General features: G+C 39.0%; 65 protein-coding genes (1 of these 65 running past the window's edge). 30 read left to right on the plus strand and 35 right to left on the minus strand.

Going from position 1 to position 47103, the window contains the following annotated elements; genetic code table 11:
- Both DYY67_RS10120 and DYY67_RS03545 read left to right on the plus strand, forming a co-directional pair.
- Positions 1-22 carry the 3' portion of a hypothetical protein gene (locus DYY67_RS10120; protein WP_218584687.1) on the plus strand. The gene continues 185 nt to the left of window position 1, outside the view, so 22 of the gene's 207 nt are visible here — the last part of the coding sequence; its start codon lies beyond the left edge, outside the window; the stop codon is at positions 20-22.
- Positions 23-127: 105 nt separating this feature from the next.
- On the plus strand, positions 128-379 hold the full coding sequence (locus tag DYY67_RS03545; protein ID WP_166390828.1) for a hypothetical protein: 252 nt from the start codon (positions 128-130) through the stop codon (positions 377-379).
- 67 nt (positions 380-446) lie between these two features.
- Here the strand turns inward: DYY67_RS03545 and DYY67_RS03550 are convergent, their stop codons facing one another.
- Positions 447-854: a hypothetical protein gene (locus tag DYY67_RS03550; protein ID WP_166390830.1), complete on the minus strand. Its 408-nt coding sequence runs from the start codon at positions 852-854 to the stop codon at positions 447-449.
- Between the two features lie 238 nt (positions 855-1092).
- Between DYY67_RS03550 and DYY67_RS03555 the strand changes: the two genes are divergently transcribed.
- Genes DYY67_RS03555 through DYY67_RS03575 form a run of 5 tightly spaced genes read left to right on the plus strand, consistent with a single transcriptional unit; the run spans position 1093 to position 3228 of the window.
- Positions 1093-1566, plus strand: coding sequence for a hypothetical protein (locus DYY67_RS03555; RefSeq protein ID WP_218584688.1), 474 nt, complete (start codon positions 1093-1095; stop codon positions 1564-1566).
- A gap of 57 nt (positions 1567-1623) precedes the next feature.
- Positions 1624-1890 (plus strand): hypothetical protein, encoded by a 267-nt coding sequence (locus DYY67_RS03560; RefSeq protein WP_166390834.1) that lies wholly within the window; start codon positions 1624-1626, stop codon positions 1888-1890.
- A complete protein-coding gene (locus DYY67_RS03565) occupies positions 1860-2438 on the plus strand; it encodes an HD domain-containing protein (protein WP_255492719.1) in 579 nt (192 codons plus the stop codon). The genes DYY67_RS03560 and DYY67_RS03565 overlap by 31 nt, the downstream gene beginning before the upstream one ends.
- Positions 2439-2639: a hypothetical protein gene (locus tag DYY67_RS03570; protein WP_166390489.1), complete on the plus strand. Its 201-nt coding sequence runs from the start codon at positions 2439-2441 to the stop codon at positions 2637-2639.
- Between the two features lie 55 nt (positions 2640-2694).
- Positions 2695-3228, plus strand: a complete 534-nt coding sequence (locus DYY67_RS03575) for a hypothetical protein (protein WP_166390838.1) — start codon at positions 2695-2697, stop codon at positions 3226-3228.
- A gap of 162 nt (positions 3229-3390) precedes the next feature.
- Here the strand turns inward: DYY67_RS03575 and DYY67_RS03580 are convergent, their stop codons facing one another.
- Positions 3391-4482, minus strand: a complete 1092-nt coding sequence (locus DYY67_RS03580) for a PEFG-CTERM sorting domain-containing protein (protein ID WP_166390840.1) — start codon at positions 4480-4482, stop codon at positions 3391-3393.
- A 349-nt stretch (positions 4483-4831) separates the two neighbouring features.
- Between DYY67_RS03580 and DYY67_RS03585 the strand changes: the two genes are divergently transcribed.
- Positions 4832-5665 carry a hypothetical protein gene (locus tag DYY67_RS03585; RefSeq protein ID WP_166390842.1) on the plus strand — a complete coding sequence of 278 codons (834 nt, stop codon included), beginning with the start codon at positions 4832-4834 and terminating at the stop codon, positions 5663-5665.
- An 8-nt stretch (positions 5666-5673) separates the two neighbouring features.
- Here DYY67_RS03585 and DYY67_RS03590 read toward each other — a convergent pair whose 3' ends face one another.
- The 5 genes from DYY67_RS03590 to DYY67_RS03610 all read right to left on the minus strand — a co-directional run bounded on the left by DYY67_RS03590 (position 5674) and on the right by DYY67_RS03610 (position 8575).
- Positions 5674-6243: a hypothetical protein gene (locus DYY67_RS03590; RefSeq protein ID WP_218584689.1), complete on the minus strand. Its 570-nt coding sequence runs from the start codon at positions 6241-6243 to the stop codon at positions 5674-5676.
- A gap of 95 nt (positions 6244-6338) precedes the next feature.
- Entirely contained in the window at positions 6339-6671 is a 333-nt protein-coding gene (locus tag DYY67_RS03595; RefSeq protein ID WP_166390846.1) for a transcriptional repressor, read from the minus strand.
- Positions 6672-6746: 75 nt separating this feature from the next.
- A complete protein-coding gene (locus tag DYY67_RS03600) occupies positions 6747-7715 on the minus strand; it encodes a S16 family serine protease (RefSeq protein WP_166390848.1) in 969 nt (322 codons plus the stop codon).
- A 149-nt stretch (positions 7716-7864) separates the two neighbouring features.
- Positions 7865-8158 (minus strand): hypothetical protein, encoded by a 294-nt coding sequence (locus DYY67_RS03605; protein ID WP_166390850.1) that lies wholly within the window; start codon positions 8156-8158, stop codon positions 7865-7867.
- Positions 8159-8179: 21 nt separating this feature from the next.
- Entirely contained in the window at positions 8180-8575 is a 396-nt protein-coding gene (locus DYY67_RS03610; RefSeq protein WP_166390852.1) for a hypothetical protein, read from the minus strand.
- Between the two features lie 282 nt (positions 8576-8857).
- On the opposite strand from DYY67_RS03610, the gene DYY67_RS10605 reads away from it, so the two are divergent.
- The 5 genes from DYY67_RS10605 to DYY67_RS10620 are packed head-to-tail and all read left to right on the plus strand — an operon-like array spanning position 8858 to position 12799.
- A complete protein-coding gene (locus DYY67_RS10605) occupies positions 8858-9103 on the plus strand; it encodes a hypothetical protein (protein WP_255492720.1) in 246 nt (81 codons plus the stop codon).
- A complete protein-coding gene (locus DYY67_RS10610; RefSeq protein WP_255492721.1) occupies positions 9051-10004 on the plus strand; it encodes a hypothetical protein in 954 nt (317 codons plus the stop codon). Before DYY67_RS10605 ends, DYY67_RS10610 begins: the two co-directional genes overlap by 53 nt.
- On the plus strand, positions 9943-10920 hold the full coding sequence (locus DYY67_RS03620; RefSeq protein WP_255492722.1) for an electron transfer flavoprotein subunit alpha/FixB family protein: 978 nt from the start codon (positions 9943-9945) through the stop codon (positions 10918-10920). Before DYY67_RS10610 ends, DYY67_RS03620 begins: the two co-directional genes overlap by 62 nt.
- A gap of 11 nt (positions 10921-10931) precedes the next feature.
- Positions 10932-11693: a hypothetical protein gene (locus tag DYY67_RS10615; protein ID WP_255492723.1), complete on the plus strand. Its 762-nt coding sequence runs from the start codon at positions 10932-10934 to the stop codon at positions 11691-11693.
- The gene (locus DYY67_RS10620; protein ID WP_255492724.1) at positions 11678-12799 is read left to right on the plus strand and encodes a hypothetical protein; all 1122 of its coding nucleotides are present in this window, start codon (positions 11678-11680) and stop codon (positions 12797-12799) included. The genes DYY67_RS10615 and DYY67_RS10620 overlap by 16 nt, the downstream gene beginning before the upstream one ends.
- A gap of 18 nt (positions 12800-12817) precedes the next feature.
- Here DYY67_RS10620 and DYY67_RS03630 read toward each other — a convergent pair whose 3' ends face one another.
- On the minus strand, positions 12818-13504 hold the full coding sequence (locus DYY67_RS03630) for an HD domain-containing protein (RefSeq protein WP_166390854.1): 687 nt from the start codon (positions 13502-13504) through the stop codon (positions 12818-12820).
- Positions 13505-13684: 180 nt separating this feature from the next.
- Here DYY67_RS03630 and DYY67_RS03635 point away from each other — a divergent pair, with 180 nt between their 5' ends.
- Entirely contained in the window at positions 13685-14524 is an 840-nt protein-coding gene (locus DYY67_RS03635; RefSeq protein WP_218584690.1) for a tetratricopeptide repeat protein, read from the plus strand.
- The gene (locus tag DYY67_RS03640) at positions 14515-14985 is read left to right on the plus strand and encodes a tetratricopeptide repeat protein (RefSeq protein ID WP_166390859.1); all 471 of its coding nucleotides are present in this window, start codon (positions 14515-14517) and stop codon (positions 14983-14985) included. Before DYY67_RS03635 ends, DYY67_RS03640 begins: the two co-directional genes overlap by 10 nt.
- Positions 14986-15061: 76 nt before the next feature.
- On the opposite strand, the gene DYY67_RS03645 is transcribed toward DYY67_RS03640, so the two are convergent.
- Together DYY67_RS03645 and DYY67_RS03650 are read right to left on the minus strand one after the other, a co-directional pair.
- A complete protein-coding gene (locus DYY67_RS03645; RefSeq protein WP_166390861.1) occupies positions 15062-15214 on the minus strand; it encodes a hypothetical protein in 153 nt (50 codons plus the stop codon).
- A gap of 115 nt (positions 15215-15329) precedes the next feature.
- The gene (locus DYY67_RS03650) at positions 15330-15692 is read right to left on the minus strand and encodes a hypothetical protein (protein WP_166390863.1); all 363 of its coding nucleotides are present in this window, start codon (positions 15690-15692) and stop codon (positions 15330-15332) included.
- Positions 15693-15882: 190 nt separating this feature from the next.
- Between DYY67_RS03650 and DYY67_RS03655 the strand changes: the two genes are divergently transcribed.
- Positions 15883-16158, plus strand: a complete 276-nt coding sequence (locus tag DYY67_RS03655; protein ID WP_166390864.1) for a cupredoxin domain-containing protein — start codon at positions 15883-15885, stop codon at positions 16156-16158.
- On the opposite strand, the gene DYY67_RS03660 is transcribed toward DYY67_RS03655, so the two are convergent.
- The 3 genes from DYY67_RS03660 to DYY67_RS03670 all read right to left on the minus strand — a co-directional run bounded on the left by DYY67_RS03660 (position 16159) and on the right by DYY67_RS03670 (position 16892).
- Positions 16159-16317, minus strand: coding sequence for a hypothetical protein (locus tag DYY67_RS03660; RefSeq protein ID WP_166390865.1), 159 nt, complete (start codon positions 16315-16317; stop codon positions 16159-16161). It abuts the gene before it with no gap.
- Positions 16318-16390: 73 nt separating this feature from the next.
- A complete protein-coding gene (locus tag DYY67_RS03665; RefSeq protein ID WP_166390866.1) occupies positions 16391-16702 on the minus strand; it encodes a zinc ribbon domain-containing protein in 312 nt (103 codons plus the stop codon).
- A gap of 4 nt (positions 16703-16706) precedes the next feature.
- On the minus strand, positions 16707-16892 hold the full coding sequence (locus DYY67_RS03670; RefSeq protein ID WP_166390867.1) for a hypothetical protein: 186 nt from the start codon (positions 16890-16892) through the stop codon (positions 16707-16709).
- A 122-nt stretch (positions 16893-17014) separates the two neighbouring features.
- Between DYY67_RS03670 and DYY67_RS03675 the strand changes: the two genes are divergently transcribed.
- Entirely contained in the window at positions 17015-17623 is a 609-nt protein-coding gene (locus DYY67_RS03675; protein ID WP_166390868.1) for a tetratricopeptide repeat protein, read from the plus strand.
- A gap of 34 nt (positions 17624-17657) precedes the next feature.
- On the opposite strand, the gene DYY67_RS03680 is transcribed toward DYY67_RS03675, so the two are convergent.
- Positions 17658-18407: a carboxypeptidase-like regulatory domain-containing protein gene (locus tag DYY67_RS03680; RefSeq protein ID WP_218584691.1), complete on the minus strand. Its 750-nt coding sequence runs from the start codon at positions 18405-18407 to the stop codon at positions 17658-17660.
- Between the two features lie 147 nt (positions 18408-18554).
- Here DYY67_RS03680 and DYY67_RS03685 point away from each other — a divergent pair, with 147 nt between their 5' ends.
- Positions 18555-18887, plus strand: coding sequence for a TRAM domain-containing protein (locus tag DYY67_RS03685; protein WP_320415947.1), 333 nt, complete (start codon positions 18555-18557; stop codon positions 18885-18887).
- A 163-nt stretch (positions 18888-19050) separates the two neighbouring features.
- Here DYY67_RS03685 and DYY67_RS03690 read toward each other — a convergent pair whose 3' ends face one another.
- Entirely contained in the window at positions 19051-19401 is a 351-nt protein-coding gene (locus tag DYY67_RS03690; protein ID WP_166390871.1) for a hypothetical protein, read from the minus strand.
- A 208-nt stretch (positions 19402-19609) separates the two neighbouring features.
- Between DYY67_RS03690 and DYY67_RS03695 the strand changes: the two genes are divergently transcribed.
- Positions 19610-19990, plus strand: coding sequence for a hypothetical protein (locus DYY67_RS03695; RefSeq protein ID WP_445082570.1), 381 nt, complete (start codon positions 19610-19612; stop codon positions 19988-19990).
- A 4-nt stretch (positions 19991-19994) separates the two neighbouring features.
- Here DYY67_RS03695 and DYY67_RS03700 read toward each other — a convergent pair whose 3' ends face one another.
- From DYY67_RS03700 to DYY67_RS03735, 8 genes are all read right to left on the minus strand, one after another.
- Positions 19995-20372, minus strand: a complete 378-nt coding sequence (locus DYY67_RS03700; RefSeq protein ID WP_320415948.1) for a DUF6659 family protein — start codon at positions 20370-20372, stop codon at positions 19995-19997.
- Between the two features lie 78 nt (positions 20373-20450).
- Positions 20451-20630: a CxxC-x17-CxxC domain-containing protein gene (locus DYY67_RS03705; protein WP_255492725.1), complete on the minus strand. Its 180-nt coding sequence runs from the start codon at positions 20628-20630 to the stop codon at positions 20451-20453.
- A gap of 289 nt (positions 20631-20919) precedes the next feature.
- Entirely contained in the window at positions 20920-21894 is a 975-nt protein-coding gene (locus DYY67_RS03710) for an NAD(P)/FAD-dependent oxidoreductase (RefSeq protein ID WP_166390874.1), read from the minus strand.
- A 1-nt stretch (position 21895) separates the two neighbouring features.
- On the minus strand, positions 21896-22126 hold the full coding sequence (locus tag DYY67_RS03715) for an Lrp/AsnC ligand binding domain-containing protein (RefSeq protein ID WP_166390875.1): 231 nt from the start codon (positions 22124-22126) through the stop codon (positions 21896-21898).
- Between the two features lie 92 nt (positions 22127-22218).
- A complete protein-coding gene (locus tag DYY67_RS03720; protein ID WP_166390876.1) occupies positions 22219-22731 on the minus strand; it encodes a DUF6141 family protein in 513 nt (170 codons plus the stop codon).
- Between the two features lie 265 nt (positions 22732-22996).
- Complete coding sequence (locus DYY67_RS03725; RefSeq protein WP_166390877.1) at positions 22997-23938, minus strand: PEFG-CTERM sorting domain-containing protein; 942 nt, start codon at positions 23936-23938, stop codon at positions 22997-22999.
- A 439-nt stretch (positions 23939-24377) separates the two neighbouring features.
- On the minus strand, positions 24378-24674 hold the full coding sequence (locus DYY67_RS03730; RefSeq protein ID WP_166390878.1) for a hypothetical protein: 297 nt from the start codon (positions 24672-24674) through the stop codon (positions 24378-24380).
- 160 nt (positions 24675-24834) lie between these two features.
- A complete protein-coding gene (locus tag DYY67_RS03735) occupies positions 24835-25905 on the minus strand; it encodes an alcohol dehydrogenase catalytic domain-containing protein (RefSeq protein WP_166390879.1) in 1071 nt (356 codons plus the stop codon).
- Between the two features lie 577 nt (positions 25906-26482).
- Between DYY67_RS03735 and DYY67_RS03740 the strand changes: the two genes are divergently transcribed.
- Positions 26483-27271: a cupredoxin domain-containing protein gene (locus DYY67_RS03740; protein WP_255492726.1), complete on the plus strand. Its 789-nt coding sequence runs from the start codon at positions 26483-26485 to the stop codon at positions 27269-27271.
- A gap of 56 nt (positions 27272-27327) precedes the next feature.
- On the opposite strand, the gene DYY67_RS03745 is transcribed toward DYY67_RS03740, so the two are convergent.
- A complete protein-coding gene (locus DYY67_RS03745) occupies positions 27328-27876 on the minus strand; it encodes a DnaJ domain-containing protein (RefSeq protein WP_166390881.1) in 549 nt (182 codons plus the stop codon).
- A gap of 217 nt (positions 27877-28093) precedes the next feature.
- Here DYY67_RS03745 and DYY67_RS03750 point away from each other — a divergent pair, with 217 nt between their 5' ends.
- The 3 genes from DYY67_RS03750 to DYY67_RS03760 all read left to right on the plus strand — a co-directional run bounded on the left by DYY67_RS03750 (position 28094) and on the right by DYY67_RS03760 (position 29833).
- The gene (locus DYY67_RS03750; protein WP_166390882.1) at positions 28094-28492 is read left to right on the plus strand and encodes a hypothetical protein; all 399 of its coding nucleotides are present in this window, start codon (positions 28094-28096) and stop codon (positions 28490-28492) included.
- A 153-nt stretch (positions 28493-28645) separates the two neighbouring features.
- Positions 28646-28981 carry a hypothetical protein gene (locus tag DYY67_RS03755; protein WP_166390883.1) on the plus strand — a complete coding sequence of 112 codons (336 nt, stop codon included), beginning with the start codon at positions 28646-28648 and terminating at the stop codon, positions 28979-28981.
- A 600-nt stretch (positions 28982-29581) separates the two neighbouring features.
- Complete coding sequence (locus tag DYY67_RS03760; RefSeq protein WP_166390884.1) at positions 29582-29833, plus strand: hypothetical protein; 252 nt, start codon at positions 29582-29584, stop codon at positions 29831-29833.
- 12 nt (positions 29834-29845) lie between these two features.
- On the opposite strand, the gene DYY67_RS03765 is transcribed toward DYY67_RS03760, so the two are convergent.
- From DYY67_RS03765 to DYY67_RS03780, 4 genes are all read right to left on the minus strand, one after another.
- Positions 29846-30214, minus strand: a complete 369-nt coding sequence (locus DYY67_RS03765) for an FtsX-like permease family protein (RefSeq protein ID WP_166390885.1) — start codon at positions 30212-30214, stop codon at positions 29846-29848.
- Complete coding sequence (locus tag DYY67_RS03770; RefSeq protein WP_320415949.1) at positions 30196-31011, minus strand: ABC transporter permease; 816 nt, start codon at positions 31009-31011, stop codon at positions 30196-30198. Before DYY67_RS03770 ends, DYY67_RS03765 begins: the two co-directional genes overlap by 19 nt.
- Before the next feature lie 74 nt (positions 31012-31085).
- On the minus strand, positions 31086-33221 hold the full coding sequence (locus tag DYY67_RS03775; protein ID WP_166390889.1) for a COG1361 S-layer family protein: 2136 nt from the start codon (positions 33219-33221) through the stop codon (positions 31086-31088).
- Positions 33190-33954 (minus strand): ABC transporter ATP-binding protein, encoded by a 765-nt coding sequence (locus tag DYY67_RS03780; RefSeq protein ID WP_255492657.1) that lies wholly within the window; start codon positions 33952-33954, stop codon positions 33190-33192. Before DYY67_RS03780 ends, DYY67_RS03775 begins: the two co-directional genes overlap by 32 nt.
- A gap of 377 nt (positions 33955-34331) precedes the next feature.
- On the opposite strand from DYY67_RS03780, the gene DYY67_RS03785 reads away from it, so the two are divergent.
- The 3 genes from DYY67_RS03785 (at position 34332) to DYY67_RS03795 (ending at position 35902) form a co-directional block, all read left to right on the plus strand.
- The gene (locus tag DYY67_RS03785) at positions 34332-34637 is read left to right on the plus strand and encodes a winged helix-turn-helix domain-containing protein (RefSeq protein WP_168711827.1); all 306 of its coding nucleotides are present in this window, start codon (positions 34332-34334) and stop codon (positions 34635-34637) included.
- A 40-nt stretch (positions 34638-34677) separates the two neighbouring features.
- Complete coding sequence (locus tag DYY67_RS03790; RefSeq protein ID WP_166390891.1) at positions 34678-35208, plus strand: hypothetical protein; 531 nt, start codon at positions 34678-34680, stop codon at positions 35206-35208.
- Between the two features lie 175 nt (positions 35209-35383).
- Positions 35384-35902 (plus strand): PepSY domain-containing protein, encoded by a 519-nt coding sequence (locus tag DYY67_RS03795; RefSeq protein ID WP_166390893.1) that lies wholly within the window; start codon positions 35384-35386, stop codon positions 35900-35902.
- 75 nt (positions 35903-35977) lie between these two features.
- Here the strand turns inward: DYY67_RS03795 and DYY67_RS03800 are convergent, their stop codons facing one another.
- Positions 35978-36748, minus strand: coding sequence for an ABC transporter permease (locus DYY67_RS03800; protein ID WP_166390895.1), 771 nt, complete (start codon positions 36746-36748; stop codon positions 35978-35980).
- Complete coding sequence (locus tag DYY67_RS03805) at positions 36745-37815, minus strand: ATP-binding cassette domain-containing protein (RefSeq protein WP_166390897.1); 1071 nt, start codon at positions 37813-37815, stop codon at positions 36745-36747. Before DYY67_RS03805 ends, DYY67_RS03800 begins: the two co-directional genes overlap by 4 nt.
- A gap of 78 nt (positions 37816-37893) precedes the next feature.
- Between DYY67_RS03805 and DYY67_RS03810 the strand changes: the two genes are divergently transcribed.
- Positions 37894-39156, plus strand: coding sequence for an MFS transporter (locus tag DYY67_RS03810; protein WP_166390899.1), 1263 nt, complete (start codon positions 37894-37896; stop codon positions 39154-39156).
- Positions 39157-39425: 269 nt separating this feature from the next.
- On the opposite strand, the gene DYY67_RS11485 is transcribed toward DYY67_RS03810, so the two are convergent.
- Complete coding sequence (locus DYY67_RS11485; protein ID WP_166390901.1) at positions 39426-40511, minus strand: PEFG-CTERM sorting domain-containing protein; 1086 nt, start codon at positions 40509-40511, stop codon at positions 39426-39428.
- Between the two features lie 163 nt (positions 40512-40674).
- On the opposite strand from DYY67_RS11485, the gene DYY67_RS03820 reads away from it, so the two are divergent.
- Positions 40675-41292: a hypothetical protein gene (locus tag DYY67_RS03820; protein WP_166390903.1), complete on the plus strand. Its 618-nt coding sequence runs from the start codon at positions 40675-40677 to the stop codon at positions 41290-41292.
- 43 nt (positions 41293-41335) lie between these two features.
- On the opposite strand, the gene DYY67_RS03825 is transcribed toward DYY67_RS03820, so the two are convergent.
- The 3 genes from DYY67_RS03825 to DYY67_RS10630 form a co-directional block, all read right to left on the minus strand.
- On the minus strand, positions 41336-42541 hold the full coding sequence (locus DYY67_RS03825) for an AAA family ATPase (protein WP_166390906.1): 1206 nt from the start codon (positions 42539-42541) through the stop codon (positions 41336-41338).
- 217 nt (positions 42542-42758) lie between these two features.
- The gene (locus DYY67_RS03830; protein ID WP_166390908.1) at positions 42759-43691 is read right to left on the minus strand and encodes a hypothetical protein; all 933 of its coding nucleotides are present in this window, start codon (positions 43689-43691) and stop codon (positions 42759-42761) included.
- A gap of 12 nt (positions 43692-43703) precedes the next feature.
- Complete coding sequence (locus tag DYY67_RS10630; RefSeq protein WP_255492650.1) at positions 43704-43886, minus strand: hypothetical protein; 183 nt, start codon at positions 43884-43886, stop codon at positions 43704-43706.
- Between the two features lies 1 nt (position 43887).
- Here DYY67_RS10630 and DYY67_RS03835 point away from each other — a divergent pair, with 1 nt between their 5' ends.
- Positions 43888-45120 carry a hypothetical protein gene (locus DYY67_RS03835; RefSeq protein WP_255492728.1) on the plus strand — a complete coding sequence of 411 codons (1233 nt, stop codon included), beginning with the start codon at positions 43888-43890 and terminating at the stop codon, positions 45118-45120.
- Between the two features lie 217 nt (positions 45121-45337).
- Complete coding sequence (locus tag DYY67_RS03840; protein WP_166390906.1) at positions 45338-46543, plus strand: AAA family ATPase; 1206 nt, start codon at positions 45338-45340, stop codon at positions 46541-46543.
- Between the two features lie 43 nt (positions 46544-46586).
- Here the strand turns inward: DYY67_RS03840 and DYY67_RS03845 are convergent.
- Positions 46587-47103: hypothetical protein (locus DYY67_RS03845; protein WP_166390912.1), on the minus strand; the 517-nt coding region annotated here is incomplete at its 5' end.

Raw genomic sequence — 47103 nt, forward strand, 5'->3', positions numbered from 1 at the left:
AGATGACACAAAAAGCAAATGACGTATTGTTGTACATTAGAAACAATCCAAAACTTTACCAGAGGTACATTGGTTGAAGAATAATTTGTTACAATCACTTAAAAGATAGACCGGTTTCTACATTATATTGAACGAGTCAGAATACAATTCCCAAATTGAGAAAATCTCAGTGATGATTACAGAGGACAACATGTCACTTGATGAACAAGATCCTATGAAACTTCAAAGGTATTATGATTTTGTGAGAAAACACTTCCATGTTGATGGTGAGCCCGCCATTCAACTAGTCAATGAAGCGTTCTTGTATCTGAAAATGAAAAAGTCTGATTCAATCGACCCTCTCCAACATGGAGATGAATTCGGAGCAGGCTTTAGCTAAATTAAGAGTATTCTTAAGATACCAATCTACAAATCAAACTTGTACTTGGTCTTTGAAGAAATTGCAATTATGATAAAATCGATACTGCAAGAACAATAAATGACAGAGAACCAAATTCTGGAAGAACTTGTGTTCCTATCACTTCAATTCTTTCAGTGCCATTAGTGAATGCAATTGAGAGGGTTCTGTCAGTTCCAGTTTTGCTTTCATGATAGTTACTATAAGTATCATCCAAGAGAACGATGAACTGATCGTCATTTGCTCCTGCCTTTGCATCAATTAAGGTTCTAGGCAGATCGATGATCAGATTTCCATCACTTGTAGAATTTATTGAAATTACAAGCGATGTCTCATGAGTATTAATCAACATGTCATTTACCGTTGCACCTGTCAGGGTATAGTTTACGTTGTAGGCTTGTCCACCTGCAGGGTTTTTTATGACATAGGTATTCATCGATTGTGCAAAAGACGGCATGCCTGCCATAGAGATCATAAATACGGTCAAAATCAAATATGGTTTCCAGTGCACAAGAGGTTTGACATTGACTTGTATTTTTCCTTTGCGAGCGATTCGGCCTCAGATGTTATACCACAGTCAATTTTTCCAGTACATGAAAGTCATTGAGATCAAGCATTAAAGAACTTAAATTAGGTTCAAAGAAAACCAATCTTGAGCACGAATATTTTTGCAAAGTCGCATTTTCATATTAGTTTTGATAATTCTTGTAATTACAGTAGCTTGTTATCCAAAAATGTCATTTGAGCAAATACCTGCAAATAACACCATTAGTGTCAATAGTACTAGATTTGTGATTCCTCACATAATTACAAACGGAACAATACTTGCAATAAATCTTGACAGCCAATCAAAATCAATGACGCTCACAATTAAAACCACAAATGCTGGAAGTCTTATCATTAGTTTGCCTAGAACCTTAATTGATGCAAGAGATAATGGAAGTGACTCTCATTTTACAGTCTTGACAAACAAGCATGGAGTAAACTTCCAAGAACTTACAACTCAGAACTATCGGCAACTGACAATACCATTTGCCAATAAAACTAGCACCATAGAGATAATCGGCACTCAAATCATTCCAGAGTTTGGAGGTCTTGTCACTTTGACACTTGTTTCCTCAGTTTTGCTGACCATTGCAATGGCTAGCAAGACAAAACTCAGATTTTGATCTAAAGGCGTACATTGGTTAATTCAAGTTATTATAGTACTTTTTTGCCCTCTAGTAATGAAAGAATTGCCTGATCCAGTACTGATAAAAAAATTAAAGGAGAAAATAAGCCAGAATGAGAGTCGTCTGCAAAAATTGATGGTAGAATCTGAGAACATTTGGGAAGAAACAGGATTAGATCCGAAAGACTCATCCTATCTCGTAGAAAAAACTATGCGTTTTGAGCTTGCACAAAAAAATATCTCGGTTATATTTTCTTCCTTTAGGGATTTAATTGAAAACTACAAAAGTCTTTGCCAAGAACTAGAAAAAATAGAGGAATAATGCAAATAATAGAATCTGCCGAGCTATTTGCCAAGGAAAGATATGTTGGCAGAACAAGAAACGATGATACTTCTTACTTGGATCATTTGAAAGGAGTAGTGAACAGACTGAAAAATATAGGAATGTCAGACCAAGAAGTACTTGCAGCAGCATGGCTACATGGCATCATAGAAGAAACCAATACAACTTTTGACGAAATTGATAAAAGATTTGGTAGTAGGATAGCAGTTCTTGTTCTTGCATCACACAAAGACAAAAATCTTCCAAGGGATAAGATAGAAAAACAGTACATCAAGCAATTAAAAGAGTCTCCCATTGAAGCGAAAATAATTGAGCTTTGCAATATTTCAACAAATCTCAAAGATTTGAAAAACAGTACATGGTCCAAGACCAAAAAAATAAAGCAAATTAAAAAAAATCTATATTATCTCAGTACAATAAAGTCCGAATTATCCAGTAACAAGATCCAGTATCCAGGCATTCAAAATATCATAAATGGTATAAATGAAGCTATTTCAACACATGGCCAAAGACCAATTGTGTTGTGATTGGAAGTCGGATTTTTCACAAGAAGAGATATCAAGGAATGTTTCACAGTCATAATCATGACAGAGGAAAAAAGGAAAATAAAATCAAATACAGAAGATGAATATAACAAGGCCTTGGCCTTGGATGATCCAACAAAAATATCAAAAGAGGCTCAAGAGACATTAGCGCGAGAAGCAATTAAAAAATTCAAGTCTTTATGATATATCCTATCGCTTTTATCTGGGATTGAATACGCATCATTTATTGTCTGACAACTTGGCAAGTTCTGTTCAGCAGATCATCATTCTTGGCAAAGGAGATCGCGGAAGATTAGAGTACATTCTCGAACTCTTAACAAAAGACAAAACTTTGCCCATATCGGATCAAAAGTATTTGGAAAGCATCATTCCTTTATACCTAGGCTCACAAGATGCAGAATCTCTACAAAAACGCATGGAGAATACTATAGATGCACTACATGGTGAGATTAGAATACTCAATGAGAGACTTTCAAAGCTCGAAAGAAAAGGATTTGAGAAATATGTTGGTAAAAAGTCAGTATTTTTCTTTGCTACTGTGTTTGTTGGCTGGCATGTATTTCAGAGATACGTAATGTATTTTCTTGGACCATACTTGCCTTCTGGTGTAGAGCAATACATATTTCCATTAAACATGTTAGCAAATAATTTTAATGAAAATCCTGTGATTTGGTTAGCTTTCATTTTTATGGCAACAGCGTGGCCATTTATCGGCGCGGTACATTTGGCAAAATTCATAAAATCACGCAAGAGTGCCTCTCCCATCAAATAAGACAGAACCACTGCAACATACAAGAAACTGCAGGGTAAGTTAGAAGGATGGGGTTGGAATATCTAACATTATCCCACAGTTTCTGTGAACTGTGCTGACAATCTGTTATTAAGAAGATAGCATTGAGTTGCAACTGGTTGCAATCTTCATTTTTGACCCATTTTAGAATTGAAAAAACCGCAATTTTGTCTTTGTTGAAATGATTATAATCGAAACCATCGAAAGAACAAGAATCGCAGATGCAATAGACCCAAATTCTGGCACAGAGGTTGTGGCAAATTCTAGCACTCGGTTGTTGTCAGTGTCTGCAACCCAAAGGTTACCACTGTTATCCACCTTTACGTCATATGGTTCAGTCAACATGTTGGCAGATGTACCCATATGCATTCCAGCAAAATCGGTTTGACCTAAGACAAGAGATGCGTTCATCCCGTTGCTAAATGGTGGAACATATTCCAATACTCTAGCATTGTTTCCGTCAGTGATCCACAAGTTCCCTGATTTGTCAAAGATTATCCCATATGGAGTGTTCATGGAATTGTCCGTAACACCCAGAAAGTTTGTCGTAAAGGTGGTTTGCCCAAGTACTAATGTAGCAGATTGATCAGTAGAAAACGGATAAGAGAACTCTAGCGCCCTATTATTGAGACTATCAGTAACCCACATGTTACCTTTCTCATCAAATGCAATAGCGCTTGGCAAGTTCAGCCTATTTGCAGTCATACCATCAGAATTGCTTGTGAGATCAGATTGTCCGATTACAAGCGACGCATTCATTTGATTTTCAAATGGTGGAACATATTCCAATATTCTGTTGTTATAATAATCCACTGCCCACAAGTTTCCAGATTTATCAAATGCTAGTCCATATGGAGCAGCAAGTGAGCCTGCCGTTGTAGGGTACACTCCTTTGTCAAAACTTGGATAACCAATCACAAGAGACACTGCCTCACCATTTGTGAATGGTGTCTTAAATTCCACTATTCTGTTGTTATTGGTATCAGCAACCCACATATTTCCAGCATTATCAAATGTCATACCATATGGCTGATCAAGACCTGTTGCAGAGAGTGCAGGAGTAGTGGAAACAAAATCACTTTGACCTATCACAAGAGTTGCTTTTTCCCCACTTGTAAATGGCGGAGTGAATTCTAGCAAGCGATTGAATCCAGTATCTGCAATCCAGAGATTTCCCGATTTATCAAACGCAATGCCGTCTGGTAGAGTACAAGACACTTGATGTGGCGTTGTCATGAATTGTTCCTCCCGTATCAAAGTCATCATGTCCAATAACCAGAGTTGCATTTTGACCCGTTGTAAATGCAGATGAGGAGGCAGGAACAAAAAGTAGAAGAAGTAAAAAATATTTCATCATAAAATCCATTTGCTCAAATAGAATAAAAAGTCTGCTCAATTTTACACTTTTTTCAAACCAAAGATGAACAGTCTACACTATAGAGTTATTTCATGAAATGTAGTATAGCGCATACCTTAAAAACAAAATCATTGTTGTGTCATACTTCTTATAGCAGATACCGGAAACTCTTTTAAATTGAGATTAGTGTTTTGTTCCATTTTGTTAGGAGTTGTCCTAACTTTCTTAATGACAAATCCCGCATGGGCAGAGGGCAATGCTACACAGAGTGCATTAACTTCCATGTTTAATGAAGGAAACATTCAAACCAACACCTACAATGATCCCACATACAGCTTTTCCATTTTGCCTCCACATGGATGGATTCCCGTAAGCCAGAGTAATCAGTCAGATTCGGCATTGGTAGAATTTGCAAATGAGAATCAAAATGGTGAAGCCACATTTGCAATTTACTTTTATCAAGGAAAGCCCATAGATGATGCGGTATTAGCGACCCCAGATAATCAGATTCTAGATCTTGCCATTGCAAAGTTATTTGATACTTCAAAATATGTCGTTTATCAGAAAAATATTCAGAGATTTTCTGATGGCTTTGTGATTCAAGCAGTTGTTGCACAGAATCAGACCACTACGCAGAATAGTCCAGTTACTGAAGAGTTTTCCTTTTGGCTAAAAGACGGTAGACAGTATTTTCTTGTCATGGTCTCATCGCAGAAGGGGTTTTATCAAAATGCTGCAGATTTTGAGAGATCAGTATACACGTTTTACGTAGGACCGCAACCTACCGCTAACACTCAGATTCCAGAATGGGTCAAAAACGATGCTAAGATGTGGTCAGAAGGCGCCATTAATGACCAGACATTTGCAAGCGGAATTCAATACATGATAAAAAATGGAATCATAGTTGTTCCGTCCACCGTTTCTAGTGCTAGCCAATCACAACAGATTCCGTCATGGATAAAGAACTCAGCAGGATGGTGGGCAAGTGGTCAGATATCAGACAACGATTTTGTGAAAGGAATTCAGTACCTTATCAATAATGGAATAATCAGTGTTGGATAATATTTGAGTCAGTTACTTGGTTTTGTTTTTTTCCTAAAGTCATTTACAGTTATCAACGAACCTACTATCAACGTAATCATTCCTACAATAACTAGTCCAATTGCGGCAGGAATGACATAGCAGTTCATCCCACTAGCAGAATCACATGTTCCACTAAGATATGGATCTTCTCCTAACACCACAGTGACATTTACTGGTTCATTTCCTAGATTTAGTATGTTAAAATAATAATTTCCTTGTTCCTGTGGTCTTTTTTCTATGATATGGTACACAAATCCATTTGTACTTTCCTTTTCAAATACTTCCCCATTGGGCTCTGTTACTTGTAATTTTATCAAACCCAATGCAGGTACCGCATGAACTACTAGTACTGTGTGTTCAGTTAATTCATCCCAAGTAATTGTGGAATTAATCAATTTCCCCTGCAAAATTTCCCTATCTTCAATTATGTTATGTTTGTCCTTCATCACGGATTCAACTGAATCATACGAGTTATCAAAAATGCCAGATCCTACAACAAGCAAGACTACTCCAATTGCTACAATCATCAAACCGCGTAAAATGCGCAATTTTGCCAAATCGCAGTTACAAAATGAATCTGCCTAATAAGAAACTACCCTGTAATTTGGAGAAAGTTTGTTAAATTTAACAAGATGTAAAAAAATTGTAGCGTTCACTTCTTGGGCTCAATAAAAGAGGATATGTCTATGGTGGAACAAGCGCATTTGCAATATACGTTATTCTTACTTTTGAAGGTAAAGTGTTTTTTTCCACTTTTGTCTATCGAGCCAGACACTAGCAATAGTTTTTTGTCAGATAACCTCTTAACCTGTCGATATATTGTGGTCAAGGAAACATCACAATCCTTACTTAGCTGGTAGGCACTTTTTGGATAGATGGCAGAACGTAGAATGTGTTTTACACTTTCATCTGAAAGTATCTTCAATAGGTGCTCTGGAATTATTTCATCCTTTTGTTGATTTTCAGGTGTGTTGATCGTGTCCATATTAAATTATCACACTCCTAAAGATAAACTTGATTTAAGCGATTGCAAATGATTGCAAAGACGCGATAAAATAACTTATGACGAATTAAAGTATTTTAGCGCATCTTGGATTGTGTTTATCTCAATTACACGCATTCCATATTTACTCTCCATTATTGGTGAGAGCGGTTTTTGTTCTGTAGTACATGTTTGATATGTTACAGGCCCTTCATTTTTTTCACTACAATTTTGAACAGAACTAACTGCTTGTCCTTGAGGTACAAGAAATATCTTTGCACCATATTGACCTGCGGCATCAGCCTTTACATCTGCTTCTCCTATTTGCCCTATAGTACCATCGGGTTGGATTGTACCAGTCATCAGCACCTGATTGTTAATTTGTTTTCCAAGTAGTTCTGACACCAGCAATACGGTCATGGCGCCTCCTGCACTTCCACCATCAACAGCCTGCAAGTCTTGATTATTTCCAGAACTAACTGAGAAAATTACATCTTTTTTTGACAGATCTATTCCAGTGACGTTTTGTGCTACCATGACAGCAGTATGTGCAGAAGACTGGAAATCTACACCTGTTGGAATGGCAGTATTAACCAACACAAGTCCAGTTCCATCTCTAATCTCAACTGTAATTTTTAGTATCGACCCTTGATAACTCGTAGTTTCAAAAAATCCATCGCTTTCTATGACAGGGGTTACGGCCACAGCTGATATGGAAGCATTATTTTCACCAGAAGTAGAAGACTGCGCAGTTATGCTACGGACCTGTTGCAATAATAGATTGTATTTAGATTGCAGTGTATCATATCTAGTTTGGAGGTCGTTTATCTTCTGCAATAATTTCAGATTTTGTTGGTTATCAGACATGTTCAGAACACCCGACGAAGATTGAACTTGAGTATGCAACATACCATGGTCAATCAGATACTGAATAGCCATCAAAAAATCAGAGTCGCTGGTTTGGTTCTGTGACCACCATCGTGCAGTAGTTTTAATCCAGTTTGGTATTGACGACTCTTGGGCAAAAGCATTTATCGAATATCCCATAGCCACAAACGTTATCAAAACTAATGATAGTGTAATAATTGCGAGCTTTTTCATAACTAGGTCGCGAGCTACTTGATAGGCCGGTTTTCTCAATTATAAATTTTAGCCAGATTCTCAAAGATTGCAGGATAACACTTCATGTTCATGACTTATCCTTTGTTCTTCTTCATGTTGACAACAAAGGCAACTAATGAAGCTGCATAGATTGCCCCATTGATACCATAGAACTTTATCCAGTGAAAACTAAGTTGTTGACCACAACTTTGTGCTCTTTCTTCAGACGAGCCTATCTTCACAGAATTAGATGAGAGTGGCTTGGTTATGTTACAATCAATATGTGTAAGTGTGCTATACCATACCAAAGAAAATGGAATCAATGCTGCATATATGGCAACAAGTATAACCAATCTTAGTTTGATCGAGCGTTTGTTTTGTCTTATCATATCACGTACACTTGTGCTACCCTATTTCTTTTGAGATATCATATTAGAGTCATCGTTTGGCATCATGGTATAGGATATGGTTTTTCTAGCAATTACGCCTGGTAACTTTAATGTCATCTCGCGTAGTTTTTCCATATCACGTAGACCGGATTTATCTTTTGTTACATCCGGTGTATGCAAATTCTGTTCAATGTATCTTAAGATCCATTGAATTTGTCTTTCTACCTCTACTTGTAATTCCTTTTGATCCAAAATATTGTTCCAGAATTTATTAACTAGCACTTCAGCCTTGACACATAGTCTGCAGATTTGTATTACAGGACAGAAGATGCTAAATCCACCCATCGATAATCTTCTCAATTCTCCACAACGAGGACATGTTTCTTGTCCGTGATCAAGAAAGTCAGACGGTTCCATCAGTGATATTCCTAAGACTTTCTTTTCATACTCTTATTTAATCTGAACTATTGAAATTTATCAACTAGATTTTTTCCGGCAAATAGAAAAGCCTCAGATGATAAAAAGGTATAACATTTACAAAGAATTTGACATTGAGGCAAGTAGTTTCTCAATAATTTAGAATCAGCAAGGAATAGAATTTATTTTCTGTAGATAAGATCATCGAAGCGCAATTTCTCAGATATCAGATATAAGAATGACCACAATAGATAAAATCAAAGTATGACTTCTTAAAATCAGATGGATCCAATAAATACTGCCGTAATTGTCAAACTTGAACCCGATTTTTCAGAAGGAAATGTAAGTTATAACCCAGATGGCACTCTTAATCGAGCTGAAACAAAAAACATACTAGGCCCGCATAGCGCCATCGCTGTTTCTGCAGCCTTTTATGCCAAGGTAAAGTATGGTGCCAAGATCTCAATAGGCTACGATGGGACCACCCATGGCAGAATCCATGCTACAGCATGCACAATTGATGTCTGATGCAGATGAGCTTTGCCTTTATAGCGATAGAGTCTTTGCAGGTGCCGATACACTGGCAACTGCCGAAGTACTCAAGGCAGGAGTGCAGAAAATGAATGGGAAGATGGATATTGTATTTTCTGGGCACCGAGCCTCAGATGGTGAGACTGGACAAACAGGCCCCCAAACAGCATGGAAACTTGGAATGACATTTCTTGGACATGTAATAGACTATGAAATAAATCTTGAAAGCAGAACAATCAGGGCCAAAAGACTTGTCAGAATGCAAGGAGTTTACGATGTAGTTGAAGAGATTGAAGCTCCACTTCCTGTTTTCATTGCAATAGATCCTTCATACAAACCCAAATTCAATACAGTATCACAACGATTAGCTTACGAGAAATACCAAAAGGAGGCAGGCGAGCGTGCTCAAAACTTTAAGCAATATCTAAAAGTCTTCAATGCCAGCTCAGATAGAAGCGGATCCAAAACTTATTGGAATATCTGGCTCACCGACTATAGTATACAAGGTAGAACGTATACCAAAAGGCAAGGCCGCAAGACAAGCCGAGATCATAGACGGTTCAAATCAAGAGCAGATCAGCAAACTTGTCGCAAGATTGCGGCAATCCCTATCCACAGTGGTGATAAAATGACAGAAGGAGACTACAGACATGTGTACATTATAATAGAACACGAAGAGGGAACAATATTACAAGTAAGTCTTGAAATGCTCGGAGAAGCAAGAAGAATATTAGATAATTTCAACAAGAAATATTCATCTAAAGAAAAAGTTGTTGCGGTTTTATTGGGGTACAACATAAAAGACATGCCAAAAACTTTGATTCAACATGGAGCAGATGCTAGTAATTTGTGCAGACAATCCAGAATTGAGATATATCAGAAATACAATTTACACTAAGACAATATCCCAGATTGCATTAGATAGAGATATTGCAGCAAAGATAGAACCAGAATACGCTTCACAGTTCAGGAGACCAAGATACATGTTCTTTGCTGCCGATAGCATAGGAAGACATCTTTCTGCAACAGTTTTGGCTCACCTAGATTCAGGTCTTGCATCAGATATCAACAAATTGGTTGTAGGGGATCTTCAGATTACTCACCAAAACAAGACAGGTGGAAAACCTCTCACTTATGAAAAAACACTTGAGATGTACAGACCAGACTTTTCTGGATTTTTGTGGACTACAATCCTTTGTCTAGATAATAAAAATCCAGCAATGCCAAAAGACTATCATCCACAAGCTTGTAGTATAATACCAGGAGTTTTTGAAACAATTCAGCCTGACCAGAATCGAGAGGGGAAGATAATTGAGTATACACCAAAGTTTGACGAACAGGATCTGAAGGTAAAGGTTATAGACCGCAAAATAATCAAAAGCGAAATCGACTTTGATAGCCACAAGACAATAGTAAGCTTTGGCCGAGGAGTCAAAGACTCACCTGAACAAAACATCAAGTTAATTGAACAACTAGCGGCAGAATTAGATGCGCAAATTGGAATCACCCTACCTCTATCCAAAAAACCATTTTCTGTAAGCCAAACAGTCGATTCCACTTACCTAATACCAGACAGGGTGATAGGAACTAGCGGAAGAAAAGTCAATCCAAAATTGTACATAGCGGTTGGAATCAGCGGCGCCATGCAACACATCGCAGGCATGAAAGAGTCAGAGATAATCATTGCAATCAATCCAGACGAGAACGCATTAATCAAAGACGAGTGCGATGTCTTCATAAAAGGAAGAATGGAGGACGTCATTCCAATCCTCATAGAAGAGATAAAGAAGCAAAAGCAGGTAGTTCAAGCATAGGGTGGAATGGGTTGGAAAAATATGATGTAGCTATCATCGGCGGAGGCTCGGCAGGACTTGCGGCACTGAAGCGACTGTCCACATTAGGAAAACAGGCAATTCTTTTTGAGGCAGGAAGTAAGACAGGAGCTAAAAATATCTCAGGCGGTATTCTCTATTCAAAAAAACCGAAAAAAGGAAAAGTGTACAATGTAGAAGACATATATGAAAATTTTCTACAGGATGCCCCTTTTGAGAGAAAGATAACAAAATACATTTTGCATGCAACTTCAAAAGACAAGATCTTCTCCATAGACTTGACTGCTGCCCACGAATATGAAGCAAATTTTGGTTGCTCTGTACTTATGAACAAACTAAACCAATGGTTTTCACAACAAGCAGGAGAAGCAGCTCAAAAACATGGTGGAGGAATAATAACAGGAGTTCATGTCAGTGCCATAAGATGGGAAGACGGACGCACCATCATACAAACAGATGAGCTTGAAGAGATTGAGGTCAAGGCAATAATTGCAGCAGATGGTGTAAACTCTGAAATTGCTTACATGACTGGTGCACGACAAAAGTTTTCTCCAAATGAGCTCTACCAAGGAGTCAAGGTGGTTGCAAAATTACCTGAGGAAATTATTAACCAGAGGTTTTCAATAGGACAAGACGAAGGCGCCGCACATCTTTTTGCCGGAGATGTCACACTAAATCACATAGGAGGAGGTTTTCTATACACTAATCGCGATACTTGTCATTGGGAGCTGTGTACCACTTGGACTCGCTTTTAGAAACACCAAACGAGCCTTATGAGCTTATAAACACATTGCTAAAAAATCCAATGATAAGTGAATTTGTCAAAGATGAGGTCCCAGTAAGAGCTGAGATAGACAAAGATGCTGCAAAAGAAGAACAGATGCGGGTTCGCTTTGCTGTAACAAAAATGATAAAGACATGGTCGGAGTTAAGGGATGTTTATTATTCCAAAAAGGAAAAAGAAAGACTAGTCAAAGAAGGAAAATACGGATCAGTTGATGAGATAGGAACCCAATTAGCGTCTCTTAGAGACCAGATGTCAACAAAATATGGCATCAAGTTTGAAACTGATTATGTCGAATTAGAGTATAGTGCAAAGCTGGTTCCAGATGGAAAGCGGTGCAGAATGGAAAAGCCTTACTTTAAAAACATATTATTTGTAGGAGACGCAGCTGGCAGGGGAATATTTGTAGGTCCTAGAATAGAGGGACTCAATGTAGGAATTGATGATGCAGTAAGAGCAGCAGATGCAGTTGCAAGAGCATTAGACAAAGGCGATTTTACAGAAAAATATCTCGGCGAACACTATTCACAGTCAGTAGAAGAGAGCCCATATACTCATGACTTGAAAGCAATAGACAAAGACTATCTGAAGATATTTCTTGACGCTGCAAAAGATGTTCCAAAGGATATCATCAGTTCAAAATACGGTCTAGTTGTAAAGATGATGTCAAGTGACACTTTGAGAAGCTTTGCGGTAGGGTTTGCTAATATTCTAGGATATGAAAAATTATTGCCAATCATCGAAACTGTTGATACATATGTCAAGGTGCCAACTGAGCTTGCAGAAAGACTTGGCAAGAGCATATCAGCATCTTATACTCCAACCATTCCATCCATTGCCCAAAGAGTTGCGAAATTAAAATTCAACGATGACAGTAGTTCTCACATCAAGGTACTAAAACCCACCAGTGAATTCATGAAAAAAATGGTAACTTTGTGTCCCACAAGATGTTATCTCATGGAAAAAGATGGAGTGATGATACAACACGAAGGATGTGTTGAATGCGGTACTTGTTCAGAAGAGACAGACTGGAAACATCCTCATGGAGAGAAGGGAATCAATTATCAGTACGGATAGACAACATTATTTCAAACTTTATGCAGTTATTCTTGTTTTTTCTTTTTCAGTTTTTCTTAAATCTTCGTATGCTTCCCTAATTTCAGAATAAAAGTCGTCCATTCTTGGCTCAATGATAGTATAAGCAATGTAAAAGTCCTCGGCTTCTTTCATGTATCGAGATACTTTCTCGTGCCCAGGAACCTTTGAAATGAATCTCATGTTGTTTAACCTGTCTGCCAGCTTGATTACTTTTACATCATAATCAGATTTTGTTAAAACATTACAATATTCACGAAACCTCTCCAATTCGCGTTCTTTGTCAGTTAGTCCAGGGTAGATTTCCAATGGTTTTGTTTTCAGAGTCGAAGCTGCCCTGTAAACATACTCACCAAATCTATGACTGAAGTACGCATCAAAACCATATGATTTTGATGCATGAAGATCCAAGATTCGCTCGTTGTCTTCCATCACGTCATGCAGTATTGCAGAAACTATCTGAATAGTAGTCATGGGTTTGTTGGCACGCTTGTAATGTCTGATTACGTTTATTGTTACTGGAAATATATGAGTCTCAAGAAATGACGATGCTCCATCTTCCCTTCGGACTCCAGAATGAACCTCCTCGGCCAAATGTATGGCGCTTTCAATATAACTATCAATGTGGATTTTTGCTTCCTTTTCTATAAACAATAGAAAATCTTTCTTCCTAACAGACTCTGTCATGGATAATGTTTCACTTGATCATTGAAAAATATGATCTTTTATGGTGCTGTGTAGTCCTCGTCAGTTATTCCTAGAAGACAACAGTGTGGCCTGATATTTTATACCTATTTTAGGCGTTATAGAAAAAAATCGATCAAAAGAGATTGCATTATTAGTCGGATTTACAGCATTATTGTAGGTTTGAAATTTCCCTCGTTGAATAGGTTCAAGTCTCCTGAGAGAACCTTTCCCACATTGGAAGAACTTGAGAAAAGCATAACAAGGTTCAGGGCAAAGGTTGACGAAAATATAGCAGAGTCCAAAGGAGACAAATATGTATTAAAATCCATTGCAAAAGAAAGCTTTCTTGCACTGCCTGCTCCCTTTGACTCAATTGCAAGCAGAATCTATGACAATTCACCAGGGACTGCAAAAGAAAGAACAGTATCCGTACTTTCATTTTTTAAGAATCTTCAGAGTATTGACGCAATTCAGTATAACACAATGTTGACTAGGATAGATGGAGCAATTTCAATTAAAGATCAGCCACATTGGAATTCTGAAGACAATATAAAAAAAATTCAAGATATCATATCAAACAGCATTAAGAAAAACAATACTACAGAGATACGAACAGAAGACAGTCAGACACAAAAACAACAAGAGATGGAAACTCAACCAAGTGCCATAGCTCCGTCTCCTCCACAAGATGAAAATTCCAAATTTGAAGAAAATAGAACATACGTTGCAAAGATTTTGGCCGGAACAGGTCTGCCACTTGTGCTCAGATCAGAGCAAAACATGACAGTACAAGACGAGATAAAACAAGAAGTGTCATCGCTCCTAGAAGAGAATGACCAGATGAGAAAAAATCTTTTACAAGCAAGCAAGTCAATAATTGAAGAAGATGAATACCTACTCAGAATGGCCAACTTTTATCATTTAACAGGTAATTCTCAAAAAGCAATTGAAACGTACGAGTATATTCTCAAAAAAAATCCTACTAAAATGGCAGTACTAAACAACAAGGAGTGGTTTTAGATTCTACTGGAAAATATACTGAAGCATTAGAATGTTTTAACAAGGCGCTGGAACGCGTACCAGAAAATGTTCACGTTTTATCCAACAAAGGAATTTCATTGTACAAGAGCGAGATGTATCAACAGGCAGTCGAGTGTTTTGATGCTGCATTAAAAATCGATGCCGACTATGTCAACGCCCTTACATTCAAAGGCCATTCGCTATACAAACTTGGACAAAATAATGAAGCACTTGACTTGTATAACAGAATCATTAGGCTTGATCATGGCAACTCCGAAGCATTGTACAATAAAGCATGTTTATGTTCCATAAAGGGTGATGAGTATGGAGCAATCACATCTCTTGAAAGAGCAATTCGTCTTGACTCTTCATGGAAAGAGGCAGCCTCCCAAGATAAGGATCTTGGACGCTTGAAGAACAATTCTCGGTTCAAAGGCATTGTAAACTACGTATCAAACTAGAATTCTGTAAGCAATATGTCAGATAGGTAAATCATTTACAGATATTTTTTGTTATTTTTTCTCAAATCAAAAAAAATCACGGATACGCGTTTGCTTTTTTTATGGATGAATACAAGTGTGCAATGGTTTCAGGAGATGGATGCAATTTCTCAAGCATTTCACGTTTGACTCCATAGTGCTCCAAAGCTTTCAACATTTCATCTACAGGTATCTTATCTACGTTTGGCATCAATTAGAATCTCAAAGACCGATAATATGACTCAATGTGAGGATTTTCACAGTACCTACTCAGCTTGTTTGATCAACTACCAAAAATAGACAATATGCCATCAGATAAGACAGATTCAGAGAGTGTCTGTTCTCTTATAGATGGATTTGAAATCTTCTGCAATTCTATAAGCAATAGTTTGTAATTTTGTAACCTCTGTCATGTTTGTTTTTCCACGTGCTATCTGCCTCATCATTGTCATGCATTTGTGTACTTTGTTGTGCTCTGACGAGGTATGCTCGTCCGACCAAGCCTTAAAACAATCATCAAAGTCTAGACAGAAATTCAGTATAACTTTTTCCCAGTCTTTTTTTGTTGCAGGGTAACCTATTGCTTCTGCAAGTTCTCGAAATTCGTTGCTCTTATCAACGTAAAGCATCTTAAGTGCCTTATCTGCGTTCTTACGATCATAACCGTCAAGTGCGCTGGAGCCTTGCATGCATCGATTTCATTACTTCTCCTATTTTAATACATTAGATTCTATACGCATGTCTGCGTACAGCGTGTCATAACTATGAACGGGATTCGACAATTACCGATACGTTTGATTCAGGGTGTAGGTCTTGTCAATTAGTAAAATGAGATTAGTTTGGAGTGGTGCGCTGGCATTAATTTTGACTGCTGTCATCATGCCAGCGTTCGCAGATGGATCTAATGTTTCAGTAAATATCACAGGAGGTAGTGAAGCAGGTCAAGGTTGTATTTCAGCCAAGAACTGCTATGATCCTGACACAATAACTGTGCCACCTAAGACAGTGATTTCGTGGACAAACATTGACAGTACCACACATACCGTAACAAGCGGGACACCGTCAGGGAACAATACTGGACAAGTGTTTGACAGCGGCACGATAGAGTCCGGGGGGAACATATTCTTTCATATTCATAAGCTCCGGTACGTATGATTATTTTTGTTCAATCCATCCTTGGATGACAGGAGAAATAATTGTGACATCGCCTCTTGCAACTAATTCATCAGGCAATAGTGCAGCTACACCAGAATTTGGTCCTTTGGTCATTCTTGTTTTTGTGATTGCCATATTTTCAACAATTTTTCTGACCAAAAATAGACTAATTTTCAGATTTTAGAAGATCGTATCCAATTACGTGCCAACAATTATTGCAGTGTGTCTTATCCTATTGTTGAGAGCCACAATGCATGCAGAATTTCGCTTCGGATTGAAGCGGCAGATTGCACTTGTTGCAGACTCTCTCGTTAGAAGGTACTGGAGAAGCCCTCATTGTTGCATTAAGAGATTTGATCTTTTGGTTAAGCCATTCCCAAAAATTCTTTTCAAACTTGTGTGCTCTGTAAACTTCGGCACCTGCCACAATTGCACCAGCACCAAATGAAACTGCACTTGCAAGAAGTGCAGGAATTGCAATATCTCGTCCCCATGCCCCAGTCCTAAAAGTCAAGTCATAGTTATTACTTGATCCCGTTATCAATATCTCAACATCTCTTATGCTTCCAGTTGATGGCAGACATTGTTCCTCCCTTGTGAGCTTTTATGCTCCAATATCCTTCATGATTGTCCTCGTGAATTATCTGGAGTCCCAACTCTGTAAAATGTTGTTTGACGCCTGAAATTAATTCAGATACCTCAATGTTGCTTAATTGTACAACCTCTTCTTTCATCTTCGATATTTTGTAAAAATCTCTATTTGATACTTGCTATTATTCCCAGACATGATGCATTTCAAATCTCATCCCATTCTAGAAAACGCATCTTTATCCATCATGAACCATTAAACCAATTATTGGACAAACCAATCAAGGTACCAGATGATGCCAAGTCTCTCCATAAGGACGGACTTGAATTCCAACAGTTTGGGAGACATGAGGAAGCAATATCTTGTTTTGACAAGGCACTGGAGATAGAACCACATAATGCTGAATTTTTGTATGACAAGGCAATATCGCTTCAGACCATGCTTAGATTTGAGGATGCGATAAAATATTATGACGCGGTATTGAAAATTGAATCAGATAGCTTTGCATCTCTAATCAACAAAGGACTTTGCCTGTCAACTCCAAGCATAAACCGACAGGAAGAGGCGTTGCTGTGTTTTGAAGAAGCGTTAGGAATAGATCCAGACGATCTTGGGGCATTGTCTTTGAAGGGTTATTCTCTTGATAGTTTGGGCAGATATAGGGAGGCCATAGGATGCTTTGACAAAGTGTTAGAACAACAACCAAATGAGCTCAACATATCAGTAAACAAGGGTCTAGCTCTACTTCACCTAGGCAAGTACGACGAGGCAATTGCATATTTTGACAAGGTGCTCGAATATGAGCCTGACAACCTTTTTGCATCAGAGTGGAAAAAAGATGCAGAAAAGATGAGAGAAAAAGACTTGTTCTCTTAAAATACGAGTAGAGACTGATCAGCCCATTACTAGATTAATTTGGTGCAGTATAGCTCTGCCATGTTCCAGTTACGAAATTATTTAGCGTGTCATTTTCCAAATAATATGCTGACATGTAAACACTTTCTGGGAATAACCTGTATGTATTGTTATACTGTATGACTGTAACCACCGGTATAATTTGTTGATCTACTTTAAAGTCTTCAGGTGCCAAGTTGTACAAGTCACATGTTTTTAGGAATCTCATGTACTTGTTATCAAAGTCCACAAAGCAAGTAGTCTCAAGATTCCATTGAGCAACTTTGCCAAGAGATACAGTATAGTTTCCCGCAGATATTGGCAAGCCAGTTATCGTATTTGAGAGTGCAGTCGTAACATTTGCGGAGGTCTTCTTTGTAGTAGGATATGGATTTACAGTATATGTTGAGCTTGCAAGTGCTTTTACATATCCAGTTTTTGAAATAGTGACATCTATTTCATAAGTACCTGGAGTTGCCGGAATGGCAGACTGGTATCTAAAGTCCCCCTGATTGTCAGTAGTTGTCGTTACGGCTTCAGATCCAAACAAGATTAGCACTGTTGCATCAGCGACTGGCTTGTAGGCTTGATCCGTGACATTTCCCATTATTACCGGATAGTCCCCTTGCAATATGGGATTTGTTTTAGGTTCTACGTTAACAAGCATGTGGTAAGAGAGAGTAGAATGTGATACCTGTATGCTTGAAAAAGCAACTATGAAGACTACAAGTGCTACTGAAACTGATACTATTGGAATTCCTTTCAACTCTTGATACTTTTTGCTTTTGTTGTTAATCACTGAAATCTAACTTTTTTCTCCATTGGCTCAGAAATGTTTAAGGAAGTGTTTTCATCGCATGAACCAACAGTTTTACTGAAGCGCAATTTACATCCGTTTTTATTAGGATGGAATGTGACGGGGATCAAGATAGGAGGTGCAACGATGAGTTATAACCAAGGCGGTTTTGGAGGAAGGTCTAACCGTGGATACGGCGGCCGAGGATTCGGAGGCGGTAACAGACGATTTGACGACAATAAACCAAAACCAGTAGAAACCGGAAAGGAATACGATGTTTCCGTAACGGAAATTAGCAGAAAAGGCGACGGTATCGCAAGAGTAGAAGGATTTGTGATATTTGTCAAAAACGGCAAGGTTGGTCAGAACACTAAAGTAAAGATTACTGAGGTAGGCCAGAGATTTGCTACTGCAGATATAGTAGAAGGTTCTCAGCCAGCAGCTGAATAATCAAGATACCTAGTTCAAGGAACTAGATTTCCAAACTTTTCTCACTTTTTAATTTCATTTCCTAAATAAACACATAGTTGGACATTGTTCCATGGAAACACAATTTTGTATTTCAAACATACATTTCAAGAATATAACAAATAAAATAAATTTTGATAAATGTTTACGGGAATCCTTCTGGGCTGTGAAGCATGTCTTGTTTCAATCTAAGAGCTCGGTATATGATTGGCGCATGATCTGCCTCCACATCGGTTGTAATGTAGAGTATATGATCAAAATCTAGCGGCATTGTGATTCGTTTTATCTTTTCATATTCTACTAGAGCATATTTTCCCCTACCAATCTTATCGGAAACTTCGTTACGTGATTTCCACGCATTTATGGCAAGCTGAAGAGACTTTTGACTTTCCTCAGGAGAGAGAAAATTCTCAACTCCTTCCCTATGACTGCTGTATAGTACTTTTCCGCCCATATCAAATATTGTAGCAAAGCGAATCTTTGGATCTATGGCCATTACCTTTTCAAACAGGGACTTGTAATCCGTGTCATATATCACACTTTGAGAATGATAAAGGTTACTGGAGAAATTTAGAAGATACAGAGACAATAGCCGGAGAGAACCGAAATCAGTCAACATAACCATGAATTTCTGATACTAAAAACCGATCAGTGATTCTTGGAGGCTATTTTTCTGAATAGTTAAATATCAAACATTTAGAGTTGTGGTATTGAACAAAGTTGAAGCACAGGAAATTGCAGAGAGAATAAGCGACATTAGCCCCTATGTTAGGTTTGCAGGCATCATAAATAACAACGGCTGGTTAATCTCCCATGTAAGAAGAGCCGATTTGACGCCCCTGCTTAATACAAAAAATACAAAGAACAAGTTTTCCCATCTTGCAACCCAGAGAGGCATGGCAACGCAATTTAACAAGCAACTTGGAAATGTAAAGTTTCTCTGGGAAGAACGTGAAAAAGTTCAGACGATTTCATTTACACTAGGCAAGAACACAGTATGGGTTTCAATTGATAAAAATGTAGTTCGTTCAGAAGTTCTCAGGATAATAGACAACTGCCTACCCATTGTAAAACATTATCAATGAGTCCCTAATCAAGCATTTCCAGTATCTTCATTGAAATTTTGCCGTGATCTAAATCAGTATTTGCAGATACATACAGAATATCATGTTCGTTAATGGGAAAACTCATGATGATTACTTTATCTCTAAGCGACATTGCAAACCTGACCTTTCCTAATTGATTGTCAAACTCTTTTCTCATCCGTGCTCTCAGAGCAACCTCGGTAAAGAGCATCTCGTCATCTTTAGGATCCTCAAGAGACTTTAGTCCTTCACGTAGTCCCCCTGAGAGGAGTTTTCCTCTCTCGTTTATTACTCCTACAAATCGTATAGATGAATTAAGATTTAGTACCTTTTCGCATATAGAATCATAATCCAAAGATCTGTTGGTTGACAACTTGACCAACTATACCCAGACATATGAAATAGATAATACCTTCGGTAATCAATTAAAAGTAAAAAATTGATTTAAGCGTATTTCAGCCTAAAATCTTCTTTGTGTACGATGTTTGGGTAAACATTCACGACAATACACTGGTTTTCCTTCAAGCGGTTTGAAAGGAACCTGTGTTTCTTTTTTGCAATCCGAGCATACTGCTGGATGCATTTCCCTGTCTGCTGACATGGTTTTCAGTAAAGACCAGTTACATAAGAACTCTAGCATTTTATGTAGTTGATATTCAAGTTAAAGCAGGTCTATTAGTTCTGACAAAATGCCGCCTATATGACATTTGGACTACCACAGCAACATCAGATTAAGAGAATGAAACTGTGGCAAGTCAAGACATGATAAGCGCACTATGGTCTGGCTTGACAGGCACTAATACCACAGTCTCTTTCAAATTATACACTATGAAAAGATAAGAAGTTGTGCAAGTATTTTCTATAACAAAAAGATCAAAAAATTTGCCTAACGATAGGCAGGCTCTACGAATAACATCATGGACAAAAATCTAGTAGTGAAATATAGTATCCCCAATAGTCTTTTTCCAGTCTGCACGAATTCCGGGTTTTCCCTTTAGGCGTTCTATGTAATTGAATGCCGAGAGTCCAGCAGTTGCCCCACCTGCGCATGCTGCCACAATCTGTTTGTACGGGATGTTGGTTGCATCACCTGCAGCAAATATTGCTGGATGTGCAGTAGCATTTCCTTCAGAGATCTCAATTTCTCCCTTTGTGTTAATTTTTACCAAATGTTTTACAAAATCCAAGTTTATCTTCGAGCCCATCTCAATGAACAAACCATCCACCTGAAGGGTTGTCTCCTTGCCCGAGTTGTCTAAAACCACAATTGATTGGAGAGTATTGTTGCCAGAGATGGCCTTGATTGAGGATTGTGGCACTAGTTGTACATTCTCCTTCTTTTCAATAGATGCAATCATCTCTTTGTCTCCTCCCAATGCACCTCCTTTGTAAATCAGGTATACTTTTGATGCCATCCTTGAAAGCAAGATTCCAGATTCTAATAGATATCCGCCCACGCCTACAGTAGCTGTTACTCTACCTTGGTAAAATGGGGCATCACATTTTGTACAGTAATGAACACCTTTGTTTGAAAATGTCGATTCGTTTTCTACACCCAGATTGTTTGGAACTTTGCCAGGAGCAAGAACGATTGATTTTGAGATATATTCAGATCTGCTTGTCTTGACTTTCATCCCAGATTCAGTCTCCTCAATCATTTGAACAGTATCGTAAACTATCTCGCCATTGAACGAAAGATATTGGCTTTCCAATGTTTTTGCAAGCAACGGTCCACTTGACATTAACGTGCCAGGATAATTCTCAAGCTTTGGGATCAGGTTCATTTGTCCTCCAAGATCTTTTGATATTAGTAGACAGGATGTTTTTTGTCTTGCAACGAAAATTCCCGCACTCAATCCCGCAGGACCGCCGCCAATTACAATTATTTCGTATTCTTGAACCAACTTAGTTAATAGAGATAAGGGAGGTGAGATTGTTTATACCGTCTATATTATGCAAGTCTACATCTATTGTTTGCTTAATTTCTTGCATGTTATTTGATTCAAGTACTATCAGAATATCATATATGCCATAAGTGGTTTTTACGGATTTTACGGTAGGGAGTTTTTTTGCCTGTTCTATTATGTTTTTTTGTTTTTTATAATCTACGTTTAGTAGAACATACGCTTCGTTCACACATTATGCATCAATCCAATTGTAATAAAGTTTAAGGCGTTGGTTGTAGAGTATCATTTTTAACCAAACAGCCTATGCCAATGTTTTCTATACTAGGCGCTCTTGTTACTTACATTCTTTATGGCTTGAATGATTTTCTCTTGACGTTTTGATTCTAAGAGTATTGTTTGACCATTCTTGAATTCTAGTTTTATTCCACGTTTGCCCCCAAGAGAATATGCTTTTTTTGAAATTGCGCATCTGAGGCTTAGTTGATTTTCTTCTTTTCCCCTTTGTTCATAAGGTTCACAATTTTTGAGATCTGCAAGTGAGATCTTTTTGAACGAAGACTGGAATGGGATGATCCTTATGTACAAGCCATCATCGCGCACTTGAATTCTAAGCTTGATCGTAAGAAGTAATACTGGTAAAATGAACCCAATTGCCAAGAAAACAGAGGATGCAACTACTACTGTAGTTGTTGGAACCCTATCGCCTGTCAACTCAAAAAGCGGTGGCAGTGCAAAGTAAACACTGCCAAAGGTAATACAAAGAACAACAAGCCATATCAAAGAATGCGAAAACGTTTGCGCTTCACGGTACAAAATGTTTTTCGGGCTTTCCATTTCATAATAGTTTGACTAGCCTGATTTATATCCTAAACCAGAATCTCGCACTCAAACCAGAGATATAGTATTTGAAACATTACCTACGCTGCATCTTTTGAAGTTTAGTTGTGATAGTGACTATTTTTGTTATAATTTCGTCGTTACTACCTTTTCCTTCCAGGAATTTACAGAGCCAAACGATTTCGTCATTTGTCAGTAAATTTTCCACGATTTTCTCTTTCTAGTGTAGTATATAGTGTTGTTGTAGATATCAGGTTTTAACCTAATATCTTGGTAAGACTCTAAGCCCGGTCTTTTTTGAGATTGCAATTATCGATATGATTGCAATTGCAAGTACCATGGCTGCGATTGGGCCAAATTCTGGAATCGCAAATGTGCCGATTATTTCTATTTGCTGTGTTCCATTCTTGAATGGAATTGCAAGTGTTCTATCTGTGTGTGTAGTCATGGTCTCATTTGCCATCATATTTTGTTGGCCGTCGTTTAGAACAACGAATTCAGTATCAGTACCGTTTGAGTTTGTTGCATCAATTACTGCCCTAGGCATTGTAATTGTCAACAAGCCATCACCTGTTGTCTGAATTGACACTGTCAAAGACTTTGATGCTGAATCTGCCTTGATATCAAGAACTTTACCGTTTGTTATAGTGTAGCTTATTGAATAACTTGTACCATCAACTTGAATAGTGCTTGGACCCGATGATCCTCCACCAGAACCTGAGAACTTGAATGACGTAGTTGCAGATCTGTCTGGACTGCCATATTGGACAGATATTGTATACGTTCCAGCAGATTGCCATAAAAGACCAGTAGCAATCACAGAAGTAGAAAAGGTCTTGTCTGTTCCCACTGTGATCTGGTCTACTTTGATTATGTTTCCAACTGGGTTTCTTAGAATAAGTGTAAGAGGAGTGCTGTCACCCATATAATCTCGGGTAGTACCTGACACCGTTACCTTGTCCCCATCGTTATAAGATGACTTGTCAGTTGTTACGGTTACCGCAACAGATCCTGATGACGGAGTTCCAATAGCTGAACTTGCATTATTGAGCATGTAAGAAGGAAGACTGGATGGAGTGCCTTGTCGTGCCATAGTCGTATTAGTGATATTTTGTGAATTTGCCTGCTGCGCAAATGCTGGAACTGCTATGGCAGAACCAAGTATTACTAGAAGCAGCAAAAGTCCATCAAGTCGAATATTCAATAATTGCGAATCAATTTACCGTTATATAAGCAATTGTAAAAAAACTTTTAATTTATGGATCAGATGTATTTGGCAAGATTTTACCAAAAGTATTTTGTTTCAATCTAGCCAAACCTGTCAATGATTGCATTTTACAGCCATTGATTGCTGCAAGTGACAAATGATCCAATTTGTACCAAATGACAAAATCTTGGAAACAACATTCAGATGCATCGAAGAAAACCCTCGTACCAAAGCCATCTGCCTTGGTACTTTGTGTCTGGAACAGGGCTTTCTTCAGTACATCATACGCATCTCAGATATTTAAGAAAAGGTTACAGATTTTCAGTTTTCATAATTATTATCATGAAAATAAAATAAAGAGATACGAAGACAAACCAGTATTTTCAGGATCAAAGGCTTTATGTTTTAAAAATTACACTTGTCATCAAGACAGGTTTTAAGATGCGTCATCTTGGCGTATAAGCGAGTCAATTTTTCGGTGTAATTCAGTCATTGCATCAAGGGTTGATTCATGCTTATCATCAAAATCTGCTAATTTTTTCAGTATTGCATCATGGTTCTCCTCTAATTCTTTGATTCTGTTCAGTATGTGATCCTGCGAATTCGAGGTCTTCTTCTGCCTGTCATATATCCACCAGCTTACTACGCCGCCTATTATTGCGCCTGCTATTATTCCCACATACGTAGAGGCGGCATTACTCATGTCAACACAGTCTTTTGAAAGCTCTGTCATGCATCCCCAAATACTCAGCAAGATCAATAACATGTTACAACAATAAGATCATCTAGACATGTTTTCATACTTTCTATGAGTATCAATTAACGAGATTGTAAAATTGATCAAATTCTTTTTTGTTGCAATATATCACGATATCATTAGAGAAGGAGTGAACCTAGTTTGGTTTCATCAAAATCTTACCAATAAAACTACCTTTTAGCATCTTGGTGTGTGCATCTACAGCATTTTCAAAAGTATAGATTGAATCAATTATTGATTTTATCTTTCCTTGGGACATCCAGTACAAGCCATCTACAAGTTCTGCGCGAGTCCCCTGAGTGGAGCCCAAAACATTTATGCCTTTGAAAAATATATGTCTGAGATCAGTCTGTACATCATACCCAGTTGTGGCACCAGTTGTGACCAGAGTTGCTCCGTATTTTAGCAATGTCAGCTCCTTGTTCCAATGCGATCCTCCAATATGCTCAAAGATAACATCTACCCCCGGAGCGATTCCCTTCTTTTTTGCAATGTCTTTTGCAATAGCAAAGACTTCTTTGTGCCAATCATCCTTTCTGTGATCTATTGCAAAATCTGCTCCAAGCCTTATGCATTCCTCAAGCTTGTTTGGGCTTGCAGTGGCAATGACATCACAACCGTATAATTTTGCAATTTGAATCCCAAATGTTCCCATTCCAGAAGTTCCGCCCATTATGAGAACTGTCTGTCCTGGTTTGATCTTTGCTCTACCCACTAGCATGTGCCATGAAGTGGTCATTGTCATTGAAGCTCCTGCAGCTTCCTCATAGCTGATATTTTCTGGAATCTTTATCACGTTTACTTCTGGCAGATGAGCATATTCACAGTATCCACCCCATAGAGGCCCTGTCTGGAATCCCCAGATTTTTCTATGTCGACAATCATACTCACGACCTTCGGTGCATGCCATACAGACCCGGCATGACAGGTTACCGTGTGATACGACCCTGTCTCCAATCTTAATTGTGGTGACATCTTCGCCCACTGCAACGACTTCCCCTGCAGCATCAGTTCCAGAAATATGCGGCATTGGAATCTCGATTGGTTTTCCTCTCATTCCCCAAATATCATCGTGGTTTAATCCTGCAACCTTTACTTTGAAAACAACTTCATTTTGTTTTGGTTTAGGATCAGGTACTTCTTTGATTTTTAGAATTTTTGCATAGTTATCGTCTGGCGCATATTCTTCGTAAACCAGAGCTTTCACAAATCATATTGTTTAAAATGACAATATTAAGAAATTGGTTATCAAGTCATTTTATTGGATATGACGGAATTGCTACGAATCGACAATAACAGAAATAATTTCATAAAGAATTTGAATGAGATAGCGAAAACAGTAAAAAATTAGTTCTAGTGGCTATGTCCGCAACCACAAGAATCATGACTTTCTGCAGCTCCGTGCATTTCCTTTCCTGAACATTTAGAACATTTATCTGAGCCAGTAGCAGAAAAGAATCCTATTCCGCATACAACACATTTCATGCTTGTCATAGATAAACTACTTTTTACCGGTATTTATTGATACAGATTTGGAGCGAAAAAATGCAAGGCATTACAAAGGAAAACGTTAGAGTTTTTGACTTTTTTGGTATTTCTGAACCGTTTTGCAAGAAATTTATTCAAAGAAAAGACATCCTGCCAATCCAAGTATGCAATATTTTGCAATCAGGCGTGACCTAGATGTTTGTAATTCAATTTTCCATAGCAAACTACGTATGTACATCAACGGCAGATATAGCGATTCATAGAATTTATTAATTGATTATGTCGGTATGAGGAGTATGATGTCAAAACCAATGGGCGCATTATTTGGTGTTTTGACCCTAGTTGCGATTCTTGCAATAGCTCCGTCAGCTTTTGCACAAGAGTCTGGAACAACCGTAAACATTTCAGCCGGCGCAGGCTCAAGTCCAAACTGTTCACAAGCAAACAACTGTTTTGACCAAGATGTTATCAATGTAGCAACAGGCACAACTGTAGAATGGAAAAACAATGACAAAGTCAGCCACACTGTAACAAGTGGTAGTCCATCAGACAATCAGACTGGTACTATCTTCGATAGTAGTTTGATCGCATCTGGAAAGGACTTTTCGTTTACCTTCAACAATCCTGGCACATACAACTACTTTTGCCAAGTTCATCCATGGATGACAGGTCAAGTGATTGTAGGAGCAGCAGCTGCAGCTTCCAACCCAACTAGTACAACACCAACAACATCTAGTACAACACCAAGCATGAACATGTCATCACCTATGTCTTCAACATCAGCTAGCAATCAATCTAGTACAACACCAAGCATGAACATGTCATCACCTATGTCTTCAACACCATCTAGCAATCAACCTAGTAGCACAACACCAACAACTAACACACAACCAGCACCTGCTAGTACACAACCAGCACCCGCACCAGCACAACCTAGTGAAACATCGTCTACCCTAGCACCTCCAGCCAGCACACAGTCAGCCAATAGTACAGATTCAGGCCAAATGTCCGGATGGGCTACAGGTATGGCAGTTGCTGCAATTCTGAGCGGTATAGGAATTTGGACAGCGGTGCGACGCAGATAATAGATGGAAGTCAAAAAAAAGACTACATTCTTTTTATTTTTATAAAATCATTTCAATCAGATGTTTTTGTTTAGCAGCTTCAGGCGATTTTTCAGGCGTACGCCAGTATACTTTCCTTTTTTTAAAAGAGGATCATAGACTTGTGAGACAAAAAGAAGTGAAACGCGAGTCTGCCGTGTAACAACAAGAGGCACAAACAAGGTTGTGCGCTTTATCACTTTTTCAGAATAATCCCACATTTCATCTTCGTATTTGCAAAAGTCATGATATGCTTTTTCTGCATATTTAGTATATTTGCGCCAATTCTTTTTGAGAATTTTATTTGGATGGAATTCATTCCAGTATGACACCTTCGAGTCAGTGCCATTATCGCGTGGAACTTGGTCATTGGGTTTTAGACGAGTTAGTTCGCCCATACAGCGAACATGGTCTGTGCGAAGAATCTGATATGCTTCGTGTATTAACTTAAATTTTTCATTGTCTTGTTTTGATACACTTTTGTCAGGATGATATTTTAGTGCCATCTTCCTATATGCATCTTTTATCTCACGTACAGACGCTCCTTTTTCCAGACCAAGTAGGCGATAACATGTGCAGTTATTCAATGGTATTTAGTTGTCAATCTGTTTTAAAAAAGTTTAATTTCATTTTCTTGTTCTAATTGAAAAATAAATTCGATCAAGAGTAAATGGATTCACATATCAGACAGGCGTCAAAAAAGGCCATTGTATGCATCTTGCCCACAAATAGGATAGCCAATCCAGTCACCGGCCTTGGACAGAAGGACATCATTGAAATATTTAGCAATCAATTTACTACTAGTTGAAAAAGCCTATACTCACAATAGTAATTGGTGGAGCTCTTGCAGCAATTGTCATATTTTTTGCTCTCATCTTTCTTCCCATAATACCTCCTTCTCAAAAATACGACATCTCGATTAATCCGATACTTGTAAAGGACGAGATGGGCTCAGAGACTCATGTTACTATCAAAAATACAGGAATGAACGCGCTTACCAATGTTACGGTCAACTATGGCGGAACCGCAAGACCTGACATAATTCCCATTCTCAATCCAGGAGACAAGATCACGCTTTCCCCACCTGAGGGCAGTGACCTCACCGAGGTACGAGTTACAACAGACCAAGGAATTGATGTAACACAGCCATACAACGTACCTGCAAGTGCGCCGTTTATTGGAAACTCTGGATATGGAGGATGACATTTTGAATTGCAATAACTCAGAAGTATTTGTGCCCTCATGCAGTCAGGTAAATTCTTGCAATCATGTATTATAGAATAGAGAAGAGTTCGCATCAACTTGGAAAAAAGATAATTACCAAGCGATGTGTTTCAAGTATGAACTTGTAGACTTATGGCCAAAGTAAAAATCAACCTATCATGTGGGGAAATTGTCATAGAATTTACAGACATGAATGATTTGGAAGAGCAATTGAAAAAAATGGATTTTCCCAAAATAGATTTGCTGCTCAATGCCAAGAAAAATGAAGATACTATACATGCAGAAAATTCCAAAAATACAACAATTCCAGATGTGGACAATATCGTAAAGGAGCTTGGCACGATAAACCTCTTGAAGATGTCAGAACGTGGTCAAGATGCAATAAAGCTGGCAATATTTTTGGCAGCAAGTGGAATGAATCGTGAAGAAATCAAAAAAGTCACCGGAATTACAATTTTGAGCTCTTAAGAGTTGCCTGGTTGTTATTTCACTTCACAGATCGTGGGCACATCAATTGTAATACGTCTAGTTGATTTGTATTATCAATAACTTCAAAAATTCATTGTAGTTTTATGGTGTCTGGCGTGACCCCCATGCAGAACATGGGGAAATCACTTCCCAATGAATTGCACCAAAGTGCCTTTCACTCACTAGTTTCTGCAGGGTCACGCAGGTTAGTTATCTGCACTTACACAAGGCATTGATAGGTTTACGTATTTATTGTATTTAAGGTACGGTACGAGGCATGCAGACAAACAAAATTTTATACGTGTTTTAGTTTCTCTTTTTGTTTCTGCGTTGTGTACTGAGACAACCACAGCCTCTTGCTGAATGATTCCACAATGGAATCAAATTTCATATCACAATTCCATCTTCCTTAAGTCTGTTTTTGACGTTAGCCATAATATCGCCATGAATATAGACAAAAAACGCATAGTTACTCTACCTATAACAATCTGGATGTGCGCTATACTGTTAATTTTATTTTTTCCTCATTCTTATGCAATCACACAATCACCTAGCGGTCCCCAATGTGAAAGCACGTATACGATTATCTACAATGATCCTATGAAATTCAACGAGGCCAAAACAACTGACGCTCTAAAACAGAGTTTATCAAATATTGATTTTAGTGCAGACGTTCTTGATGGGCATCCATGGTGGAGTTATATGCACATCAGTAAACCTGACACAAACGCTACATCTACACTTACAGTGCCCACCGTTTCAGGCGCGGTAGACAACATCGTAACAAAAACAATGCAAGGAATTGATGGAGTACTAAAAGTAGACAGCATGATGACTACTTGGTGTAACTAAAATTAGATATTACTAGTCTCTTCTTAATGCTACCATTGGAGAAAGCCTTGATGCTTTCCATGCAGGATATATTCCAGCTGCCAAACTTAGAGTGACTGAAAGAATCCAGACTTTTAGAAGATCAGTTAGAACATAGATAGGTGGAATGTGAATGCTACCTGAACCTTGAACATTTGTAGTGGTAAAGATGCTCAGTACATAACCTGCGCCCATGCCAATTATCAATCCTAAAGAGGCTCCAATGATTCCTATCAGTGCAGCTTCCACTATGAATAGCTCAAGAATATCAAGATTCTGCGCCCCAATTGCCTTCATGGTACCTATCTCACGAATTCTTTCTGTCACAGAGTTGTAAAGTGTTGTTACGATTCCAACTCGCACCCACTACAAGTGCAATTATTCCCACCATTAGTGTAAAGGCGGCGATTGCCACTTGATGCTTTTTGTGTTACTGCCATTATCGCAGACGGTGTAGTTACACCTAGTGTTTGTCCATATTGAGTTGTTAGTTCTTGTTGTACCGTAGTAACATAATCAGGCGATACAGCTGCCACAACTAGCTGATCATATTTTGTAGATTTGTGCAATAGCTGGTTACCTGCATCCAAGCTAATTATAATAGAACTGTCAATTCTCGAATTTCCAGACGGTTGCATTATTCCAGATACAATGTAATTCATGACTTCCGTTGCCGGCTTTCCATTGGCCCCAGTATAGGAATACGTGAGTTTGATTGTTTGTCCTAGAACAACAAACGGGGATGTTGCTCCAGGAGGATTTGCTATCGTATCCCCAACTAATGCAGATGCTCTATCATTTGGTTTTACAGTAGAGCCGTCAACATACTGAAGATTTGGCAAAATTACAGTAAGTTTTGTTGGGTCCATGGCAGTTACTGAAACATGTTGGGTCTCTCCTTGACTATCAAGTTGGGCAGATCCCGAATACTCTGGAACTACGGTTTCTACATACGGTAGTGTACTTATCTTACTCAATACGGCATTATTGATTATGATTGAAGCTTGAGAGGATGAGCCATGGTACGAATGCTGTCCTGAACCTACATAAATTACATTTGCAGCTAATGCGCTAAACTGGCTTTCTAAAAAAGCAGATTGGCCTGCACTCAACCCATTGAGTACTACAACCAAACTGCTACCTAGAACTACCATCAACACTGTCAGTATGGTCCTGACTTTACTGATCTATCAATGCATCAAACGATAAGGAAAATATATCTCCTGGGTGCATATCACTTTTTGATTGGACTGTCCAGTGCAGTCACTATATCAGTGTCGCTTCCTGTAAGCATCTTCATTTTTTGTTTTTTTGATTTTCTTCTTCTTATTACAATCACTACTGCAATTGCCGCGATAATAATTCCAATTAGTACTGGGAGAGGAATTGGAATCTGATCAAGTATGGAGTCATGTGTGTGACCAGTATTTGTCTGGGGTGCTCTTCCTACAGATACGGTTCCATTCAAGACTACAAAATGTTGAATCTTTAGATCGTCTGCATATACAACTTTGAATGATACAGGATATGATCCTGGCTGGAGAGAGTTTATGCCATTAAGGGGAATGCTAAACGGTATGGGGGAGTCAGGAGTCAAATCTCCCAAGAACTGCGGAGCCATGGCTTGAGATCCTGCACCCATTCCACCGCCTCCACGAGTACGACCAGAACCCATCCAAGCCACCGAGCTGCCAGAGCCTCCACCATTGTAGCTGCCAGAGCCTCCACCATTGTAGCTGCCAGAGCCTCCACCATTGTAGCTGCCAGTACCGTTACCAGTCATGTTTGCCATTCTTGCCGCCCTTATGTCTTGCAAGATTGGAGATTTGTAAAGTTGTACTGTAGTATACAAGCCAGTCGTACTTCCTTGATTTAACAAACTGCCTGCTAGGTTTGGAGTATTTCCAACATAGTTTACTGCCAACCCATATAGTTGCGGCTTGACATCTCCTATTACAAATGCACCAAGTGTAAGCGAATTAGTATTTGTCTGCCCTTGAGATACATAATTTGCAGTCAGAGTAAACGATGTCGGGGTATCAATCAAGGAATTGGCCGCAAATACACTGGTTGACAATATTCGTTGTTCACCTGGTGCCAGTGTCGGAATAGACCACGTAGATTGTCCTACAACAGAAACAGAAGTAGACGAGGCAGACGGTACAAGTGAGATCACTACGTTGGATGCAGTATTCGTACCATTATTTGATACGACAAAATTCAGATTAGATAGATTTCCCGAAGTTATGACAGGAGATGTATTGTTACCAGCATACGCCAGACTCAATGATTGTGGTGGTACTGGAGCAATGAATATGCCAGTATCTAACTGCGTGGTCAGCTGTTTACCCCACGCATTTTCGTATACTAGCGATACCGATACATCCTGAGTTTGGCCAGCTGCAGAAGTGGCAGGAAAGACGGTGATGCTTATTGGTGCAGAACTGTTAGCTGGAATAACACCCAGGTTGAATTGATTAGCCCCAAGATTGACAAGATTGGTTGTAGTCGATGACAGTGTTAGAGTACCTGTTGATCCTGAACCGGAATTTCCTTTTTGACCAAGATTTGTGATTGTAGCTACCACACCAGTGGCAGGGGCCGAACCCTTGTTCAAAACAGTGATTGTCATAGGATCAGCCTGTGCAGCAGTTATGGTTTTTGTATCTGTTGATATATCCATGATTACTTTGCCTGGAAGAACAAATGGAACTTCAAGTAATGCTGAAGTACAACTCTGGACACCAAATCCTGCTGCGCCTACTCCTATTTTGTAATTAACTACCAGGTTAGTGCCAAATGTACCAACCTTGGCACTATCTAGCACGTCAACATCAAAAAATAATATGAATGTACCACCAGCAGCCACTTGACCATAATAGCTAGCAAGTGCGAAATTGCTTGTTGCTACCTTTGATGCAGGATTATATTGTTGGAGAAGTTGTGGTATCTTGCTTTCACCAGTTGCAGCAAATCCAGCTGGCAAGTTCAGATACGCAGTTACCGAGTTCAGAGGATTATCTCCTCTATTATTTAATACGACCGCAAATACTTCAGCACCTTCTCCTGGTCCCACTTCTTTTTTAATTGGATTAGTGGCAGATACGCTAGTATCTACTACTCCTTGATCAACCCAATATGCATCTACCACTACAGGTCCTTGATAGTTGCTATCAATTGTTGTGGTAAGTGGTGGTGAGCAGTCATTTTCCTGCATGACTTGTGCCGACGCTGATATTACACTGATTGATGAAGCAAACAACATCACAATCAAAGCAACAGACGCAATCTTTGGTACAAGATCTCTTCTGAAAACAATATGAAACGTTTTAGATGAGCTAGTTTGTAACATCGCGCTCGATTCTCCCATCTTTTATCAATATAGATCTGTCTGTAGATTCTGCAAGTTCTGGATTGTGTGTTACCATAATTATTGTACGCTTGAACTTGTGTGATAACGTCTTGAGCATATCAAAAACATCGTCTCCGGTTTTTGTATCAAGATTACCAGTAGGTTCATCTGCCAAAACAATAGTAGGATTATTTACCAAAGATCGAGCAATTGCCACTCTTTGTTGTTGACCTCCACTAAGATTAACGGGTTTTTGTGTTGCCTTGTCTGCAATTCCCAAAGCCTCCAAGATTTTCATTGCACGCATGTTAGTTTCAGTTCCGTCCATGCCAGCTATTGTTCCGGGCAATTTTACATTCTTGAGAACAGTGGTCCTGTTGATAAGATTGAATGATTGGAAGATAAATCCGATGAGACCATTTCTCATAGTGGCTATTTGTGAGTCGTTCAAGGAAAATATGTCAATTCCATTGATATAGACATTGCCAGAAGTTGGTCTGTCTAGCGCGCCAATCATATTGAGAAGGGTCGATTTTCCGCTACCTGAGGGCCCCACTATAGAAACAAATTCGCCTTTTTTCACAGTGAAATTAATGTTATCTAGTGCCACAACTTTTCCTGCAACAGAATCAAATATCTTGGATAGATTTTTGACTCCAAGTGCTATGGAGTTTGAATTGGCATCAAGCTCTGTTAATTCGCTTACCATTTTAGCAGAACTGTTCCTGACACCTGATTTATCTTTATTCAAAAGGATTGCTACACTCCGGGTTGTCTTTTACGGTATAATTAAATGACTTTACAAAAAATTTATCAAGATTGTAAAAAAAATAATCGCCATGCAAAATACATGATGACAAGTGTTTCATCATAAAATGATAGTATGAGTGGGCATATCTATCAAAGGAGCATGCACTAGGATCAAAGGGGTTGTGAAAAACTCTCGTTTCCTCCGCGATAGAACTTAAAATCATGCCCACGTTACTCTCATCCATCAGCGCAATTAAATAATTGTCAAACTTTGTTCAGGAACATTGTTACTGCAAGATACATCAAACAAGAATAGATCTTGCAAAAATATCATGTAAAAGCTTAATACAGAATTTTACTTCCAACAAGGCGATATCCTTGTCGCATGAGTATCGTGATCGGGTCTATATAAGAAAGGATATACTTTTGAAGCTCACAGAATTTGGCGAGCTAAACCAAACAAATCTTCTAAGCTATTGTGGTTTAAACTTGATGAAACATAAGGACATACTAGAAAGTCTGGAACGGAAAGGCTTCATAAAAAGGACAGAAATACCATGGGGGAACAAGAAAGTGATAAAGTATTCAGTCACAGAAAAAGGCAGGCAGCTCTGCAAGATGGTTTTGGAGCCTTATGAGGAGATCTTTCCAAGAAGTGAAAAAAGTGTTCAAGAACAAGGTTAGCGAAATGTTTTATTTATACGCAAGGTAGTTGGTCATCAAATTGTCTAACCCAGATAAAGAATCAAGTGAAGACACAGACAACAAAGAGTCTCCAGAAAACCTGTTTAAAATGATAGATGATCTTCTAACTCATACAAATAGCTCAAGGCGCATATTTCTCATCTTTATTGCATCTGCCCTAATTTTTGCCCCTGTCGCACTTGTGATGGGTGGAATACTTCTAGGTCACCCACGATACAGCATATCTAACCTTGAAAGTCATCACGAGCAGATGGGCAACAACATGACCTTTGGCAACATGACACATAACGGTACTCAGTTATTCCTAGTTGAAAAGAATGGCAATTCCATTGTTAGGGAGATTCCTTTCCATCCACCTTTTCGTGCCATGCATCAAGATATGCCAATATTTTTAGGAATTCAAATATTCATCTTTATCTGCATAATATTTGCAGCAGTATTGCTCTTTGTTGCACTCAAGGAGTATAGATTCTTTTCAAAATGGAATGGCAGATACAAGAAATACAAATCAACACAAGACAAGATAGATGACGAATTGGGTAGGGATTAAACAGTATTTCCAATTGCATTTCTTGCCGGACAATTAACATATTTATCAGATATTCAGTGTAGCAGAAAATTTGATGCCACATGACTTTCGATACCCATTTTATATGATCACTAACCTTGTTCGTTAACAAGGTGGCGCAATCCATTATAAATCAAATCCACTATTACAGGGTGCAATGAACATACAAGAACTGAAGACACATCAGAAACTGCTTGCAGTGATTCTGGGCGTTGCAGTGATTGCCTCAGTAGGCGGCTCACTTGCATATGCACAGACAGCAGGCTCTGGTTCAGGTCAGACACAGACACCGATACAGGGTTCAGTAAACCTTACACAGATGATTCTATCTAGTGTAAAGATCCAATTTGTAACCGCCGCAGGAACAGCTGCAGGACAGGTAACAGGAGGACAGGTGTTATCAGGAGGTCTTGTGGTAATGCACGGTTCTCCAGTCTATGCCTTCAAGGTAACAGACGGAAAAAGCGTCTATTCTGTAATAGTAGATGCAGGAAACGGAAGCGTACTCAAGACATCACAGGGTCATCCATTGACCTTATCTTCCTTGATTGGAGGCATGGGCGGCCATGGAATGATGATGCACGGACACATGGGAATGATAAAGCCAAGCGGCAGTACGGCTCCAAGTGGCAGTACAGCACCCAGTGGAACTACCCCAAGTGACTTTCAAGAGTAAACTCTAGAAAGCCTTTTTCTTATTTTATTTTTTTATGTTTTTATGCGTTAGAGTATTTTAGGATATCATCATACATCACTCTAACAATTTCTTTATTGTTGTAGAGGCCAGAGTTACAAAAACAACTGTAGCGATTACTAACACCAGTATATCAACTGGTAAATTTTCATACGTTCCAGCAAGAAGCATTGACCTAATCGCATCCACGACATAGCTGAGTGGATTTGCTATTGAGATATACTGGAGCCAGATAGGCATTATTGCTATTGGATATATGGCATTACTTGCAAAGAAAAGCGGCATGGTTAATGCTTGACCAATCCCCATCATCCTGTCCCGAGTTTTCAGATATGATGCAAGAAACATTGAAAAACTTGAAAAACACATCGCAAAAAGTATTACAACAGCAAAAACACCTGCAATGTCAAGTGGATCAAACCTTATCTTGACTCCAATTATCAACGCCAAAGCAAATATCATTATGGCTTGAAAAATTCCCCGCAGACCAGCTGCAAGCGATTTTCCAAGAACTATTGACGAGCGCGGAGATGGAGTTGACAAGAGCTTGGTAAGTATTCCAACATCTTTTTCCCAGACTACAGTTATGCCATAAAAAATTGAGATAAACAAGACTGATTGCGCCAGTATACCAGGAGTGAGAAACTGGATATACGAAAAATTACCAGATGGCATGGCTCTAATGGTGTTAAGGGTCTCGCCAAAAACAAGTAACCAGAGGGCAGGTTGGATAATCCTAGTCCAAAGCTCAGTTGAATCATGACGAATTTTTCTTGCCTCCATCTCTGCAATTGTGATAGAACTGGCAAGGAATCTCCCGATGTTCATCTTGCGCGCCTCACAAAGTCACGGCGAGTTCTACGGGTAGCTTTGTACATTTCATCTCCAAGTCTTCGTTTGGCATATTTCATAAAAACATCATCCAAGTTTGCCTTGTTAATTGAGATCGATTCGACCTTAATTTCGTGTCCTCTAAAGAAATCTGCGATGAGTGGAATCGCTTCTTCGCCATTAGTTGTCAGAATCTGAATAGATTTTTCATCACTGTGTATGACATTTCCTATCTCTTTTGGTAATGTCATGATTGGAGGAGTGGATGCAAGATTCACCGTGACAATATCTCCTCCTACATCTCTTTTCAATTCCTCAGGAGTTCCCAAGATTGCTATCTTGCCTTCTGACATGATTGCTATCCTGTCACAGAGTTCATCTGCCTCGCTCATGTCATGAGTTGTGATAAGAATGGTAACGCCGAACTCTTGGTTTAATTGCTTGATATTTTTCCATACTTGTTTTTTTGATGAAGGGTCAAGACCAATACTTGGTTCGTCTAAAAGCAAAATCTTTGGTCTGTTTACAAGCGCTTGTGCTATCTCTAACCTGCGCATCATTCCTCCACTATAACGCTTGACAAGATCATTTGCTCTGCTTGAAAGATCCATGTACTCTAACGCATCTCTTATTCTCTCATTGCGTTCCATCTTATTTACATACGATAATTTAGAAAATATCAATAAATTTTCATATGCAGTAAGATCAGTGTCAACAGAGATGCTCTGTGGTACATATCCAAGCATTTCTCTTACAGTCTCTGGCGATTTGAAGACATCTACTCCAAGCACATGCAAGGTACCAGAGTTTGCCTTGGTGAGGGTGATTATCATTTTAATTGTAGTAGTTTTTCCTGCTCCATTTGGTCCAAGCAAACCAAATATCTCCCCCTGTTTAACTGAGAAACTTATTTCATCCACTGCCCTAATGTTATCACGATAGACTTTTGTTAAATGATCTGCCTCTATTGCAGTTATTTCTTGTATGTTGTGATCATCAAAAGTAGAATTCATGAAAACATCGTTGTTATCACATGTGTTGCATGTGTAATATAATAGAATCATATTTGATTATCAAATAGAGAACTACCATTTCATTCAAATTATAATACAATTTGAGACTAGATGTATCGAGTTTACAAAATGGAATACAAATGGATTGTGCTAACAAATACTACACTGGCAATTCTAATGGCATCACTTGATGCCAATATTGTCATAATAGCTTTGCCTAAGATCTCATCTGATCTTCATGCATCAATACTTGAGACAATATGGATTGTCTTGTCCTATGGACTTGTCACTACTACCGTTCTTTTGAGTTTTGGAAGACTTGCGGACATGTTTGGTCGAGTCAAACTATACAATCTTGGACTTGTAGTATTCACAGTTGGTTCTGCCCTTTGTGGTTTTTCCAACTCTGGTCAGGAATTGATTTTATTTAGAATAGTTCAAGCACTTGGGGCAGCGTTTCTTTTCTCAAACAGTGCAGCCATACTGACAGATGCATTTGACGTAAAAGAGCGCGGTAAGGCACTAGGACTAAACCAAGTGTCCATAGTAATAGGCTCTGTAACAGGACTGGTTTTAGGAGGATTGTTAACTGATACGCTTGGCTGGAGATACATATTTTGGGTAAATATCCCAATTGGGGTATTTGGAGTCGTATGGTCTCACATAAAGCTCAGAGAACTCGGGACAAAAACTGGTGGTAGAATTGACTGGATAGGTAACTGTCTTTTGGCTTCAGGACTGGTTTTGCTTTTGCTTGGGCTAACACTTGGACCATTACAGATACTATCTGAGATTATAGAGTTGCTCATGATTTTTGGCGGTCTTGCATTATTGGCACTATTTGTATTTGCAGAATCAAAGATAGAGGATCCTATGTTTGATGTACAACTATTCAGACTACGAATCTTTACAACTGGAAACTTTAGTGTGTTTCTCAATGCCATTGCAAGAGGCGCACTCATATTGATCATGACATTTTATCTGCAAGGTCCTACCATGAAGCTTAGTGCGTTACAGGCTGGACTATATCTCATCCCGGTATCATTTACAATAGCAACATTTGGTCCGATAAGCGGATGGCTCTCCGACAAATATGGGTCTAAGTTTTTCATCATAGGTGGTCTTTTGACATCTGCGGTTGGATTTCTAATTCTTACTAGATTACAACCACATGAGAATTTTTCACATCTTCTGATACCACTTGTGTTAGTGGGCTCTGGCTATGGGAATGTTTGCAGCACCCAACAGAACAGCTGTGATGAATTCGGTTCCAGCGCACAGAAGAGGTACTGCATCTGGCATGAGCACTACTCTTGTAACTCTAGGAAATATCTTGAGTCTGGGGTTATCATTTTTAATTATTACACAAGCAGTGTCAGTTTCGGATCTTGAAACAATCTTTACTGGTGGAAATTCTAATTTTACAAATTCAATAAACTTTGTTAATTCTATTCATGTGATCTTTTTCTTGTCTGCAGCAGTGCTATTGGCTTCCATAATCCCCTCAATAATCGAACGTCCCCTCCGACCACAGAGTTGAGCATCAGCAAGTTTCAAGAACATGGTAAAATCATGTCATGAAAGAGATAATCAAATGCGTTTTTGTGGATTATTAATTTTGCAAATATAGGGACAGTTGTTTTAAAAATTCTTGGACTGATTTACACTCTGGGTGTAAATCTCAGCCCAGTCTTGGTCGAGATTGCAATTATTGATACGATTGCAATTGCAAGTACCATGGCTGCTATTGCGCCAAATTCTGGAACTACGAATGTACCTATTATCTCTATTTGTGATGTTCCATCAGTGAATGGGATTTGGAGTGTTCTTGCAGTAGCAGTATTGCTAGTCTCTTGGAATTGGTCGTTTTCTTGGCCATCATTTAGTACAAAGAACTGGTCATCACTGTTGTCAGTCTTCTTTGCATCAATTAGTGCTCTTGGCATGTTAATTGTCAATGTGCCATCGCCACTTGATTGGATTGACACAATTAGCGACTTGGAATTGGTGTCAGCCTTGATATCAAGGACCTTACCATTTGTGATGCTATATGTTACTGTCATGTTAGTACCATCTACAGGAATGGTGGTTCCTGAAGAGACGTGTGAACCTGAGAACTGGAATGTTGTTGTCGCAGACCTGTCTGGCCCTCCATATTGTACATATGCAGAGTATGCGCCAGCAGCTTGCCACAATGCACCACCTGCTGTTAGACTGGTTGAGAATGTTTTATCGTTTCCTACTTGGATTTGATTAATTGTCACAATATTTCCAACAGGATTTCTTAGAATAAGCGTAAGAGGAGTATCACCGAGGTAATCTTTGGTAGCGCCTGAAATCATTATCTTGTCACCGTCATTGTAAGACGATTTATCGGTTGTAATTGTGACTACAGGTGTGGTCAGACTCGAACCTACCATTTTACCCGAATTGCCAGATTCATTTGTTATCATGTAGGAAGGAGGGGGCAGATTGGCAGGAATTGAATAATTGTAAGTCGGGTGAGAAAGTGAGTTTGGAGTAGAAGTATAGCTAGAACCCGTATTCATGGCAGAATGGGATGCCGTGGAATTGGAACTCATGTTCATTGTTGAGTTTGTCATGGTAGAGTTTGAACCCATGTTCATGGCGGAGTTTGACGTAGTAGAATTGGAACCTGTAGAATTAGAGGCGGCAAATGCAGGAGCTGCTCCAGCGGCACTTAACAAAATACCAAGTAATAACAGCCCTTTAGCGTTAATCTTCACTAAGGTCGAGTCTGTTTTCTTGTATATAAGCAATTGATTAAAATTAATTAATTTCTGAATGAATTGCAATTGGCAAAACTTGGGTCCAGAATCAGTTTTTTAGTCCCGTTTCTTCCCCTAGGTTACCATTTATCTCCACGAAAGATCTTAGATCGTTTAAAGAATGGCATACAAAATCAGTGTTGCCAAGAAAAAGATAGGAACTAGTCTGGCTGCACATGTGGGAATAGATCCAGAAGTGGACTATGAGATAGGAGTATTCTTTGGTTCCAAACTTGATGAACTCACAGAGGCCGGAAGAAACAAGATCATGACACTTTCATCAAAAAACCAAATCTTTGCATGGGCACTTGGTCACGGAGCTGGACTGAAATTTAAAAAAAATTCCTTTGAAGTCAAAAAAATGATATTGAATTTTGCAGACAAGAGTCCATATTTTTCAGGAGGGCTTGGACATGGCCTTTCAAGACACATAAGAAAACTTGCAACATCCAACTCTCTTGAACCAATCATGGAGTTTGCAGAAGAGCATCCAGTATTTGCCTTTGATCTGGCATATGATCTTGGATATCATTTTGGTGCATTTTCAGAAAAAATAAAGCAGACGATATGTCACATTGCAACAAAAAATGATCAATTTGCATTTCGGGTAGGTGACGCCATAGGCGGAATATATGAGGAACTAGAAAGTAGAGACAGGGAATTTGTCATGGACTATACAGGAAAAAATAAACATTTTTCAAAAGGATTTTCCAAGTCGTCGCATAAAAAAGAGTTATGAGTAATTTTGTATTTTATATTGTCTTTTGATAACAAGCTAATACTTACAGTGCCCCAAACTCCTTGGTCCACTTGGTGTATCTATCCAGCATGGCATCGTTAACACTGGGCTTTCGTCTTGTAATAACATCCTCAAAGTCTTTTGTGGTTATGTTTCTAGGTTGAGATCCACCGGCAATGTCTTTTTTCTGTGAATCCATTTTTTCGAAAAACTCGTCAATGATTTGCAATTGTGTGGACTGGCAGATATCTTTGATATCACTTGCACTGTACCCGGAGGTAGCTGCAGAAAGCTTTTTCAGATCTATCGAGTTTTCACCTTTGATTTTTGAAATATAAAGAGAAAACAGATTTTCCCTTGCTTCAAGAGAAGGAAGTGGGATGTAGATCCTCTTTGTAAATCTCCTAAGAAACGGCCAATCCAAGTTCCACGGTTTGTTGGTTGCTGCCATCACGTACATTTGAATGTCCTTTCCTTTGCTGTTGATTCCATCCATCTCTGTTAGAAATTGGTTTTTTACTCTCACTTCCCCGCCGTTCTCACTTTGTGTATCTCCAAGAAGTGAGTCAACTTCGTCTATAAGCATGATAACAGGATTGGTTTTTGATGCATATCCTCGCGCCATAGTAAATAGCTTGGATACATTTTTCTCCGCTTCTCCCAGCCATTTATTCATCACCGACGCTGCATCCACATTTATGAAATCTCCTTGTATCTCACTTGCAGATGCAGCTGCAAGAAGAGTTTTTCCACATCCGGGAGGCCCGTAGAGAAGGATTCCCCGCGGCCAACCAAGAGTAAACAAGTCTGGTCTTCTAGTGGGATAGACTATTGATTCTCGCAGTGCCCTTTTGGCATCTTCGTGACCTATTACTTCGGTCCAGCTAACATTTGGTTTTTCTTTGAGTATCATCTTGTCCATTTCACCGCCACGGACAGGTACGTTTGCAGTAGATCCTGGCTTCATGTCATGCGTGGGCTTTGCATCAGATCTTGGTCTAACGTCAGAGTTTGGAGTAGATTCATTGTATCCACGTAGAGAGTTTATCTTTGATTGGTATACGCTACAACGGTCTTTGTATACAGTGTTTATTGGGTTTTCAGGAAAAAGTTGAATCATCTTAAGTAATGCATCAACAGCTCTTTGATAGTTTGCAACTGCCATACCGTTTGCGCCTGTCTCCTCTTGTCTTATTGCCTCTGCAGCATACTTGCTGGCAATAGCTTCTAGTTCTACTACAGCACTCATACCTACAGTAATCTATGCATACGACTCAAAATCATAAAATGTGAAGGTATGTATGATTATTTGTTAAATTAATTACATTCAATCTACGTTCAACAAATAATTCGCAAGAAAAATACAAGCTGCAATCAGTTGCAATAAATTACTATGGGCAATACGTATGATGACAGTTGGGTTGTCTGAAAGAATGCAGCGTTAGTGCTGATTAACTATCAATCTCTCAGAGTTTATGAAAAAATCCCTCTAATACAGAAATTGCCTTGCTGAAGATCTCTTCAGGTACGTTTACTATTTGACGTACCACTGCGGCTGAACTAGTTTGTTGCGGGTTTGAGCTTGATGAAGCAGTATTACTTGATTCACTTGATGATGTTGATGTGGAAGGAGATGATGCTGGAGATCTGGCTGAAGATACGGATGGAGTGGATGACGTGACAGATGGAGTTGTAGATGCAGTAGAAGACGAAGATCGAGGAGATGATGGCGTAGATGGAGAAGATTGAGTTGATGGTGTAGATGTAGTTGAGGGAGTTGTAGATGCAGTAGAAGACGAAGAGGGAACTGATGATTGAGATGGCACAGGTGGAGTTGTCTGTTCAGTAGACGGTGTAGAAGATTGTTGTGGAGTTGATGGTGTAGATGGGGTTGATGGCGCTGGAGATTGTGTAGAAGATTGAGCGGATGACGATATGGATAATGATGAGGTACCAGAACTTCCTGAATGAGTAGAATCTCCAGCATAGGTAGCAGTTATTGTTATTCCTCCAGATATGCTAGTAGGCGGAGTATACGTTAGAGTACATTTATTATTTGAAAGTATACACACATTTGGACTAAAAATTCCTCCTGCACCATTATCGCTCCACGATATTATGCCAATCATGGAAGAAGACGGGTTTGAAGTGTCAGTAACAGATGCTGCTACCATAATTGAACTTCCCGGAGTAAATGTCGTAGAACTTGATGTAACGGAGGTAGTTGTTGCATAGGTTTTATTTGTCGATACTGGCGATGTAGATATTTGCGATATAGCTGAGCTGCTTGAATGAGTACTATCACCAGAGTAAGTAGCATTAATTGTAATTACATTTAGTGGATTTGCCACTATCCTGCCTGCAATGGCAGATAGCAGTATCATATTTACTGACAGCAATAGCACTTCAGTTCAAAGCAGCACGGATTCTACATCTGTTACTGTATCATCAAATCGGTCCACCGCAAATCCTGGTTCATCTGTAACGTTTACTGCCACTGTTAGTGACACTTCAAGCTCTCCCACCACCCCTACTGGGACAGTATCCTGGAGTGATAATAATGCCAGGGGAACATTTAGTCCATCATCATGCATATTGGCATCGGGTGGTTGTACCACATCATATACTATCGCCACCAACTCTCCTTCTACGGTTACAATAACTGCAAGCTATGGAGGAGATTCTATTCATACCACAAGTAGTGGCTCATCAACTTTGACGATAAATCACCTCAATCCTACAAGCACAACTATGACACCAAATTCTGCTGTATTACCTTCCAACAGAACATTAACTTTTACAGTTCAAACAAGTGATACATCAAGCTCACCTACTACACTTTCAGGCACTGTTTCATTTAATGACAATAACAATGGCGGCACGTTCAATCCAGTCTCTTGCACATTGCCATCTGCGACATGTGTAACAACGTACACTTCTCCGGCAAATCCTCTAAATGTAATTACAATTAATGCTACTTACTCTGGTGATAGTACTCATTCAAGCAGCTCAGCTATATCGCAAATATCTACATCGCCAGTATCGACAAATAAAACCTATGCAACAACTACCTCCGTTACATCAAGTTCTACGACATTTACTCCGGGAAGTTCAATTATGGTAGCAGCATCTGTTACTGACACTTCAAACCCGTCTTCTTCCATGATTGGCATAATATCGTGGAGCGATAATGGTGCAGGAGGAATTTTTAGTCCAAATGTGTGTATACTTTCAAATAATAAATGTACTCTAACGTATACTCCGCCTACTAGCATATCTGGAGGAATAACAATAACTGCTACCTATGCTGGAGATTCTACTCATTCAGGAAGTTCTGGTACCTCATCATTATCCATATCGTCATCCGCTCAATCTTCTACACAATCTCCAGCGCCATCAACCCCATCTACACCATCAACTCCTCCACAACAATCTTCTACACCGTCTACTGAACAGACAACTCCACCTGTGCCATCTCAATCATCAGTTCCCTCTTCGTCTTCTACTGCATCTACAACTCCCTCAACTACATCTACACCATCAACTCAATCTTCTCCATCTACGCCATCATCTCCTCGATCTTCGTCTTCTACTGCATCTACAACTCCATCTGTCACGTCATCCACTCCATCCGTATCTTCAGCCAGATCTCCAGCATCATCTCCTTCCACATCAACATCATCAAGTGAATCAAGTAATACTGCTTCATCAAGCTCAAACCCGCAACAAACTAGTTCAGCCGCAGTGGTACGTCAAATAGTAAACGTACCTGAAGAGATCTTCAGCAAGGCAATTTCTGTATTAGAGGGATTTTTTCATAAACTCTGAGAGATTGATAGTTAATCAGCACTAACGCTGCATTCTTTCAGACAACCCAACTGTCATCATACGTATTGCCCATAGTAATTTATTGCAACTGATTGCAGCTTGTATTTTTCTTGCGAATTATTTGTTGAACGTAGATTGAATGTAATTAATTTAACAAATAATCATACATACCTTCACATTTTATGATTTTGAGTCGTATGCATAGATTACTGTAGGTATGAGTGCTGTAGTAGAACTAGAAGCTATTGCCAGCAAGTATGCTGCAGAGGCAATAAGACAAGAGGAGACAGGCGCAAACGGTATGGCAGTTGCAAACTATCAAAGAGCTGTTGATGCATTACTTAAGATGATTCAACTTTTTCCTGAAAACCCAATAAACACTGTATACAAAGACCGTTGTAGCGTATACCAATCAAAGATAAACTCTCTACGTGGATACAATGAATCTACTCCAAACTCTGACGTTAGACCAAGATCTGACGCAAAGCCCACGCATGACATGAAGCCAGGATCTACTGCAAACGTACCTGTCCGTGGCGGTGAAATGGACAAGATGATACTCAAAGAAAAACCAAATGTTAGCTGGACCGAAGTAATAGGTCACGAAGATGCCAAAAGGGCACTGCGAGAATCAATAGTCTATCCTACTAGAAGACCAGACTTGTTTACTCTTGGTTGGCCGCGGGGAATCCTTCTCTACGGGCCTCCCGGATGTGGAAAAACTCTTCTTGCAGCTGCATCTGCAAGTGAGATACAAGGAGATTTCATAAATGTGGATGCAGCGTCGGTGATGAATAAATGGCTGGGAGAAGCGGAGAAAAATGTATCCAAGCTATTTACTATGGCGCGAGGATATGCATCAAAAACCAATCCTGTTATCATGCTTATAGACGAAGTTGACTCACTTCTTGGAGATACACAAAGTGAGAACGGCGGGGAAGTGAGAGTAAAAAACCAATTTCTAACAGAGATGGATGGAATCAACAGCAAAGGAAAGGACATTCAAATGTACGTGATGGCAGCAACCAACAAACCGTGGAACTTGGATTGGCCGTTTCTTAGGAGATTTACAAAGAGGATCTACATCCCACTTCCTTCTCTTGAAGCAAGGGAAAATCTGTTTTCTCTTTATATTTCAAAAATCAAAGGTGAAAACTCGATAGATCTGAAAAAGCTTTCTGCAGCTACCTCCGGGTACAGTGCAAGTGATATCAAAGATATCTGTCAGTCCACACAATTGCAAATCATTGACGAGTTTTTCGAAAAAATGGATTCGCAGAAAAAAGACATTGCTGGTGGATCTCAACCTAGAAACATAACCACAAAAGACTTTGAGGATGTTATTACAAGACGAAAGCCCAGTGTTAACGATGCCATGCTGGATAGATACACCAAGTGGACCAAGGAGTTTGGGGCACTGTAAGTATTGGATTGTTATCAAAAGACAATATAAAATACAAAATTACTCATAACTCTTTTTTATGCGACGACTTGGAAAATCCTTTTGAAAAATGTTTATTTTTTCCTGTATAGTCCATGACAAATTCCCTGTCTCTACTTTCTAGTTCCTCATATATTCCGCCTATGGCGTCACCTACCCGAAATGCAAATTGATCATTTTTTGTTGCAATGTGGTATATCGTCTGCTTTATTTTTTCTGAAAATGCACCAAAATGATATCCAAGATCATATGCCAGATCAAAGGCAAATACTGGATGCTCTTCTGCAAACTCCATGATTGGTTCAAGAGAGTTGGATGTTGCAAGTTTTCTTATGTGTCTTGAAAGGCCATGTCCCAGCCCTCCTGAAAAATATGGGCTCTTGTCTGCAAAATTCAATATCATTTTTTTGACTTCAAAGGAATTTTTTTTAAATTTCAGTCCAGCTCCGTGACCAAGTGCCCATGCAAAGATTTGGTTTTTTGATGAAAGTGTCATGATCTTGTTTCTTCCGGCCTCTGTGAGTTCATCAAGTTTGGAACCA

The organism is Candidatus Nitrosotalea sp. TS (assembly GCF_011319465.1).
GTDB lineage: Archaea > Thermoproteota > Nitrososphaeria > Nitrososphaerales > Nitrosopumilaceae > Nitrosotalea.

Excerpts from the sequence above, each read along its gene's own strand:
- DYY67_RS03840 (WP_166390906.1), top strand. The coding sequence starts at position 45,338 with ATGAGTGCTGTAGTAGAACTAGAAGCTATTGCCAGCAAGTATGCTGCA.
- DYY67_RS03560 (WP_166390834.1), top strand. The coding sequence starts at position 1,624 with ATGAAAGAATTGCCTGATCCAGTACTGATAAAAAAATTAAAGGAGAAA.
- DYY67_RS03550 (WP_166390830.1), bottom strand. The coding sequence starts at position 854 with ATGCCGTCTTTTGCACAATCGATGAATACCTATGTCATAAAAAACCCT.
- DYY67_RS03610 (WP_166390852.1), bottom strand. The coding sequence starts at position 8,575 with ATGGAACCGTCTGACTTTCTTGATCACGGACAAGAAACATGTCCTCGT.
- DYY67_RS03670 (WP_166390867.1), bottom strand. The coding sequence starts at position 16,892 with ATGAAAGAAGAGGTTGTACAATTAAGCAACATTGAGGTATCTGAATTA.
- DYY67_RS03795 (WP_166390893.1), top strand. The coding sequence starts at position 35,384 with ATGAACATACAAGAACTGAAGACACATCAGAAACTGCTTGCAGTGATT.
- DYY67_RS03720 (WP_166390876.1), bottom strand. The coding sequence starts at position 22,731 with ATGGAAAGCCCGAAAAACATTTTGTACCGTGAAGCGCAAACGTTTTCG.
- DYY67_RS03755 (WP_166390883.1), top strand. The coding sequence starts at position 28,646 with ATGGCCAAAGTAAAAATCAACCTATCATGTGGGGAAATTGTCATAGAA.
- DYY67_RS03645 (WP_166390861.1), bottom strand. The coding sequence starts at position 15,214 with ATGCCAAACGTAGATAAGATACCTGTAGATGAAATGTTGAAAGCTTTG.
- DYY67_RS03775 (WP_166390889.1), bottom strand. The coding sequence starts at position 33,221 with ATGGGAGAATCGAGCGCGATGTTACAAACTAGCTCATCTAAAACGTTT.
- DYY67_RS03705 (WP_255492725.1), bottom strand. The coding sequence starts at position 20,630 with ATGCTAGAGTTCTTATGTAACTGGTCTTTACTGAAAACCATGTCAGCA.
- DYY67_RS10610 (WP_255492721.1), top strand. The coding sequence starts at position 9,051 with ATGGGACCACCCATGGCAGAATCCATGCTACAGCATGCACAATTGATG.
- DYY67_RS03805 (WP_166390897.1), bottom strand. The coding sequence starts at position 37,815 with ATGATTCTATTATATTACACATGCAACACATGTGATAACAACGATGTT.
- DYY67_RS03655 (WP_166390864.1), top strand. The coding sequence starts at position 15,883 with ATGCCAGCGTTCGCAGATGGATCTAATGTTTCAGTAAATATCACAGGA.
- DYY67_RS03810 (WP_166390899.1), top strand. The coding sequence starts at position 37,894 with ATGGAATACAAATGGATTGTGCTAACAAATACTACACTGGCAATTCTA.
- DYY67_RS03825 (WP_166390906.1), bottom strand. The coding sequence starts at position 42,541 with ATGAGTGCTGTAGTAGAACTAGAAGCTATTGCCAGCAAGTATGCTGCA.
- DYY67_RS03595 (WP_166390846.1), bottom strand. The coding sequence starts at position 6,671 with ATGGACACGATCAACACACCTGAAAATCAACAAAAGGATGAAATAATT.
- DYY67_RS03760 (WP_166390884.1), top strand. The coding sequence starts at position 29,582 with ATGAAATTCAACGAGGCCAAAACAACTGACGCTCTAAAACAGAGTTTA.
- DYY67_RS10630 (WP_255492650.1), bottom strand. The coding sequence starts at position 43,886 with ATGCATGATGATGGACTAAATGTTCCCCTGGCATTATTATCACTCCAG.
- DYY67_RS03630 (WP_166390854.1), bottom strand. The coding sequence starts at position 13,504 with ATGACAGAGTCTGTTAGGAAGAAAGATTTTCTATTGTTTATAGAAAAG.
- DYY67_RS03620 (WP_255492722.1), top strand. The coding sequence starts at position 9,943 with ATGCTAGTAATTTGTGCAGACAATCCAGAATTGAGATATATCAGAAAT.
- DYY67_RS03820 (WP_166390903.1), top strand. The coding sequence starts at position 40,675 with ATGGCATACAAAATCAGTGTTGCCAAGAAAAAGATAGGAACTAGTCTG.
- DYY67_RS10605 (WP_255492720.1), top strand. The coding sequence starts at position 8,858 with ATGGATCCAATAAATACTGCCGTAATTGTCAAACTTGAACCCGATTTT.
- DYY67_RS03730 (WP_166390878.1), bottom strand. The coding sequence starts at position 24,674 with ATGACAGAGCTTTCAAAAGACTGTGTTGACATGAGTAATGCCGCCTCT.
- DYY67_RS03605 (WP_166390850.1), bottom strand. The coding sequence starts at position 8,158 with ATGATAAGACAAAACAAACGCTCGATCAAACTAAGATTGGTTATACTT.
- DYY67_RS03740 (WP_255492726.1), top strand. The coding sequence starts at position 26,483 with ATGATGTCAAAACCAATGGGCGCATTATTTGGTGTTTTGACCCTAGTT.
- DYY67_RS03650 (WP_166390863.1), bottom strand. The coding sequence starts at position 15,692 with ATGCAAGGCTCCAGCGCACTTGACGGTTATGATCGTAAGAACGCAGAT.
- DYY67_RS03600 (WP_166390848.1), bottom strand. The coding sequence starts at position 7,715 with ATGGGATATTCGATAAATGCTTTTGCCCAAGAGTCGTCAATACCAAAC.
- DYY67_RS03585 (WP_166390842.1), top strand. The coding sequence starts at position 4,832 with ATGACAAATCCCGCATGGGCAGAGGGCAATGCTACACAGAGTGCATTA.
- DYY67_RS03690 (WP_166390871.1), bottom strand. The coding sequence starts at position 19,401 with ATGGCCATAGATCCAAAGATTCGCTTTGCTACAATATTTGATATGGGC.
- DYY67_RS03800 (WP_166390895.1), bottom strand. The coding sequence starts at position 36,748 with ATGAACATCGGGAGATTCCTTGCCAGTTCTATCACAATTGCAGAGATG.
- DYY67_RS03580 (WP_166390840.1), bottom strand. The coding sequence starts at position 4,482 with ATGACAACGCCACATCAAGTGTCTTGTACTCTACCAGACGGCATTGCG.